Here is a 56,229-nt window from a genome sequence, read left to right as displayed (position 1 = left end):
GTGCCGGAACAGTATTGAACTCGTCTGTCAGTTGCGGGTGCGTGTGCGCATCCGCTTCTCGAATCCTCTCAGAAGGATCGACAGTCCAATCGTCAGAACGAGATAGACATAAGCAACGATCGAGTAGGTCTCGAAAAAGCGGAAAGATCCCGAGGCATAGACCTTGCCCATCTGGGTGATGTCTGCGACGCCGAGCACCGAGACAAGGGACGAGTCCTTCACCATCGCGACGAAATCGTTCGAAAGCGGTGGGAAGATCACGCGGATCGCCTGCGGGAAGACCACTAGGCGGAAGCGCTGGCTCCGACTGAGGCCCAGCGCTTTGGCTGCCTCGATCTGCCCCTTGTCGATCGACTGGATTCCAGCCCGGAAGATTTCCGCAATGAAGGCGGAATAGCCGATCGTCAGTGCGATTACGGCGCGCCACATCAGCGATACGTCGCGCACGACCATGGGGTCGGTCAGGCCGGCGGAAATGAGCGGGGTCGTCAATAGGTTGTAGAGCGCCACGAAGGCAGGCGCGCCGACGAAGGCGATGTAAAACAATAGAACCAGGATCGGGATGCCGCGGACCACTTCCACGTAGAAGCGGGCGATCTGGCGCAGGACCACGCTGTCGGACATGCCAAGAAGTGCAATCAGGAGACCCAGCGCCGTCGCAAGGGCAAAGCCAACCAGCGTGACAAAGATTGTGACCCAAAGACCCTTGGCTACGGTGTTGAACACCTGGGCATAAAGATCGCTGAAAAAAATGACGGCGGCGAGGGATATCGCCAGAATCAGGAAGGTGACCAGCCACCAAGGCCGGTCGCCCTTCTCATTCCCCTGGGGAAGGGTCTGGAATGCCATCAGTCACCCGCCTTCAGGTCGCAGGGACGGATCTGGCTCATTCACCCATCTTGTAATCGAGGAACCACTTCTTGTTGAGCGCGTCGAGCGTGCCGTCGGCCTTCATGGCCGCGATCGCGGCATTGACGGGTTCCACGAGGTCGGAGCCCTTCGGGAAGATGAAGCCGAAGTCTTCCGAGCCGAGTGGCCCGCCGATGAGCTTCAGGCCGCCCTCCGAGGCGTCGACATAGCCCTTGCCGGCAGTGCCGTCCGTCAGAACGACATCGACGTCACCGGTCTTGAGCGCTTGCACCGTGGCGCCGAAGGTTTCGAACAGCTTGATACGCGTGTTCTGCTCATTGCCGTCGAGGATCTCGTAGACGGCGGTATAAAACGGCGTCGTGCCCGGCTGCGCGCCGACGAGGCCGTCCTCGAATTCTGCGAAGCTCTTGCCGTCGGTGAAACGGCTCTCGTCACCGCGCACGAGCATGAACTGCTCCGAGCGCATGTAGGGATCGGAGAAGTCGACCTTTTCCTTGCGGTCTTCCTTGATGGTGATCCCGGTCATGCCGATCTGGTACTGGTCGTCCGAAACGGCCTGGATCATCGCGTCCCAGGACGTGTTCTGGTATTCGACCTTGAAGTTCAGCCGCTTGGCGATCTCGTTCATCGCGTCATATTCCCAGCCGATCTGCTGGCCCGATTTTGGATCAACGAACTGCAGCGGCGGGTAGGCGTTTTCGGTCACGATCACGACGGCCTTGCCGCCGAGGTCTGGCAGGTCGTTGGCGTGAGCGGCCAGTGGCAGCAGGGCAAGAGCGGACAGACCGGCAAGGACAGCGCGGCGGAATAGCATGGAAATCTCCCGAATTGTGGCAGCGCAGACTGTCACATCTTGTTCCGTGCTGGCAAGGACCACCGACCCCGCAGCAAGGCCCATCTGCGCATTTCCGTTTCAAAGGAGGCTGGCCAGGCGATGGCTTTTTTCTCGGGCTCCGGCTGCAAAAGGACTTCTATCCGGTGATTCCGCAATAATGGCCACTCAGTCACGGCGTCAACGAAAGAGCCGCATCCAGGGTCGGACGCGGCTCCCGCAGATCAGCTTGCTGTTGTGTTACACGTGAATCAGAACGTGGCTGTCTTCGGATCCGGACCGATGCGGGCGCCTGCATTATCCAGACCGTTGAGCTTTTCCAGATCTTCCGCGGAGAGCTTGAAATCGAAGACCTTGAAGTTTTCGACTATGCGCGCCGGCGTGACCGACTTCGGGATGACCACCAGGCCGTTGTCGATATGCCAGCGGATGATCACTTGAGCCGGCGTCCGACCGAGCTTGCTCGCGATTTCAGCGATCAACGGATGGCCGAGCAGCTTGCCCTGACCGAGTGGGCTCCACGACTGCGTCGCGATCTTGTGCTTTTCGTGAAAGGCCCGCGTTTCGCGCTGCTGAAAGTCCGGGTGCAGTTCGATCTGATTGATGACCGGGACGACGCCCGTCTCGGCGACGATCTTTTCGATATGCTCGGGGTAGAAATTCGACACGCCGATCGACTTCGCACGCCCTTCTTCCTTCAGCTTCACGAAGGCTTTCCAGGTGTCGACGAAGAGCCCGCGATGCGCCGACGGCCAGTGAATGAGGTAGAGATCAACATAGTCGGTCCCCAGGCGCTTCAGGCTCGCATCGAAGGCCCGCAGGGTCTGGTCGTAGCCCTGTTCGGTATTCCAGAGCTTGGTCGTCAAGAAAATATCCGAGCGCGCCAGGCTGGACTGGCGAATGCCCTCGCCGACGCCTTCCTCGTTATCGTAGACGGCAGCCGTATCGACATGGCGGTAACCGGCGTCCAGGGCGGCCTTCACGGCCGGGGCCGCCTCGTCATTAGGGGTCTGCCAAACGCCGAGACCCACCTGGGGAATACGAGCGCCGTCGTTCAAGGCAATATGGGTTTGGTCTGTCATTGTCGAACTCTCCGAATCGGGAAGGCGGGGCGCTTGGCGCGAAATCGATGGTGGCGACGAGGGAGCGCAGGACGCGCTGGTCGCATTTCCATATCTAGGCGTGCTCGCGCTCGATGAAAGAGGCGGCCTTTCCAAAATCCCTGAAGGCTTCATCAGAGAACCTGAAGCACCGTCTTGGGGCTCAGAAGGGGCAGCAGCCGGCGCATGTCGCGGGGGCTGATCGCTACGCAGCCTTCCGTCGGTGTGTAGCCCGGCCTTGCTATGTGGAAGAAGATTGCGGAGCCACATTTCCGCTTCCGGCTGCGCAGGTTCCAATCAAGAACGATGCAAATGTCGTAGAGTTCATCTTCGCGTTGGAGCTTTTCATGGCTCGGATGGAAAGGGGATCGGACGGGGCGGTTGTAATTCGGGTCGTTGACGTCATCGCACCAGAGCATGTTGGGCTGCGATATGCGCATGGGTAGCGAGGTGGCTGTCCATGGGCCGCGGTCACCCCGTCGATAGGCGAAGAGCAGCGGCATGGTGGCGATCGGTGTCGCGCCATCGCCTTCCCGTTTCCGGCTGGTGCGTCCACTGCGACCCAAGGCGGCGGGAATCGCCAGGTGTCCGGCCTGCAGAATCGCCTTTCTCTGGTCCCGCGGGGCGGGCCGAACGACCAGACGGCTGATCGTCCTTCCAATCTTGATCGGCGCTTTCGGCCTCTTGGTCACGACTTTTTGCCTTGTTCGTGAATATTGTTGTATTCTTGGCCCTTAAAGAGCTGCGAGTTAGGCTTACATGCGGTGACGGGGGCCAGCAAGGTCCTCGCCAATTGACCATTCTGGAAGGATGACGGATGACGACGCGGACCATTCTGCTGGTGGATGATGACGATGATCTGAGGCAGATCCTGGTCGAGCAGCTCTCGCTCTATGAGGAGTTTTCGATCCTTCAGGAAAGCAATGCCACCCGCGCAATGCAGACCGCGAAGTCGGCGCAGGTCGACCTGATGATCATGGATGTCGGCCTTCCCGACATGGACGGTCGTGAGGCGGTCAAGCTCCTGCGCAAGGGTGGGTTCAAATCCCCGGTCATCATGCTGACCGGGCATGACACAGATTCCGATACCATTCTCGGGCTCGAAGCCGGTGCGAACGACTATGTGACGAAGCCGTTCCGCTTCGCAGTCCTGCTTGCCCGTATCCGTGCGCAATTGCGCCAGTTCGAGCAGAGCGAAGATGCCACATTCGGCGTCGGTCCTTATCTGTTCAAGCCGAGCCAGAAACTGCTGACCACCGAGGACGGCAAGAAGATCCGGCTCACAGAAAAGGAATCGGCGATCATCCGCTATCTCTACCGTGCCGGGCAGAAGGTCGTGACGCGCGATGTCCTCCTGGAAGAGGTGTGGGGTTACAATTCCGGTGTCACCACGCATACGCTTGAGACGCATGTCTATCGTCTGCGCCAGAAGATCGAACGCGATCCGTCCAACGCGGAAATCCTGGTGACGGAAAACGGCGGCTACAAGATCGTCCCCTGACGGTCCACGCCCTGCACACGATATCGGGGATGAGGATGGCCAGCGGGTCGTCACTCTCCCCGTTTTGCGTTATGCATCTCAGCCTGTGGGCATCATGACCAGCCCATGCGCAGCAAGGGAAACACGCAATGGCACTCAGCGACGATATCGAGCTCCTGGCCGCCCTGCCGTTGTTTTCAGGCCTCGACAATGATCAGCTCAGGCTTATTGCATTTGGTGCGGAGCATCGGCAGGTTGCCGCCGGACAGGCGCTCTTCCGCGAGAAGGCGCCGGCGGAATGCGCCTATGTCGTCGCCCGGGGCGATATCGAGCTCTATGTGATCGGGCGAGATGGGAAGCCGCATCTGGAGACGCGCGTCGGGCCTGGCGTTATGCTGTCGGAACTCGCGCTCGTCACAATGGTGGAGCGAAAATACACGGCCGTCGCAGCGGCAGACGTCGACGTCATTCGCATCACCCGCGCCCTGTTCCACCGCTTGCTGGAGGAATATCCGCAAATGGCGCGTCAGGTCGAAAGTCGCATCAAGCAATCCCTGGCAGCCCTCATCGAAGGCTCGGAAGCGCTCGCTCCGCGATTCAGTTAGACAGTATAGTGTCTATAGCAGGCTATGGTGCTTTGAAGCGTGCTGTTACAGGCACATGATCGGACGGCTGGGTCCAGCCTCTCGCTTCCTTCAGGACGGCGACGCTTTCCAGAAGCGGCGCAAGATCTGCCGAGGACCAGATGTGATCAAGGCGCCGCCCCCGGTCGGCTGCCGCCCAGTCCTTCGCGCGGTAACTCCACCAAGTGTAAAGTTTTTCCGTATCCGGCACATGTTGACGCATCAGGTCGACCCATTTGCCCTGCCGCATGACTTCCAGCAAACCGTCGGTTTCAACCGGCGTATGGCTGATGATCTTGAGCATCTGCTTGTGTGACCAGACGTCATGCTCGAGCGGGGCAATGTTGAGGTCGCCAACGAGTATCGAGCCCGTATTCGGTTCCGCCTCCGCCGAAAGCGCCTTCATTTCCTCGACGAAATCGAGCTTGTGTCCAAACTTCGGATTCACGTCGCGGTTTGGCTCGTCGCCGCCGGCGGGGACGTAGAAATTGTGCAGGCGAATGCGCCGTCCGGCCCATTCAAAGATCGCCGAAATGTGGCGGCTGTCGCCGACGCCGCAATAGTCCTGGCGATGGTCTTCCGTCAAAGGCAGCTTCGAGCAGATCGCCACACCGTGGTAGCCCTTCTGGCCGTGGATGACGATGTTGGAATAGCCGAGTTCCGCGATTTCGGCAGCTGGAAACTGTTCATTCTGACACTTGATTTCCTGCAGGCACAGGATGTCCGGGTTTTCCCGCCTGAGAAAGTCCTCGACGATCGGCAGGCGCAGACGCACCGAATTGATATTCCAAGTGGTAACCGAGAGTGTCATTTCGCCAGCCTTCCGAATTCTCCCGCGTGTTTAGGGGATTCCGACGCGGATGAACAGAAAAAGGCGGCTGCACCGTTCCGGTCAGCCGCCTTTCTCCACAATTGGAACGGTTTTTCTTTAGCCGCCGCGCTTCTGGCCGTGCACTTCGGCGTAGGGGATCTCGAAGACGCTCGGATCGAATTGAACTCCGTTCTGGACATTGAAGATCATCACCGAGGTGTCCTTCTTCTGGACGTCTGTGATTGTCCACTGGCGTAGTTCGAAGCTCTTCGGGTCGAACATCAGGGTGATGGTCGAGTCACCGAAGATGGTCCGGTCACCGAGCACGATCGTCGTCAGGTCGGCCTCCTGTCTAACATCGCGGACCATCTGGTTGCTGAGGTCGATGCGTTCGGACAGCAGCAGGCTCAACGGCGTCTTGTTCAGCGGATAGAGATCCCAGGTCTTCAGCTTGGTATTGCCGATGACCACGTTCTTGCCGTCCGAGATCACGCGCATCGGAGACGGCTGCTCGTAGTTGAAGCGCAGCTTGCCGGGACGCTGAATGAAGAACTTGCCGCCGGTCTGTTCGCCGCGCGGACCGAACTGGACGAATTCGCCCATCATGGTCCTCACGCTGGAGAAGTGGTCGGCAATCTGTTGGGCTGGACCGGTGGCCGCGAAGCTCGGAAAGGGCATGGCCGCGCAAGCCATTATAGCCGCGGTCCCAAGGACGAACTGGCGACGGCTGGCCATCACCGGCATCCGGACATCGCGTTCGGTTTTGTCAATCATGCGGTACTCCTTCATATGCTCACGGTCTCGCCGAAAAAGGCGGCGGCTTCATGGCCATGCATGCCAGTGCTGCTGCGGCAACTCGTCCCGCGGCCCTGTTGTTCCATGACGGAACCGGTATGGCCGCTCACTCCTCTGTCGGTACCAGGATTTCACGTTTTCCGGCGTGGTTTGCAGGGCCGATGATGCCCTCCTTCTCCATGCGCTCGATCAGCGAGGCAGCACGGTTATAGCCGATGCCAAGGCGTCGCTGGACATAAGAGGTCGATGCCTTGCCGTCCCGCAGCACGATGGAAACGGCTTGGTCATAAGGATCATCGGATTCGCCCAGATTGCCCGTGCCAACCGGCCCGCCGCCGTCCTCCCCGTCTTCATCGTCATCGACGGTGATCGCTTCCAGATACTGCGGTGATCCTTGCGTCTTCAGATAGGCGACGATCTCCTCGACCTCGTGGTCGGAGACGAAGGGACCATGGACACGCTGGATGCGTCCACCGCCGGCCATATAGAGCATGTCACCCATGCCGAGCAGCTGTTCCGCGCCCTGTTCGCCGAGAATCGTGCGGCTGTCGATCTTCGAGGTAACCTGGAAGGAAATGCGGGTCGGGAAGTTCGCCTTGATCGTGCCTGTGATGACGTCGACCGAGGGACGCTGCGTTGCCATGATGACATGGATGCCTGCCGCACGCGCCATCTGGGCAAGCCGTTGCACCGCGCCTTCGATATCCTTGCCGGCGACCATCATCAGGTCGGCCATCTCGTCGATGATCACGACGATGTAGGGCAGGGGCTGCAGGTCGAATTCTTCCGTCTCGTAGATCGCCTCGCCGGTCTGGCGGTCGAATCCCGTCTGAACGGTGCGGGTGAGCACCTCGCCCTTTTCGAGCGCCTGTGCGACGCGCGCGTTGAAGCCGTCGATGTTGCGGACACCGATCTTCGACATCTTCTTGTAGCGCTCTTCCATCTCGCGGACGGTCCACTTGAGCGCCACCACGGCTTTCTTCGGATCGGTCACGACCGGAGAAAGCAGATGCGGGATGCCGTCATAGACGGAGAGTTCGAGCATTTTCGGATCGATCATGATCAGGCGGCACTGCTCCGGTGTCATCTTGTAGAGCAGCGACAGGATCATGGTGTTGATCGCAACTGACTTACCCGAGCCGGTGGTACCCGCGACGAGCAGATGCGGCATCTTTGCGAGGTCGGCTACCACCGGCTCGCCGCCGATGGTCTTGCCGAGTGCCATGGCGAGTTTTGCCTTGTTGCCGTCGAAATCGCGCGAGGCGATGAGTTCGCGGAGATAGACTGTCTCGCGGGTCTGGTTCGGAAGTTCGATACCAATCGCGTTTCGGCCGGGCACGACAGCGACGCGCGCTGCAATCGCACTCATTGAGCGGGCAATGTCATCTGCAAGGCCGATGACACGGGAGGACTTGATGCCCGGCGCCGGCTCCAATTCGTAGAGTGTCACGACGGGACCCGGGCGGACATGGATAATCTCGCCCTTCACGCCGAAGTCGTCGAGAACGCCTTCGAGCAAGCGGGCATTGTGTTCGAGCGCCTCCGCGGAGAGCGTGGCGTCACGTGCGACAGCGCGCGGCTCGGCCAGAAGATGGACCGAGGGCAGCTGGAAGCCTTCCGGGCGCAGCAGCGATCCTTGAGCATCGCGATCGACACGGGCTCCAGGCTTTGGGCGCGCAGCCGCAGCGACAACACGTGGCGACCCGCCTATTGCGCGTGTCGGCGTCGAGCGCATGCCGTCGTCCGGCAGAATCCCGGCCGGACGTGGGATTTCGTCCAGATCGAAATCGTCATCCTCGTCGTCGAAGCCCGCGGCGGACATCGGTGGGGGTGAGACGATGGATCGGCCCGGCGAGCGAATGCTTGCTCCGTCCAGGGATGGTTCGACGCGAGCATTGAGCGGCGGCGCCTTTGCCCGGACGGGCTCGTTCAGCGTGCCGAATTCGTCATCGTTGAAATCATAAGGCTGTTCGAAATCGCGGTCGCGACGTTCGCTCGACTTCAGTCCGAACAGCCGGCGGATACGGGCACGTGTCGTGTACCAGTTGTGAGCGACTGCCCCCATCATCAAGGCGATCGGGCCTTCTCTTTCGTCGTCCTCTTCGTCTTCGTCTAAAGGAGGCGTTTTTGGCTTGATGCGCGCGATCGGGGCGACGGGCTCTTCGTCGTTGAGATTTTCCGCGGGCTTGCCGATGGCGCCGGCTGCAAACAGCATGAGCCATGTTGCCGGCACTGCGAGAATGGTGCCGAGTACCATGGCGAATGTCGACGTCGGATAAGCCCCGATGAACAAAGCGGGGAATCGCAGGATGAGGTCGCCGAAGACGCCGCCGGTGCCGCTGGGAAGGGGCCAGGTGGAGGGTGGCGGAAAGCAGCCGACTGCGGCTGCCGCAACCAGCGCGCCGGCGACCCAAGCGCCGAGGCGCGCGGGAATGCGGCTCAACCGGCGTCCGCCAATCAGCGCGAAGGACCATGCGAGGACCGGAAGCAGGGCAAGCAGGCTGCCCAGACCGAAGAACTGCATCATCAGGTCGGCAAAGACCGCACCTGGCAGACCAAGGATGTTCGTCGGCGGATTGTCCGTCGCATAGGAGAGGCTGGGGTCCGACACGTTCCAGGTGGCCAATGCCGCGACGGCGAGGATCAGCAACAGAAAGACTGCGAAGCCGCTCAGGGCGAAAAACTGTCGGAACAGGAACGCTGACAACGCGGAGCGGGTGGAGTGCTCCGGAAGTGCTGCGGAATGGCCTCTGCTCATGAAATATCTGTCCGTCCTGTTGCGCTGATGCTTTCGGACTCCCGGGTGCAGACCGGGATCGCCACTCGGCACCCTACAGGATGGAGGGTTAATGGTGCATTAACCATGCAGTGGGCAATGCTGCCCACGGATCCGACAAAAAACGCCCGGGCGATGAGACCCGGGCGCTGCCGCATTTGGATGTGAAAGACCCTATGGATCTCAGCTGTGGTAGGCTGCTTCGCCGTGCGAAGCGAGGTCGAGACCTTCGCGTTCGGCTTCGACCGTGACGCGCAGGCCAACCACCATGTCGACGATCTTGTAGAGGATGAAGGAGCCGATACCGCACCACAGGAGGGTGACGACGACGGCGTAGATCTGGGTCATGACCTGGCCACCCATGGTCACACCTTCAGCATAGCCGATGCCGCCGAGCGAGGCGGAGGCGAAGACGCCGGTGGCGATGGCGCCGAAGAGGCCACCGATGCCGTGAACGCCGAAGACGTCGGCGGTGTCGTCATAGCCGAACTTGTTCTTCACGACTGCGACGAAGAAGTAGCAGAGCGGCGATACCATGAGACCCATGACGATGGCACCCATCGGACCGGCGATGCCGGCAGCCGGGGTGATCGCCACGAGGCCGGAGATCATGCCAGATGCCGCGCCGAGCATGGAAGCCTTGCCGCGGGTGAAGGTTTCAACCAGGCACCAGGAGACGACGGCTGCTGCGGTGGCGATGAAGGTGTTCACGGTTGCGAGCATCGCACCGCCCGAGGCTTCCAGGTTGGAGCCGGCGTTGAAGCCGAACCAGCCGACCCAGAGCATGGCTGCACCGACCAGGGTGAGGGTCATGGAGTGCGGAGCCATCATGTCCTTGCCGTAGCCAGTGCGCTTGCCGAGCATGATTGCGCCGATCAGGCCAGCGACGCCGGCATTGATGTGCACGACCGTACCACCGGCGAAGTCGAGTGCGCCCCAGCCGAAGATCAGGCCGTTGGCATCCCAGACCATGTGGGCGATCGGGAAGTAGACGAAGGTGACCCAGAGCAGGCAGAAGAGAACCGATGCGGAGAACTTGATGCGTTCTGCAAAGGCGCCAACGATGAGCGCCGGGGTAATGGCGGCAAACGTCATCTGGAACATGATGAAGATGTATTCCGGAATGACGGCGTCAGAGAAAGTCGCCGCGGTGCTGTCCGGCGTGACGCCGGAGAGAAACAGCTTCGCAAAGCCGCCGAAGTAAGCGCTTTCCGAGCCGCCAAAGGCGAAGGAATAGCCGTAAATGACCCAGGCGAGCATGATGGTCGAGCCGATGACCGTGCACTGCATGAGAACGGAGAGCATGTTCTTGGCGCGAACGAGGCCGCCATAGAACAGGGCGAGGCCCGGGATGAGCATGAACAGCACGAGGATCGTGCAGAGGAACATGAAGGCGGTATCGCCCTTGTCCGGAACCGGTGCGGCGGCAACTGCTTCCGCGGCGGCCGGCGCGGCTTCCTGTGCGTAGGCGACAACCGGCGCCAGCAGGGCTGCCGACGCGGCGCCAAGGCGCACGAGATTGGAATTCAACTTGGCAAATGACATCAGTAACAACTCCCCTAACAGCCGTTCTTACAGAGCTTCGGTATTGGTTTCGCCAGTGCGGATGCGCACGGCCTGATCGATCGCGTAGACAAAGATCTTGCCATCGCCGATCTGGCCGGTCTTGGCAGCGGAAGCGATCGCTTCGACGGCCTTATCGGCAAGTTCGGACGAGACGGCGATCTCGATCTTCAGTTTCGGCAGAAAGCTGACGGCGTATTCGGTGCCGCGATAGATTTCAGTGTGCCCCTTCTGGCGACCATAGCCCTTGACCTCGGTCACGGTCAGTCCCTGGATCCCCACAGCCGTCAAGGCCTCGCGTACCTCGTCCAGCTTGAACGGCTTGATGATAGCCATCACAATCTTCATCTGGTTTCCCATCCTTTGCTTGTCCTCGGCTCGGAGCCGACTCTCCTTGCCGCCGGCAAGAACTATTCGCGCAGCGACTGACGAGTGACATTCAAAAGGCGTGCCAGATTCAAAATTCTCTATAAGTTATTGAAATGTAAAGGCTCTGAGAAGCAAAGCTAATAAACGGGCAAATGAATGCGCAATGTGCGCATAAAAAATATGCAGAAAAGAAAAAATGATACTTCTTTAGTCATTTGCCCGTTTGCGGATCAGGCCCTCCTGGGCCACCGAGGCAACCAGCCTGCCGTCCCGGGTGAATATGCTGCCACGGGTCATGCCACGTGCTCCGGCGGCGCTCGGGCTGTCCTGCGTATAGAGCAGCCAGTCGTCCAGCAGGCAGGGCCGGTGAAACCACATGGCATGGTCGAGGCTCGCCACCTGCAGTTCTGGATCGAAGATCGAGGTGCCGTGCGCATAAAGCGAGGTATCGAGCAGGGTCATGTCTGAGAGATAGGCGAGAATCGCTGCCTGATAATGCCGGTCATCCGGCACCAGTCCCGAAGCGCGCACCCAGATATGGGCTTCGGGCTCCAGCTTCTCCCGTGACAGATAATGCGTCAGGGATGTCGGACGGATCTCAATTGGGCGCTCGCGGCCCCAATACTTCTTCACCGTGTCGGGCGCCTTGGCGAGGAAGGCGGCGCGGAATTCTGCTTCACCCATCAGCGTTTCAGGCCCGGGGACATCAGGGATCGCCACCTGATGGTCGAAGCCTGGCTCTTCCACCTGGAAGGACGCGGACATGGAGAAGATCGCCTTTCCGTGCTGGATCGCGACCACGCGGCGGGTGGTGAAGGACGAACCGTCCCGGATGCGCTCGACCTGGTAGACGATCGGAATCGACGGATCGCCGGGGCGCATGAAATAGGCATGGAGGGAATGGACGATGCGGTCCGGATCGACGCAGCGTTGCGCGGCCATCAGCGCCTGAGCGATGACAAGGCCGCCGAAGACCCGTTGCCAGCCGTTTTGAGGGCTGCTGCCGCGAAACAGGTTTTCCTCCAGCTTTTCCAGATCGAGACGCTCGATCAGGTCCTGCATGGGTCTGGTCTGGCCTGATGGCTGCGACATAATGCATTGCTCCGCTTGTAGGCACCCGTTCAAGGCTGATCTATATAGGTGTCATCAGGTCTACAAGAACAAAGGAATTCGCCATGCTGGATGTACTCGTCGTCGGCGGTGGCTATGTCGGTCTCTCCGCAGCCGTTGCGATCAAGCAGGCCGCGCCGCACCTCGCGATCGAAGTCGTGGAGGCTGCACCCGAGGAGGTCTGGAAGAAGGATCTGCGGGCGTCTGCCATCATCGCTGCCGCCACCAAGATGCTGGATGTTTTCGGCCTCTGGGACCGGATCGAGCCGGACGCACAGCCGATCAACCGGATGATCGTCACGGATTCCAAGACGTCCGATCCAGTTCGTCCCGTATTCCTGACCTTCGATGGTGCCATCGAGGATGGTCGCCCCTTCGCGCACATGATCCCGAATGTCAGCATGGTTGCGGCTTTGAGGGACGCCTGCACTGAGCGCGGAATCACCATCCGCCACGGGCTGCGCGCCACCGGTTTCCGCGACACGGGGCCGAGCGCCGAACTGACCCTTTCCGACGGCAGCGTCATTTCATCGCGGCTCGTCGTTGCCTGTGACGGCGTGCGCTCCAAGCTGCGCGATCTCGCCGGCATCAAGACAGTGACATGGCAATATGGCCAGTCCGGCATCGTCACCACCGTTGAACATGAGCGTTCGCATGAAGGCGTTGCCGAGGAGCACTTCCTGCCGGCCGGTCCGTTTGCCATCTTGCCGCTCAAGGGAAAACGGTCTTCGCTGGTCTGGACCGAACGCACCGAGGATGCAGACAGGCTCGTTGCTTCCGACGACCTCGTCTTCGAAGCAGAGCTCGAACGGCGCTTCGGGCACAAGTTGGGGACCATTCGGGCGACCCCGGATCGCCGTGCATTTCCGCTCGGCCTGACGCTTGCCCGTGCGTTCATCGCGCCCAGGTTGGCGCTCGCAGGTGATGCCGCCCATGGCATCCATCCGATTTCGGGCCAGGGGCTCAATCTCGGTTTCAAGGATGTTGCAGCACTCGCCGAAACGGTCGTGGAGGCAGACCGGCTGGGGCTAGATATCGGTTCAGTGAATGTGCTCGAGCGCTATCAGATCTGGCGCCGGTTCGACACGTTCCGCATGGGGGTTACGACAGACGTGCTCAATCGCCTGTTCTCCAACGACATGACGCCGATCCGGGTCATGCGTGACTTCGGGCTGGGCGTGGTCGATCGCATTCCGGGGTTGAAGAGCTATTTCATCCGCGAAGCGGCAGGGACGTCCGGTCGAGATCGGCCACGCCTGCTGGGCGGGCAGAGCATCTGAGCAACTTGTCTTGATTTGAATGAGATCGTTTGCCGGCCCGTTTCAGGTCGGCATTTCGAGCTTCCGTGCTTCCGACACCAGCATGATCGGGATCCCGTCGCGGATCGGATAAGCCAGTCTCGCTTTTTCCGAGACAAGCTCGTTCTTGTCGCGATCCCATTTGAGGGTGCCCTGCGTCAGCGGGCACACCAGAAGTTCGAGCATCTTGGGGTCGACGAGGCTGGTCGGATTGTCGGCCATTCGCTCACTGCAACATGGTGTCGACATCGCCGAATGTTCGGGCGAGCACGATTTCGGTGATGGCGATCAGGGTTTCAGCACGGGTCTTGAGATCCGGTGCTTCCAGCAGCGCCTGCTTCTCTGGTGGCCCGAAGGGAGACATCATCGAGAGCGAATTCACCAAGGTCAGGTTCGAGGCGCGCTCGACGCTCTCCCAATCCGCTTCCAGCTTGTTGGCTTCTAGATAGGCCTTGAAGGCGGCCAGCAGTCCGGCGCGATCCACATGCGCCTCGTCGTCGGCTGTTGTGAGGTCGGCGACGAAGGGTGCGATGTGGAAGCTGCGGAAAGGTTTGCTGGTCGTCACTTCATCCATCAGCCGGAAACGGCAGACGCCGGCGAGCGAGATGATGTAACGGCCGTCGCCAGTCTCGGTGAATGAGGTGATGCGTCCCAGGCAACCGACGGGCGCAAGCTGTGGGCGTTCTGGCAGGATGTTGGCGTGCACTTCCGACATGGCAGGCTGGATCATTCCGATCAGGCGGTTGCCGGCCATGGCCGCATCGAACATCGCCAGATAGCGCGGCTCGAAGATGTTGAGGGGAAGTTGTCCGCCGGGCAGCAACAGCACGCCGGAGATTGGAAAGACCGGGACCGTCTCGGGGAGGTCCTCGGCTGTCAGATATCGGGCATTTCCCACTTGCATCGAAGCACATCCTGTCCGGAAGATCCGGTGTTCATTCCTGCTTCTATCTGGGTCGCGCCGGCCAAAACTCAAGGCCGGTGGCGGCTCACGAAAAAAGGATCGACGAGAGCTTGCGACGCGCCATAACGGTTGCCGGCTCCTTCGGACCCCAGACTTCGAAGAACTGCAGCAGCTGCTTGCGTGCGCCATCGTCATCGAAGGTTCGATCACGCTTCATGATCAGAAGCAGATGCTCGGCCGCTTCTTCGCGACGTCCTTCGACATTGCGGATCTTGGCCAGCTTCATGCGCGCCTCGTGATCGTCGGGATTGAGCGACAGCGTGTGCTCAAGTGCCACAGGGTCGCCCAGCTTGCGCGCTTCGTCGATCTGGTCGAGCCGCTTGAGAAGTGCCTGCACCTCTGGCGCCTTGGCCAGCTCCTCAGGCAGTTGGGTCAGCAGTTCGCGTGCCCGCTCATGCTGGTTGGCCCCGATCATGCAGTCTGCGAGACCGGCGATGGCCTGTGTGTTGTCCGGGTCCGCCTGCAGGATGGCTGCGAAAAGCTGGGCCGCGCCATCAATGTCACCAGTCGCCAGCAGGCCGGTGGCTTCTTCCAGGACAGCTGCGATCTCTGCCGCCTGATCGGCACCAGCGGGGCCTGCCACCTTGTCGATGAAGGCCTTGACCTGGCTCTCCGGCAACGCGCCCATGAAACCGTCAGCCGGTCGTCCGTCGATGAAGGCAACCACGGCCGGGATCGACTGGATGCCGAGTTGGCCGGCGACCGACGGATGGTCGTCAATGTTCATCTTGACCAGCTTCACGCGCCCGCCAGCTTCGGTGACCGCTTTTTCGATGATCGGTGTCAGCTGCTTGCACGGACCGCACCAGGGGGCCCAGAAATCGACCAGAACCGGCTGATTGCGCGATTCGTCCATGACGTCGCGGGCGAAATTCGCTGTCGTCGTGTCCTTGATCAGGTCTGCTGCGGGTGCGGAACCTTCGGGAGCGCCATTGAACTGGGCCTTGGCTGTCATGGTCTGATTGCCATAGCCGCCGTAAGGGTTGCCGTATTCGCTCATCGTGCATCTCCCGCCTGTTTCGCGACCTCAAGGTGGCCGCCGTCATTGCCGTTAAGATCGTATGTCAGGCCGTGACTTTCAAGACAAGCGGCGTGTGACCGGTCGCTTCCATGAAGCGGACCAGATCGTCGCGGCCAATCGAGGTCGTAGCGTCGTTGGAGAGCGGGTGGCAGTTGATGACCTCGTGCTCCATCAGGTCCTTGTCGAGCACGAAGGTGACGTTCTTGCCCGTATCGTTGATCGCGCCGAAGGCGGTCACCGCCCCGGGCACCACGCCGAGATACTCCATCAGCTTTTCCGGCTTGCCGAAGGAGACCTTGCTCGCCGCACCGATGATTGTGTGCACGGTCTTCAGGTCGACGGAGGCGTTTTCCTCGACAGTCAGGAGAAAGAATTGATCCTTCTTATCCTTGATGAAGAGGTTCTTCGTGTGACCGCCGGGGATTTCATCACGCAGCGAGACCGATTCCGCCACGGTGAAGACGGGCGGATGGGACTTCGTCTTGTGCGCTATTCCCAACTCATCCAGGAAGCGGAAGAGATCGTCTGGCGTTTTCGGCGTCATCATGGGGCCTCGCATCGATTTGTCCGGTGATCGGATGGCTCATGTATCTGGATTTCTTTTGAGCCATAGGCCCATGACCGACATCCTGCAATCTTTCCTGTGGCCAAAAACCCCGCAAAAGCTGTGCTTTCTCAGTCTCTTGCTGTGTGATCGATTTTTTTTCGCACCGATCCGTCATTTCCCTGTTGCATTTAAAAATCGGTTGGGCCATATAGCGCCCGTCGCCGCAAGACGGACGGCCCACGATCCAGACACTACCCCAGGATCGAGGTTATGAGCGGGTGTAGCTCAGGGGTAGAGCACAACCTTGCCAAGGTTGGGGTCGAGCGTTCGAATCGCTTCACCCGCTCCATTTTCTCCTCCTAGAATGGTAACTTTGTCACGATCCAAGCCAATGCGGCCTGATCGTTTCCAGTATACGACCGACTGCAGGACATCCTGCAGTCGACAGCTTTTCTGAAATCATGCCCTCGAAAACACGTAGTCCGTTTCCTGGCGCAGCACTTCGCCGGGCCGCAGGACCGCGTTCGGGAAGTTCGGGTGATTGATCGCATCCGGCCAGACCTGTGTTTCCATGCAGAAACCGGCAAAGGCGCCATAGCGGCGGCCTTCGAGGCCGGGAACGGCGGGTGCCACCTTGCCGCCGGCGTAGAACTGCACGCCCGGCTCCGTTGTCAGGATCTCCATTGTGAGCCCCGAGTTGACACTGCGCGCCAGCGTAACACTGCGCTTGGCCACACGGGTGCTGGAAAAGCAGAAGTTATGGTCGTAGCCGAGTTGCTCCCCATCCACGGCCAGTCGGATCGGTCGCATCTCGCGGAAGTCGAAGGCCGTGTTCTCGACGGGGCGGATCTCGCCGGTCGGGATCAGTCGGTCGTCGACGGGGGTATAGTGATCAGCCGCGATCATCAGGTCATGACCGAGAATGTCGGGACGGCCATCGAGATTGAAATAGGCGTGGTGGCAGACATTGGCGATCGTCGGCTTGTCCGTGACCGTTTCATAGAGGGCAGAGAAAGCACCGCCGGCCTTCAGCGCGAAGGTGGCGCGGGTGCGCGTCGTGCCCGGATAGCCGGCTCGGCCTTCCGGATCCGCGATCTCCATCACGACGAAATCCGCACCGTGATCCAGGATCGTCCAGTTCTGGCGCCCCATGCCGTCTGAGCCGCCATGCAGATGGCTGACGCCTTTTTCGTTGAGCTCCAGCTGGTAGGCGGTGCCATCCAGCGTGAAGCGGCCATCGCCTATCCGGTTGGCACAGCGACCGGGCGTCGCGCCGAAATAGGGCGAATGATCGAGATAACTGGCGAGATCCTCGAAGCCGAGTACCAGCGGTGCGTCGTGGCCTTCCAGACGCAGATCCTGCAACACAGCGCCAAAGGTCAAGATCGAGGCGGTGAGGCCGCCTCCCTTCAGGACAACCTTTTCGACTGCTTCTCCCGTTGGCATCACGCCAAACACCGTTTTCGTCATTGCGTCGTTTCCTCGCCTCTTATCATTGTCGTCTTATGTCTTCTGATCACCGCGCCAGTTCGCGGGCGGCGGCTTCCAGGCCACCGAGCGTCAGCGGATGCATTCGGTTGCCTATCAGGTTTCGAATCAGGCCGACCGACATCGTATAGTCCCAGCGTGTCTCCGGCAGGGGATTGATCCACAGATGCCGCCGGAAGTGGTCTGTGAGCCGCGTCAGCCAGGCCGCACCGCTTTCGGTGTTCCAGTGCTCGACCGAACCGCCTGGATGCGTGATCTCGTAGGGGCTCATCGCGGCATCGCCGACGAAGATCAGGCGGTAGTCCGCGCCGAATGTCCTGATGACGTCTTCAGTCGGCATGGTATCGGCATGACGCCGTTGATTGTCCTTCCAGACTCGCTCGTAGGGGCAATTGTGGAAGTAGAAGTATTCCATGTGCCGGAATTCGGAGCGCGCCGCCGAGAACAGCTCCTCGACCGCGCGAACGTGATCGTCCATCGAGCCGCCGATGTCGAAGAACATCAAGAGCTTCACGGCATTGCGACGCTCAGGCTGGGTTTTCACGTCGAGATAGCCATGTTCCGCCGTCGACCGTATCGTGCCGGAGAGATCGAGCTCTTCCGTGGCGCCTTCGCGCACGAAGCGGCGTAGCCTGCGTAGGGCCACCTTGATGTTGCGGGTGCCGAGTTCGACGCGATCGTCGAGATTGCGGAATTCTCGCTGGTCCCAGACCTTCACCGCTTTCCGGTGTCGGCTTTCGTCCTGGCCTATGCGCACGCCCTCGGGATTGTAGCCATAGGCGCCGAAGGGCGAGGTGCCGGCCGTGCCGATCCACTTGTTGCCGCCCTGGTGGCGCTCCTTCTGCTCGGCGAGGCGCTCTTTGAGCGTTTCCATCAGTTTGTCGAAACCGCCGAGCGCTTCTATCAGCGCCTTGTCTTCATCCGAGAGATGCTTTTCCGCGAGCTTGCGCAGCCAGTCATCGGGAATGGCACGCGCATCGACGCCGTCTGCCGCGCCTTCGCTCAGGATGCCGCCGAAGGTCTCCGAAAAGACTCGGTCGAAGCGGTCTATGAAGCGCTCGTCCTTCACGAGCGTGGTACGGGCTAGATAGTAGAAGCCCTCCGGATCGAAGTCGACTAACCCCGCCTGCAGGCCTTCCAGCAGCGCGAGATATTCCCGCAGTGTCACGGGAACCTTCTCTTCTTTCAGGCGCAGGAAAAACGGCAGGAACATCGAACAGGATAGGCTCGGTTTATCGGCGGCCGCATCCTGTCACAGAGCGGAGAGGCTGTCCCGACAAAAACGGCCTCGATGAAGCAGGCTTTAGCGCGTCACGCCGTTGCCGATTTCATTCAGGTCGTAGGGCGTCATCTGGTAAATCTCGTTGATCCAATTGCCGAACAGGAGATGCGCGTGACCGCGCCAGCGGTTGAGCGGGGCGAGCGTATCGTCGTTGTGCGGGAAGTAGTTGTGCGGCAGCTTGATTGGGATGCCGGCCGATTTGTCGCGGAAATACTCGTCGCCCAGCGAGGTCGAATCATATTCGACGTGATTGAACATAAAGAGGCGCTTCGCGCGCTTCTCCTGCACCAGGCACACGCCCATCTCGTCGGATTCCAGCAAGATCTCGAGCTCCGGCACCTTCTCGATGTCTTGGCGACGAACCTCCGTCCAGCGCGAGACGGGCACCTGGAAATCATCCGAAAAGCCATTGAGATAGACGGAGGACGGCGCAAGGTTGCGGTGGCGATAAACGCCAAACGCCTTTTCCTTCAGCGGATGCTTCGGCACCTTGTGGAAGTGATAGATCGCAGCCATGCCGCCCCAGCAGACATTCATGGTCGAATGCACATTGGTCTCGGTCCAATCGAGGATCTGCTCGAGTTCCGGCCAATAGGTGACCTCCTCGAAGGGTAGGGTCTCGATCGGGGCGCCCGTGATGATGAAGCCGTCAAACTTGCGGTGCTTCACCTCGTCCCAGGTCTGGTAGAAGGAGAGGAGGTGCTCTTCCGGCGTGTTCTTGGCCTTGTGGCCACCGACGCGGACCAGCGTCAGTTCGACCTGGAGTGGCGAAGCGCCGATCAGGCGCGCGAACTGGACCTCGGTTTTGATCTTGTTCGGCATGAGGTTGAGCAGGCCGATCTGCAGCGGGCGAATGTCCTGGCGGATAGCCATGGTTTCGGTCATCACCCGGACGCCCTCGTGCACGAGGGTTTCAAAGGCGGGCAGCGTATCGGGGATCCTGATCGGCATATTACTCTCGACTTTCCTTGTCACGACGGTTCGAGACCGCGGAAACAAAAATACCGGCGGCTTGGATATCGCCACCGGTCCTCGGAAAGTCTTCGAACTCGCCTCGGCCCTTTAGCGACTTATTTTACGTGGCTGCAAGCCGGCCGGCCAAATCACCACGGAACAAGCGCCTTTTACGCCTGTCGGAGACGCGAATCAATGGGGAAGGCGATGGATGCTTTGGCCCCTCATCCGCTCTCTGCGCCTGTCGAAGGCCGAGACGTTTTCCCCCGTTCGTAGTTGGCATGGCTTGTGACTGGATCCTCGGGTCAAGCCCGAGGATGACGGAGTGTGAGGGGAGCGAATAGTATCCTCCTCTTCAGTCTCCATCGCACAACGTCTGAGGAGAATACCTTGATCCACCCCAGAAGGTCGTCATCCCCGCCCATTTCCACGCCCTTACCCTAGTCCCCGTCCCGCCCTCGGATACACCTGACGATGCGATGTCAGGCGAGGCGGGGCCGGCGCCGGAGGTGAGCACTGTCGCAGGTGTGAGTTCCCGGCCCGCTGCAACGGTCTCCCTCCGGACGAGGGGCTGGTACGAAGGTGAAGGGGACGGATGCCCTCTTCACCGGATACCCTGATCGGAAGGACGTGCCTCAGAGGCACACAGACAAGGCGCCCACGCCGTCGCAAACATACCAGGCGGTGGGGCGAAACAAACGGCGGGGATGCGGGCTAAGTCGCAAATGACCAAAGCCTCATCCCCCGGGCGAGGGTCCCGGTCGGATTGGTGCACCATCCGGCGGGAACCTCCCGGGCCACCGGCCAGGCTGAAGCGCCATCTCGTATGACGCTGTAGCCGGACCCGCGCCCGGTCATTCTTTGGGACGAAGGTCCCGAAGACCGTCGCCGCCTTGCCAGAGAGACGCATGCAGCGGGAATAAACGCCGAACGGGGCGCCGGAAGGAGCCACATAAAACTACTTAGACAGGTTGCTTCTGGCGCCTCGTCCGAGACAAGTTTCAACCCCTCCGGAGGGAGTGATCCCGACCGGTGGCGAAGCTTGGGTTTTTTGACAGTTTGTATTGACCTCACCGCTCTATGGGAGCGTGAGGCGGAGGCGGGGTCGATCTCCCCCCTTGCGGGGGAGAAAGCGAAATCGAGGAATTGGCCCGATCAGGGCCAAACCTCCGATTTCGCAAGAGGGGGGCTCGGTGATCTGGGTACCCACGGAACGATGCCCCTCTCTTGGAAAATCTGAAGTTTAGGCGGCTTGCGCTCGCCTAAGCCTTCGATTTTCCGTTCTCCCCCGCGAGGGGGGAGAAATGCTACTGCTCGCCGAGCTTCATCGACGGATCATATTCCTTGCCATGCACGGTCTTCACCACGGCCTGGCCGCAATACAGCTTGTTCTCGGCAGCATTGAAGGTGTGGCTCGGCGATCCGTGCAGCTCCCAGCCCTTGTTCAGGGCGTCGGTGACGCGGTGGCAGAAGCTGGAATCGTCCGGGCCGGTGAGGAAACGATAGACTTTCATGGATGCTTGTCCTTTCTGGCGGTGATCAGGGCGACCTTGGCGAGAAGGCGTGCGGCCTCCTCGGCGTGCAGCCGCTCGATCATGCGCCCATCGATGTTGATGACGTTGAGGCCCGCATGGGCCGGGTCGGCGAAGGCATCGGCCACGAGGCGGGCCTCTGCGATTGCGGCCTCGGATGGGCCGAAATGGAGATTGGCGGGCTCGATCTGGGCCGGATGGATCAGCATTTTTCCGTCAAAGCCCATGGCGCGTCCCTGGGCGCATTCGGCCGAGAGGGCTTCTAGGTCGCGGAAATCGTTTGAAACACTGTCGATGACGTCGAGCCCGTAGGCACGTGCGGCAAGCAGGACCTGCATCAGATATGGCACCAGATAGGTCCGTCCCGGCGCGGCCGGAATGCCGGTCGCCTTGCGCAGATCGTTCAGTCCGACGACGAAAGCATCGAGCCGGCTGTCGCTCGTCCGGCCGGACGAGGCGATCGCCGCTGCGTTGAGGATGCCGCGCGGGGTTTCGATCATCGCCCAGATCCTGAGACCTTCCGCCGCAGCGTGCTCGCCGAGGCTATCCGCCACGTCCTGGACCGTCACTGGCTCCTCGACTTTGGGGAGAAGCACGGCGTCGGGTGATGCTGCAAGAACGAGGTTCATGTCCTCGCGGAAGTGCGGTGTCTCCGTTGCGTTGATGCGGATGATGCATTCGCGATGCCTGAGATCGGAATTTCTCAAGAATTCCAGCAGCTTGTATCGCGCGTCCGCCTTCCGATCTTCGGCTACCGAGTCCTCCAGGTCGAAGATCACGGCGTCGCAATCGAGGCCCGTCACTTTTTGCAGTGCCCGTTCGTTGATCGCCGGCACCGTGAGGACGGAACGACGGAGTCGAGAGGGATGGTGAAAGCGGAAGGATAATGCCTCTGAAGTCATGGCCGAGTTCTGGCAAGCTTTGGCCGACCACGCAAGATGACAATTGGGTGAAAGCCCCTTGCAATGCTGCAGAATAAGGACCACCTTGGCTGTCGAGAAAGGACACGATCATGCAGAACATCCGCTCCGCCGCCTATGCCATTGCCGGCCTCGCTTTTGTCGGCCTCGCCGCCGCTTTCGCGGTTTCGCTGACACTTGTCATTGGAGCCCTCCTGACAGTGACGCTCGGCGCCCGCATGCTGATGGGCAAGACGAAGCGCGCTCCGGTCTATGCCAAAGCGAAGCGTCGTGCCGACATGCGCGTCTGGGATGACGGCAAGGGCAAGATCATCGATCTCTGATCGAGCAAGGCTCCGATCTGTCACTCATCCGGCTCCGGGTGAGTTCCTTTTGCGTGCAGCGCAAATCCTGCGACCTTGCATCTGCCCTTTGCAAGAATCTCCTTCAATTTCTCATGGTTTTGCTCTATGGCCGGGACACCAACCCGCATTAGCCAGATCGAAGGCAGACTGATGGACAAGTTCGTAAAGCTCACCGGTGTCGCGGCACCGCTTCCGGTCGTCAATGTCGACACGGACATGATCATCCCGAAGGACTACCTGAAGACCATCAAGCGCACCGGTCTCGGCACCGGCCTCTTTGCCGAGGCCCGCTACAAGGAGGACGGCTCGGAGAACCCGGATTTCGTCCTGAACAAGCCGGCCTACCGCAATGCGCAGATCCTCGTTGCCGGAGATAACTTCGGTTGCGGTTCCTCGCGCGAACATGCTCCGTGGGCGCTGCTCGATTTCGGCATCCGCTGCGTGATCTCCACGTCCTTCGCCGACATTTTCTACAACAACTGTTTCAAGAACGGCATCCTGCCGATCGTGGTCAGCCCGGAAAATCTGGACAAGCTGATGGATGACGCCAGCCGCGGTTCTAACGCCGTGCTTACCGTCGACCTAGAAGCTCTGGAAATCACCGGTCCTGATGGTGGAAAGATCTCCTTCGAGATCGACGCCTTCAAGCGTCACTGCCTGCTCAACGGCCTGGACGATATCGGCCTGACGCTCGAAAAGGCATCTGATATCGCGGCCTTCGAACAGTCCAACGCTATCCAGCGCCCCTGGGCCTGAGACACGCGTCGGCAATGATTTAATGAAGCCGGGTGAGAGCCCGGCTTTTTCTTTGGCCTCATAGAAAGCGCGTTCGCCATGTTTCGAGGGCGGCGAGCGACACGCCGATCCCCCCGCAGACCTCTATGAGTGGTGCCTTGAAACGCGACAGCAGGTCGGCATGCACGTCGGCAACAGCAAGAGCCGCGCCGCAAGCCGGCTCGACCAGGATCCGCTGCGCATCAGCGAATTTCAGGCAGGCAGCGACTGCCTGTGCGTCGGTCACCGTGACGCTTTCGATCGGGTGCGTATCTAGCAAATCGAAGACATGTTGGGCGACCTGACGCGCGCCGAGCGAATTGGCAATCGAGGTGATCGCGGGCAGGGTTACCCGCTCCTTCGCTGCGACCGCAGCATTGAGTGAGGCCGCACCTTCAGTTTCGACGGCGATAACGGGGATCTCGCGCAGGCCGTTGCGGCGCAGGCCTTCCACGATACCGGCCAGCAGCCCGCCACCGCCAACGCTGGTAATGACGCAGTCGAATTCGGCACCTGATTTCACCACCTCATCGACCAAGGTGGCATGACCCTCCCAGAGCAGCGGATGATCATAGGGATGCACATAGGCTGCCTTGCGTTCGGCGGCGAGTGAAACTGCGTGAGCATTCGCTTCATCGAAAACCGAGCCATGGACCAGCACGTTGGCGCCAGTCGCCGCGATGCGGGCGCGGACCTCCGAAGATGTCGTTTCGGGCACGACGATGGTCACCGGGACCCGGAGTGCATGGCCCGCCACCGCGGCAGCGATCCCTGCATTGCCGCCGGAGGCGCAGAAGATTTCCTTCGCGCCCTTGGCGACTTCATGCTGGCAGAGAAGGCCAACGCCGCGGAGTTTGAAGCTTCCGGAGGGCTGTAACGCATCGAGTTTCAGCCAAAGGGGAAGGCCGCTGGCGCTATAGTCGGCGGCAGTTCTGAGCAGGGGAGTTTCGATATGGAGCGGAGACAGCGGCATGGAAACGGATCCGATTGGCAGAAGCGCTTCTTTTGGACCCGCGGCCGACCTGCGGTCAACGGTGAAATCCGGGCCTTGGTAGAGCTCGGACCGTACCGTTTCCGGCCTATCTCGCTTGAAAAGGCCCTGCCCCACGCGTAAGAAGCCGCGACTTCTTTTTTGAGTGGAGGGTTTCCATGACGGCTCGCAATCTTCTCCTGTTGCCCGGTGATGGCATCGGCCCCGAGGCCATGGCCGAAGTCCGCAAGATCATCGCCTATATGAACGAGGCGCATGGCGCCGGCTTCGTTACGGACGAAGGTCTTGTCGGTGGTTCCGCCTACGACGCGCATGGCGCGGCGATTTCGGAAGAAGACATGGCGAAGGCCCTGGCCGCGGACGCCGTGCTCTTCGGTGCTGTCGGTGGTCCGAAGTGGGATGACGTGCCCTACGACGTGCGCCCGGAAGCCGGTCTTCTGCGCCTGCGGAAGGATCTCGAACTGTTCGCCAACCTTCGCCCGGCAATCTGCTATCCGGCGCTCGCCAATGCTTCCTCGTTGAAGCCCGAACTGGTCGAGGGTCTTGATATCCTCATCGTCCGCGAGCTGACCGGCGGCGTCTACTTCGGTGAGCCGAAGACCATCACCGATCTCGGCAATGGGCAGAAGCGGGCTATCGATACGCAGGTCTACGACACCTATGAGATCGAACGTATCTCGGCCGTTGCCTTCGAGCTGGCCCGCACCCGCGGCAATCGCGTCTGCTCGATGGAAAAGCGTAACGTCATGAAGTCCGGCGTCCTGTGGAACCAGGTTGTGACGGCGACGCACAAGGACAAGTTCTCCGATGTGAAGCTCGACCACATGCTGGCCGATGCCGGTGGCATGCAGCTCGTGCGCGCGCCGAAGCAGTTCGACGTCATCGTGACAGACAATCTCTTCGGTGACATGCTCTCCGACGTCGCGGCCATGCTCACCGGTTCGCTCGGCATGCTGCCGTCCGCCTCGCTGGGTGCACCGGATGGCAAGACCGGCAAGCGCAAGGCGCTCTACGAGCCGGTGCATGGTTCGGCCCCTGACATCGCCGGTACGGGTGTTGCCAACCCGATCGCCATGATCGCCTCCTTTGCCATGTGCCTGCGGTATTCCTTCAATATGGTGACCGAGGCCGATCGCCTGGAAAAGGCGATCGCCAATGTCCTCGACAAGGGTATCCGCACCGGCGACATCATGGCCGAAGGTTGCCGCCAAGTCGGCACAGTGGAAATGGGCGATGCCATCCTCGCCGAATTCAAGGCTCTCTCGGCCTGAGAATACGCCTCTTGCTTGACTTCAACGGCGCGGTTTGACCCGCGCCGTTTTGCGTTTCCAGGCACTCCACATGCTTGTTATTCCGCTCAATCTCTCACTTCCACGTGATCATCCCTTGCCGACAGATGGTCGCACCCGCTGCGGCTAATCCGATGCCGCACCGGGCGCGTAGTAGAGGTCAGATAAGCAGATGAGAGCGACGCAACCACCACCGCGCCTGGCATTCTGTTGGAACCTGTCCGACGCTCAGCCGTTCAGGAGACAATGCCGGCAAGAAGGCCTGCGAGAGGCCTGCGGTCGAAGAGACCATGGAGATGTCCGATGAAAGCCACATCCGCTGACAGACACATCATCAAGTATGCCATGTCGCAGCCCTACCTGGAGCGTGAGGAAGAACTCGACCTTGCGATCCGTTGGAAGGAGCATGACGATCAGGGCGCACGCAATCGCATCGCCCAGGCACATATGCGTCTCGTGATCGCCATGGCGTCCAAGTTCCGCGGGTTCGGTCTACCGCTCAACGACCTGATCCAGGAAGGCTACATCGGCCTTCTGGAAGCCGCGGCTCGTTTCGATCCCGGTCGCGAAGTGCGATTCTCGACCTATGCCGGCTGGTGGATTCGCGCGTCCATGCAGGACTACATTCTCCGCAACTGGTCCATCGTCCGCGGAGGCACGAGTTCCAGCCAGAAGGCGTTGTTCTTCAACCTCCGGCGCCTGCGGGCCAAGCTCGCCCAAGGGGATAATCGTCTTTCCGACCAGGCCATCCATCAGGAGATCGCCTCTGCTCTCGGCGTCAGCCTGTCTGATGTCCAGTCCATGGATGCGCGCCTCTCCGGCAATGACGCCTCGCTGCAGACCCCCGTCGCTGGACGGAATGGTGAGGGCACCGAGCAGTTGGAGATGCTGGAAAGCAAGGAAGCGCTCCCCGATGAGCAAGTGACGTCGATCATCGATGGTGAACGCTGGCATGGATGGCTGCGGGACGCTATGGACCGCCTCAACGAGCGAGAGAGCCGGATCATCAAGGCTCGCCGTCTGACGGAGGACGGCGCGACGCTCGAACAACTCGGCGCAGAGCTTGGGATATCCAAGGAGCGTGTACGCCAGATCGAGACCCGGGCTTTGGAAAAGCTCAAATCGGCCCTGTCCGACCGAGCACCGGCTGCTGCGCGGTATGAGATGGCTTACTGATTGGACATTCAAAAACAAAAATAAAGCCGGCATCTGCGCCGGCTTTTTTGTTGTCGGAAGGTCGGCATTTCATTCCGAAATGATCTTCACCCGCGTGCCGGGCCTGACACTCGAGGTTGGACCCAGTGCATTGATCATGCGGAAGAGCTCTAGCTTGCGGTCGGTGCCCATCATCCGGGCAGACAAGGTGCCGATATTGTCGTTGGCGCCGACCGTCACCACACGGACGCGCAGCGGCTTCAGCGAAGCCGCCTCCTGGGGCGTGATGCGCCGGAAGGAGGCGCGCAGCTGGGCAGCCGTCGTTTCCAGCGCTGGACTACCCTTCGGCACTGCGGTCAGGAAGCGGAAGATCTGCGGACCGATGCGGATGACGGTAATGTCGAAGTCCCAGCGATCTGCAGACGCTCGTGCGGTCGCGGCTTCCAGCCCGTTGACGGTGATCGTCCGGATCGTGTCCGGCAGCAGACCGGTGACCCAGCCGCTCGAGATGTAGTTCGGTAGGCTGATCTTCTGATTATCCGCCACGCCGTCGAACCGGATCGCGACATCGCCTGGACCTGTGGCAAGGACGGCTTCGACCTTGTTGTCGATCTGGAAACCGACGGGCACATCGAAACGGATGCCGAGCTGGCCGTGAAGGAAGGTCTGGCCACGGACGAAACCTTCCTGCGGGCTATCGCCGTAGAGAAGGCCGTCGATACCATTCAGATAATACTCGCGACCCGTCTCGCCATGGGTGCCTTCGGGTCCAAAGGCGCGGGCATGACGCTTGGCGAGCTCGACGCGCTGCGGCGCGTTCGGATGGCTCGACAGGAAGTCCAGGCTCTGGTCCGCATCCGGATCGACCGAGGTGAACTGGCTGTAGCGCGCCATGGAGTCGAGGAAGCGGGCGGCGGCATAGGGATCATAGCCGGCCTCGCCAAGCGTGCGAACGCCGATGACGTCTGCCTGCAGCTCCTGCTGACGCGAGAAGGCCGCCAGACGTAATTTGCCGCGCGCCAACGCCTGCTTGCCGGCGAGATCACTGGAGAGAACCTCCGCCACGACACGACTTGCGATCACTTCCGCCTCTTCGCGGCGCTGACGTTCGATGCCGTGATTGGCGGTCACATGCGCCATTTCGTGGCTGAGTACGGCTGCGACTTCCGATGCGTCATTGGCAAGCGCCAGCAGGCCGCGCGTGACATAGAGATAGCCACCCGGCAGTGCGAAGGCGTTGATGGCGGGCGAGTTGAGAATGGTGATTCGGTAGGACTGGTTCGGGTTTTCCGAGACGGCTGTCAGGGCACCCGCGATGCGCGCGACGAGGCGCTCGGTCTTGGCATCGGAATATTCCCCGCCATAGGAAGCCACGATGCGCGGATGTTCACGTGCACCCATCTGAGCGCGCGGATCACCTTTCTGGACCTCGTCGACGATCTGCGGATTGCTGGACGGCGCGACAGATGGCTCATAGGCCTGCTCGAACAGAGACTGGCAGGAAGAGAGAGCCAGGCCCACAGAAACGAGCACGGCTACGCTCGACGCGAGCCTGAATGGCCGTCGCCGCCGATCCGCTTCGGCAGCCATTGCGCTGTTCCGGCTCAAAAACTGCATCCTGCCCCTTCACCCTGACCCCGGACGATCGCCGATTTGGCCGACCGCCGGGTGCAGCATCAATTACCCTCTGCCGACATCGTTTCGTATCGATCCGGCAGTCCTTCACATAGTGCGAAAACACCGCATGCTCCAGAAGATAGTCATGCCGGAGGAAATGACCAATGGTCTTGCCGAAGGAACAACTATTCCCGACGCGCATGGCAGGCGCGGGCGACCAAATTAAGGCGATTGGCGCGCAAAGGGGGGCTCACCGAGGAAGTTCTGCACGGCGGCGAGGTCATGCCTCTCGAAGAAGGCGGCCTTATCGGTAATTACGAGCACATGCCCGTCGTCGATGAAAACGACGTCGTCTGCCAGCCGTTCGACATCGCGCGGATCGTGGGTGACGAGGAGAATCGTGGCGCTGGTCTCGGTATGGAGGTCCACGAGCAGGTCGACCATCGCTGTGCGTAAGCCCGGATCGAGCGCTGCAAATGGCTCATCGAGCAGCATGACGGGGCGGTGGCGGACCAAAGCGCGGGCAAAGGCTACCCGTTGCCTTTCGCCGCCAGAGAGCGAGCCCGGCAGGCGACGCTCATAGCCTGCAAGACCGACGCGCTCCAAAGCATCGGAGATCGCCTTGCGATCGGCCGGGGTGAGGCGCATCGCGGGATGGATGCCGAGTCCGATGTTTGTGAAAAGATCGAGATGGGAAAATAGGTTGTTGTCCTGGAAGACCAGAGAAACAGGGCGCTCTGCCGGCGCCAGATCTGTCACGTCGCGACCGGCGATCTCGATCCGCCCACTATCCGGCCGTTCGAAGCCCGAGACGAGGTTGAGCAGTGTCGACTTGCCGGAGCCCGAGGGGCCGACGACGGCTGTGATCCGTCCGCGCTCGAAGCCGCAGTCGAAATGGAAGGAGCGGTTCCCCAGCGTCAGGTGGACGTCGTCGAGGCGGATGCTGGTCGAAGCTTCATCGCGCATCGGGTCTCTCCCGGCGGTTGTTCGTGGTTTCACGTGTTCCCGGCGCTCCAATCAGCGCCAGCACCAGGCAAATTACCCCAAGAATAAGGGCAAGCCCATCGGCATCGGTGCTGCGATAGCTGCCCATCCGGGCATAGATAAGGGCGGGCAGGGTCGAGATATTCTCGGAGCCGAAGAGCGCGACTGCCCCGAGGTCACCGAGCGAGAGTGCCATGGCGAAGGCCAGCGCCGTCAGCAATGGTCGCTTCAGGACGGGCCAATCGACGCGGCGCAGGCGCTGGGCGACCGAGAGACCCAGGCTTTCGGCAAGCCTGCCGGTACGCGCCCGGTGCTCGCGAAAAGCGGGTTCCAGCACACGCACGGCAAAAGGCAGTGCCATGAGCGCATTGATACCTGTGACGACGAAGGGCGCGAAGCTCGCGATCTCTCCCCGTGGTCTCAAAGCCAGGAACCAGCCGGTGGCGAGAACGCTGGTGGGAACAAGCAGTACCAGCGAGGATATGGAGGCGAGCGCGAGCGAAAAGACGCGGTTTCCGGTGTTTTGCGCGCGGGTCGTGGCGATCTCGGCACGCGCGGCGATCACGCCGTAAGCGAGCAGTGTGGCGATCAGCCCAGCGGCGAGAGCCACGCCCAGACTGGTCAAAGCGGCCTGTTGAAAGGCGGCCTGGGAGACAAGTCTGGCGAGATCCGCCTGGAGGCCGGAGACAACCACTTGGCCGAGCGGCAGAATGAGGAAGAGAGCGGCAAGCAGCAGGAGCAGTCCGTCAGCGAGGCGGACCAGCGGACGTCGTCCGTCGAAGCGCGGGAAGCGTCGACCGCTGGTCAAGCCGGTGTCTGACGCTGCGGGCAGGAGACTCAGGCCGGCGAGAATCATGCCCGTCACGGTGATCTGCAGGAGCGCCAGCGAGACGGCGCGCTCTGGATTGAAGTCGAAACGCAGCGCCTGATAGATAGCGACCTCGATCGTGGTCGCGGCGGGGCCGCCGCCAAAGATCAGCACGAGGGTGAAGCTTGTCACACACAACATAAAGACCAGGCCCGCTGCCCCGGGGATCACACGGGCGAGGACCGGCCACTCGATGAAGCGGAAGGTGGAAAGCGGCGAGAAGCCGAGGCTTGCCGACATGCGCCAGTATTCCGCCGGCACCCGCTCGAGAGCGGACAGCATCAACCGGGTGGCTAGCGGCAGGTTGAAGAAGACATGGGCGATCAGAATCCCCGTCAGCCCGTAAATCGATATGGGTTGGGCGAGCCCGAGCTCGGTCAGGACATCGTTGACGATGCCGCTGCGGCCGAAGATGCCGATGAGGCCGAGCGCGCCGATCAGGACCGGCAGACCCATCGGCACGGCCATCAGGCGGATCAGCCAGATTCGACCCGGAAAATCCGGCTGGCGCGCGAGTGCACTGGCAACAGCCAAGGCAAGCCCCACGGAGAGAATCGTGGAAAGGAAGGCCTGCCAGAGCGTAAATGACAGAACCGAACGGACGACGGGATCAGCAAAGGCGGAGAGCAGGCCGCCCGACAGTCGCCCCGCGAGCAGGGCTGCAAGCGCGACGCCGACGAAGCCCGCGACCACCAGCAGAACGACAAGGCCACCCGCGAGCGCGGGCAGCCTCTGTCGTCGTGACTGATGTAGCGGGCGGATCATACGATACTACTTCAGCGTCATGGCCTTGAGCCATTCGTCGATCCAGGCCTGCCTGTTGGCGGCGACTTCCGTCGGTGTCATCAGGAATGTCGACTTAGGCTGGACCAGCTTGCCGAATGCGTCTGGCAGAGGCTCTGACGTCGCCGCGACCGGCATCATCCAGTTGTTGGTCGGGATGGTATCCTGGAAGCCGGGCTCAAGCATGAAGGCGAGGAACTGGCGGGCCAGTTCCTTTTCCGGCGCATTTTTCAGAAGGCCGGCGACCTCGATCTGAATGTAATGGCCCTCGGAGAATTCCGCCGCCTGGTAACGGTCAGTTTCTTCGGCGACCATGTGATAGGCCGGCGAAGTGGTGTAGGAGAGCACCATCGGCGCCTCGCCCTTGGTGAAAAGGCCGTAGGCTTCCGACCAGCCCGGCGTCACTGTCAGAATACGGTCCTTGAGCTTGGCCCAGGCTTCCGGCGACTCATCGCCATAGACCGATTTCACCCAGAGCAGCAGGCCGAGACCCGGCGTCGAGGTGCGTGGATCCTGGATGACGATCTTCTGGGACGGGTCGCCCTCGACCAGGTCCTTCAGGCTCGTCGGCGGGGTCTTGATCGTCTCGGTGTCATAGATCACGGCGAAATGGCCGTAGTCATAGGGCAGGAAGACATCGTCGCTGAATCCGCCGGGTAGTTTCACGGCGGATGCATCGACGCCGTTTGCTTCAAACAGGCCGGTCTGCTTGGCTTCCTCAACGAGATTGGTATCGAGCCCGAGCACGACGTCTGCCTTGGATGTCTCGCCTTCCAGCTTGAGACGCGTCAGCAGCGCCACGCCATCGGCAACGCCGACGAATTCGACGGTGCAGGCGCAGGCCTTCTCGAATGCTTCCTTCACCTTGGGGCCCGGGCCCCATTCGGAAACGAAGCTTTCATAGGTGTAGACGGTGAGTGTCTTGTCGGCAGCGGCTGCCGGCATGGCGAGCCCGGTGGACAGAATGGCTGCGGCAAAGCCGGAGCGCAGAAATACGGATAGACATGACGGCATGACGCCCTCCTCCAAAAAACAATTGATATCGGGATAGGGCGCTTTGCGATCGACGCGTCTAATCCCTCCGCCGGTGTTAACCGGATCAGGTTCCGCGGGTTGGCGTGACGCCTCTCAGCATTCCGGTCACGAAAACCGGAAGGCACCCCGTTAGAGCAACCTTGAGATAGCGCGCCGTGCTTTGGAGTGCAAGATGGGGGACAGTTGACCGCATCGGCACACGCGCAAGGGAGTTTGGAAGGTGCCTATGCTAAACGGTCTGTGAGAAGAGGTCTCACCGGGAGCAAACGGATGCACGCCCCTCAAAGGGCCAGGGTAGAGACATGATGTTTATAGCGTCGTTTTTGATCTCTATAGCCCTCTATCTTTTGATAGATGCCAGATACGGTCTACGGAATACCAAGACAAACCGGTGGAATATGCCGAGTGACAAGAACAAGGTCGGCTATATTTGGCTTGCGCTATTGCTCGGATGTTGGTTCGGGTTTTTGTGGCTGCAGATTGGTTTGGCCTGAAGGCGGTGTGCTTGAGATCAGCCTTACCCCTCCAACTCCTCGCGCAGCATTTCGAGTTCCAGCCATTCCTCTTCCATGCGCGTGATGTCGGCGCGCAGCTTTTCCAGTTCGGCAGCAAGCTTGTTGAAGGTTTGGGGATCCTTGGTGAAGAGGTTTGGATCAGCCATCTTGGCTTCGCGGGCGGCGATCTCCTTCTCGGATTTCTCCATCTCCTTCGGCAGGTTTTCGAGTGCGAATTTCTGCTTGAAGGAGAGCTTGCCCTTGCTGTTTGCGCTGCCGGCCGGCTTGCCGCCGGTGGCCTCCAGAACCTTCACCTTCTCGGCCTTTTCCGCCCGCTTGCGCTCGTCCTCGACACCCTTGCGCTGGGCGAGCATGTCGGAATAGCCGCCGGCATATTCGATCCAACGGCCATCGGGCGCGTCAGGATTGGCAGGTGCGATGGTCGAGGTGACCGTGCGGTCGAGGAAGTCACGGTCATGGCTGACGAGGATGACCGTGCCGGTATAGCCGGCGACGATTTCCTGCAGCAGGTCGAGCGTCTCGATGTCGAGATCGTTGGTCGGTTCGTCGAGAATGAGCAGGTTCGAGGGCTTGGCCATGATGCGCGCCAGCATCAGACGTGCGCGTTCGCCGCCCGAAAGGTTGCGGATCGGTGTGCGGGCCTGTTCCGGCTGGAAGAGAAAGTCCTTCATGTAGCCGGTGACATGCTTCTGCTCGCCATTGACCAGGAGGTTGTCGCCACGGCCGTCGGTGAGGTAGTGGGCGAGAGTGTCGTCCGGATTCAGATCCTCGCGCTTCTGGTCGAGAACGGCGATCTCGAGATTGGTGCCGAGCTTCACGACGCCCTCGTCCGGTGCCAGCTGGCCTGTCAACATCTTGAGCAGCGTCGTCTTGCCGGCGCCGTTCGGACCGATCAGACCGATGCAGTCGCCGCGATGCACGCGGATCGAGAATGGCGCAATGATGGTGCGGTCGCCATAGGTCTTGGCGATCTTGTCGGCCTCGATGACGAGCTTGCCGCTTTCCTTGCCCTCTGTGGCAGAGGCCTGGATCGTGCCCTGCGGTCCCTTGTGGCCGCGGTAATTGGCCCGCAGTGACTGGAGGTTGCCGAGGCGGCGCATGTTGCGCTTGCGGCGCGCCGTCACGCCATAGCGCAGCCAGTGTTCCTCACGCTCGATCTGGCGACCGAGCTTGTGCTGCTCGATCTCTTCCTCTTCGAGAACCTGGTCGCGCCATTCCTCGAAATGGGCAAAGCCCCTGTTGAGCCGACGTGAGAGGCCGCGATCGAGCCAGACTGTGGCAGTCGAGATCTTTTCGAGGAACCGTCGGTCGTGGGAGATGAGGACAAGCGCGCTGCGGCTCTTCGACAGCTCACCTTCCAGCCATTCGATCGTCGGGAGATCGAGATGGTTGGTCGGCTCGTCCAGCATCATGATGTCAGGCTCTGGAGCCAGCACGCGGGCGAGGGCCGCGCGACGAGCCTCTCCGCCGGAGAGCTGTTTTGGATCTTCCTGGCCGGTGAGGCCGAGATGTTCGAGCAGATAGGTGACGCGGTAGGGATCGTCGCCTGGCCCCAGACCTGCTTCGGCATAGGCCTGAACGGTGGAATAGCCTTGGAAATCCGGCGCCTGCTCCAGATAGCGGATCGTCGAAGACGGATGGCGGAAAACCTCGCCGGACTGGGCTTCGACAAGTCCGGCTGCGATCTTCATCAGGGTCGATTTGCCCGAGCCGTTGCGGCCGACCAGACAGATGCGGTCACCCGGTTCGACCTGCAGGTCGGCGCCGGCGAGCAGCGGCGTGCCACCGAAAGAAAGCTGGATGTCATCGAGTTTCAGAATGGGAGGCGCCAAGGTTTCAGGCTCCGGAAAAATCGTAAGGGCGAGCGAGCAGCATGGCCCGGCCACGGGAAAGCGAGACCGAGATTGGCCCCTCGGCGAGGTTGGATATCGTGTGCGACGAGCCGAAGCGCAACCGGAAATCCTCAAGTGGATAGCGCGCGTTGCGGATCGTCAGGCCTTCAAGCGTGGTGAAGCCAAGCACGGAAAACAGCGCGCCCTTGGGCAGTTCGAGCGCAAGCTCGCTCTGTTCGACAAAGGGATAGGCTTCTTCCTCGCCGGAGGTCAGGACGACCTCGTAACCGTCTTCGACCAAGCCCAGCGCGTTCAGATAGTGCTGCAGCGCATGGTCGGATCGCTCGCCGCCGAGAGCGCCGGCGAAGATCAGCCGGGTGGCGCCGCGTGCGATTGCTTCGGCAACCGCGATCTCCCCGTCGGTGACGGCCTTGGCGGCCGGGTAGGTTCGTCGCTCGACATTTGGAAAGCGCGCGATCAGGGCGGCATCGCTGCTGTCGAAATCGCCGACCCAGAGCTCGGGTGTGACGCCGATATCCACCGCATGGCGCATGCCGCTGTCAGCCGCGATTACGCGGCTTCCTTCGGTCAGCGCGCGCAGACGATCAGTGACGGTCAGGCTGCCGCCGAGCAGAAGGGTGAAAGAGGTCGAAGTCATGGGCCAGCCCATAGCGCATCTTCGCCCAAAAGGGAAAGGTCAATGCGGAGGGTAAGGCACCTGCACCGGAGGGAAAAAGTCGCCCGGACAGACCTCTGCGAGGGGTCCGGGCCTTGCTTTCTCAGCGCTTCTTGGGGGAAGCCGCCTCGGCATTCTTGATCTGGGTCGTGAAGGTGGAAACCGGGGCTGCGGACGGCTTGGCCTTGTCCTGCTTCGGCTTTCTTACTTCGCGGTTCGAACGCTGTTGGCCTTTAGCCATGATGTGCTTTCCTTTTTCGGGGTGTTTGCAGGAGCCGGTGCCCGCGCAGATGTCTTGCTGCGGCTGGGATCAATGTCGGTTTCGGCGATGCAACGGTCGAAGCTCTCGCTTTCGAAGCGAACCCGGTACTGGCGGCTTCCGCCGGTCTCGGGGAGCGTTGCCAGCACCTTGCAGGCGCCATTGCTGCGGGCGAGGCGAACGGGGCCATCTTTCAGCGTCACTGTGTCGCCGATGGAATAGAGATGTCTGGACATGGGGATCTCCTGCAGCTGGGAGGCTGCGGTCGGGACAGACACCCTGTGACCTGCGGATCGGACGATCAGTCCTGCCGGTCTATGGGAGCCTGCCGTTATACGGGGCCTGGCTGCCGGACCAGCTGGTCCGGACGGCGAAAATTGGGTCGAGGAGAAGGTCGGTGATGTCCGGCGCCCGAAATTCCGTCCTTGCGGATGGGGCACTTGCAGACGGACACGCATCAGCGTTCATGGAATGCAGCCTGTCAGATTGCCGGGAAAATACAAGCTTTTTCTGGTAAGCGGGCGAAAGACATGCCTGCGCTTGCACCCGGTCACATGCGTCACTAGGTTGCGGCCGAGGATGAACGAGGCTCAGACGCGATGCAGTTTCAGGGGACCGCAGACTACGTTGCCGACAAGGATCTGATGGTTGCGGTGAATGCCGCGATCCGGTTGGAGCGGCCCTTGCTGGTCAAGGGTGAGCCGGGCACCGGCAAGACCGAGCTTGCCCGTCAGGTTGCGGCTGCACTCGGCCTCGATATGCTGGAATGGAACGTCAAGTCGACGACAAAGGCGCAGCAGGGCCTCTATGAATATGATGCGGTCTCGCGCCTGCGCGACAGCCAGCTCGGCGATGCTCGCGTCAACGACGTTGGTAACTACATCCGCAAAGGCAAGCTCTGGCAGGCTTTTGTCGCCCAGCAGAAATGCGTGCTGCTGATCGACGAGATCGACAAGGCCGACATCGAGTTTCCCAACGACCTCCTCCAGGAACTCGACCGGATGGAGTTTCATGTCTACGAGACTGGAGAGACGGTGTCGGCCCGTGTCAGGCCGATCGTCATCATCACGTCGAACAACGAGAAGGAACTGCCGGACGCCTTCCTGCGCCGCTGTTTCTTTCATTACATTCGATTCCCAGACGCCGAGACTTTGGAACGGATCATCGAGGTCCATTATCCCGGGATCAAGAAGACATTGCTCCGCAACGCACTCACCCAGTTTTACGAAATTCGCGAAACGCCCGGCCTGAAAAAGAAGCCATCGACTTCAGAGGCGCTGGACTGGATCCGTCTTCTGGTCGCCGAGGACGTCGATCCGGCGGACCTGCGCGGCGAGGCGAGGAATGCGCTGCCGGTGCTACATGGTGCGCTCCTGAAGAACGAGCAGGACGTGCATCTTTTCGAGCGGCTTGCGTTCCTGGCGCGGCGGGAGCGTTGATCCTCGCTGTCAATTCTCGAGGGTCGGTCGGGCCTGAAACCCGCTAGCCTGAAACGAAAAAAGCCCCGCGTACGGGGCTTTCGTCATGGGCAGGTAGCTGACTATTCGGCCGAGTCGGCCGAATCCGCGTTCAGCTGGCCGTATTTCTCTTCGCCGATCTTGGAGAGAAGCTCGAGCTGTGTCTCCAGGAAATCGATATGGCCTTCTTCGTCGATGAGGAGCTGTTCGAAGACCTTCATCGAGACGTAGTCGCCTGCCTGGTAACAGATGTCGCGCGAGGCCTTGTAGGAGGTCCGGGCATCATATTCACCGGCGAGGTCGGCTTCCAGCACTTCCTTGACGTTCTGGCCGATGCGGAGGGGTGCGACCTGCTGGAGGTTCGGGTGGCCTTCCAGGAAGATGATCCGGTCGATGATCTTGTCGGCGTGCTGCATCTCCTCGATCGATTCGGCGCGCTCCTTCTTGGCAAGCTTGGTGTAGCCCCAGTCGTTGAGGAGGCGGTAGTGCAGCCAGTACTGGTTGACCGCACCGAGCTCGAGAAACAGAGCCTCGTTGAGCCGTTCGATGACCTTCGGATCACCCTTCATGATATACATCCCTTATGTAAATTCGGACGCTACAACTCTAGCGCCCCTGCTCACGTGTGTCGAGTTCTTTTAGAAAGATTCTAATTTTGAGATCGGGAAATGCGGCTGCCCCCGACATTGATTCAGGCGAGCTGAGGCCGCTGACAGGTTATGGTTCGTGGCTTCGCGTGAAAAAGGGCAGGTCTGCCCTGCCCCTATACGATGAGATCTTGAGGATTTATCCTGCCCGACGGGCGGCTGCCATGGCTTGGCGCCGCTCGGCCAATGCGGCCTTCTGCTCTTCGTGAAACTGCTTCAGCCGTTCCATGAAGTTGACGACCTTGGTTTCTTCAGTCTTGCGGGCGGCGTGATATTCCGCGGTCGTGCGAATGATGAGATCGACGACATTCGGGAAGCATCCACAGCAACGGCCGCGCTTGCCCATGGCATGGTAAACCTTGCCGGGCACGATCAACTGCCAACAGTCCTCATCGAGCATCTCGGTGATGACGGCCTGTATGTCCTTGTCGGTGATGTAATTGCAGCTGCAGACCAGCATGGTCGGGTCACTCGTCAAACATGACACTTACTCTCTCCTTTCTCTTGAACCATATGAGCTTTGTCAAGAAGATTCGCAGACACGCGGTTGGCAGAGCCGCCGGGACCCACAGGGTGGGTTTCAGTGGAAGTTGCGGCCTTTGGGCATCAGCTCCGCCATGGCGCTACGTCGGGGATGGCGGGGCGGCGGCGCGGCGGTGGGCAGCGCGGGCGGTGGCTTGATCGGCATGGTGCGTGCCTGCTTCTCGTGTTTGGCCTGACGGGCGTCGACCCCCGGCCGACGGACCTCGTCGGCATGCGCAAGCGTATTGAAGGTCTTGAGGTCTTCGAGCAACAGGCCGAGACGGGCACTGGCATCGACGAGATGGTCGGCGACGACGTGGATGACCCCATGCGCCTTCTGCAGTCGGCCGCGCAGGGCAACCAGCCTCGCCCCCATCACCACCGGCCGGTAACGCTCGAAGGTTTTTGGCCAGACGATGGCGTTCGTCGTGCCTGTTTCGTCCTCCAGCGTCATAAAGATCACACCCTTGGCCGATCCGGGGCGCTGGCGCACCAGCACAAGGCCGGCGATTTCCACCTTCGCACCATGAGACAGGTTTTCGAGGTCGGCCGCCGATTTGAGGCCGGCTCGATGCATGGCTTCGCGCAGGAAGGACAAGGGATGCGCCTTGAGCGAAAAGGACAGCGTGCGATAATCGCTGAGCACTTCTTCGCCCGGCAGCATGCGGGGCAGTGCGACCTCCGCCTCCTGCTGCATATCCTGGCCCGCAAGCGCGAGGAAAAGCGGCAGGACTTCGACGGCTGCTCCCGCATCGAGCGCCTGGGCGGCCCAGAGGGCATCGCGACGGTTGAGGCCGAGAGACGAAAAACAGTCGGCATCGGCGAGTTTCTCGATTGCCGCGCGTGGCAGGCGCGTGCGCAGCCAGAGATCTCGAACGGAATCATAACCCGCACCGCGCCTCTCGACGAGGATCGCCATCTCGCTTTCGGAGATACCCTTGATCTGGCGAAAACCGAGACGTACGGCGTGGCGGCTCCGGATAACGTCGGTCATGGAGCGGTGGCGAGACGCAATTCGGGCTGGATCGAAGGCCGATTGCCCTTGTTCATCTCCTTCCAGCGTACAATCCCAGACGGAATGATTGACGTCTACGGGCCTTATTTCGACACCGTGTTCGCGGGCATCGCGCACCAGTTGGCCCGGCGCATAGAAACCCATCGGCTGGGAATTGAGGATCGCGGCGCAGAAGATGTCTGGGTAGAAGGCCTTGAACCAGCAGGAGACGTAGACGAGCAGGGCGAAGGAGGCGGCGTGGCTTTCCGGAAAGCCATATTCGCCGAAACCCTCGATCTGGCTGAAACAGCGGGCGGCGAACTCCGGATCGTAATTGCGCTCCACCATGCCCTCGATCATGCGCTTCTGAAAGCTGGAGACCTGGCCCGTGCGGCGGAAGGTGGCCATGGCGCGGCGCAGCTTGTCGGCTTCGGCGGGTGTGAAGCCGGCTGCGGTGATGGCGATCTGCATGGCCTGTTCCTGGAAGAGGGGTACGCCCAGCGTGCGCTCCAGCACGGTGCGGAGTTCGGGGCTGGGATAATCAATCGGCCGGCCAGCGCGTTCATCCTCGCGTCGCTTGAGATAGGGGTGGACCATGTTGCCCTGAATCGGGCCGGGGCGGACGATAGCGACCTCGATGACGAGATCGTAGAATTTTCGGGGCTTCAGCCTCGGCAGCATGCTCATCTGGGCACGGCTTTCGATCTGGAAGACGCCGAGCGTGTCGGCACGGCAGATCATGTCATAGACTTCGTCGCGTTGGTCCTCGTTCACCGAGGCAAGGGTCTCGTGGCGATCATAATGGCTGGAAAGCAGCTTGAAGGCCTTGGCCAAGCAGGTGAGCATGCCGAGCGCCAGCACGTCGATCTTGAGGATCTTCAGCGTATCGAGATCGTCCTTGTCCCATTCGACCATGTAGCGACCGTCTGCCGTGTTCATGATCGGAACCACCTCGTCCAAGCGGTCCCGGGTGATGACGAAGCCGCCGACATGCTGGGAGAGATGTCGGGGGAAATTCTGCAGGGCCTGGGCATAGGCGAGGACGTGCCGGGTGGTCGGATCCTTGAGGTCGAGCCCGGCCGCCTTAGCCTGCTCCTCGGTGAAGTCGCTGGTCCACCAGCCCCAGATCGAGCCGGCCAGCGCCGACTGCACATCATCCGACATACCGAAGGCCTTGGCGACCTCGCGGCCGGCCGAGCGGGCGCGGTAGCTGATGACGGCGGCGGTCAGCGCCGCATGCTCACGGCCATAGGTCTCATAGATGAACCGGATCACCTCCTCGCGCTTTTCATGCTCGAAATCGACATCGATATCGGGCGGCTCGTCGCGTTCGGTGGACAGAAAACGATCGAAGAGCAGGGTCGTCTTCTGCGGATCGACCTCGGTGATGCCGAGGCAGAAACAGACGGCGGAATTGGCAGCGGAACCGCGGCCTTGGCAAAGGATGCCCACCTTTCGCGCATGACAGACGATCCGGTAAACCGTGAGAAAATACGGCTCGTATCGTTTCTCGGCAATCAGCTTCAGTTCATAGTCGAGAAGGCCGAGGACCTTCCGGGGGATTTCGTCCGGATAACGTTTTCGTGCGCCTTCATAGGTCAGCCGGCGCAAGGCCAGGGCCGGGGATTCGCCATCGAAGATTTCCTCGGGATACTGGTGGGACAATTCATCCAGAGAGAATTGAAGCCGGCTAAAGAAGCGGATGTTGTTGTCGAGCGTTTCCGGCCAGGCGCGCAGCAGGCGGGCCATTTCGGTCGGGCTCTTCAGGTGTCGCTCGGCATGGGCATGCAGGCGCAGGCCGGCTTCGGCGATCGTCACATGCTCTTTGATCGCAACGACAACGTCGGCCACGGGTTTGCGCTCCGGAGCATGATAAAGGACATCATTCGTCGCGATCAGCGGCAGATCGAGCCTTCTCGCCATCCCGTCGAGTTCGCCGAAGGTCTTCTGGTCGAGGCCGTCATAACGCGGAACGAGCGCGAGGTAGAGCCGATCCCCAAGCCGGTGGCGAATATGCGCGAGGCGGGTTTCGAACCTTTCGACATCGGCAGTTCCGGGCAGTGAGGGAGACATGGCAACGAACAGCAGATGCTCCGACCAGTCGAAGAGATCCTTCTCCCAAAGCGTGCAGATACCCTTCTTCGACCGCAGGTTGCCCTCGCTCAGCATGCGACAGAGATTGCCCCATCCCTTGCGGTTCATCGGATAGGCGAGAAGCTCCGGCGTTTCGTCGTCAAAGACGAGACGGGCACCGGGGCGGAATTCGAGACCGTTCAGCTTGGCCGAGGCATGTAGGCGCACGACGCCGGCAACCGTGTTTCGATCGGCAAGGCCTAGACCCGAGAGACCGAGCAACAGGGCTCGCTCCACCAGTTCCTCGGCATGGGAGGCGCCGTCCAGAAAGGAGAAATTGCTGCGCAGTCCGATTTCGTAAAAGGGTCCCGCGGTCATGGTGCGCGCCTCACGCAAAGAAACCCTGGAGGAACCAGGTCGGTGTCACGGTCCGCCGTTCATAGAGGCCTTGGCGGTACAGCCAGAAGCGTTGGCCGTCGGTGTCCTCGATGCGGAAATAATCCCGTGGCGGGGCATCCTCGCCGTCGACCCACCATTCCGGTGCGAGGCGTTCCGGCCCCTCCGCCCGCAGGATGCGCCGCTGCACGCGGCGCCAGCGAAAGCTTGCCGGCGGGCCGTCCGGAACGGCAGACATGACCTCGACTTCTTCCGGCCGATCGAGCAGGCGCAAGGGCCGCAGGCCGCGTACCGGTCTCGCGACCACGTCTGTCCGCGCGGCCGGACGGTCGAGCGCCTTCAGCGCGTCGGTGGCCGGTGCATGCATCGTCGCTCTCTCCGGCCAATGGCTGGCAAGCGGCACGGGCAGGCGGAGCGCACGTTCGCCCAGACGAGCCGAAATCTGGTCGAGGAACCGCGTGAGGTCTTCACGATTGTCTTCCTCGCCGACAAGTTCGGGTTGGCGGGCATCGTAAGTCTCGCTCAGGAGGACATTGAGACGGACGAGTTCGAAGCCGAAACCGGCGTCCAGATCGTCGTGCAGGACGGAGAGACGCTCCTCGAAGAGAGCCCTGATACGTGCAGTGTCACGCAAGGGGGCCGAGGCGCCGACCTCGATGCGGAAGACCCGGCCATCGACCCGGAAGACGAGAAGCTCGAACAGTCGGCCTCCTTCGCCACGGGCTTCGAGCGAGGTTTTCAGGCCTCCAGCGAGACGACCGGCGAGATCGAGTACCTGATCCTCTGTCATGATCGGTTCTGCGAGCCTTCGTTCGGCCGACAGCAGCGGCAGATGGCGTCGGGGGGAAATCGGCTCGCCCTCGCGGCCGAGCGCCTGGTCGAGACGCAGCATGGGGGCTTGCCCGAAACGGCGGGTGATCGGCGGTCGTGGAGCCGCGAGAAGCTCGCTCACCGTCTTCAGGCCGACACGGGCGAGATCCATCACTGTCTGTGGTTCGAGCCGCAGAGCAGCAACCGGCAGGGGAGCGAGCGCTGCCGTAGCCTCGGAGGCTGCAATACATCTTGGTCCGCCAAAGCGGCTGCAGGCGCGGGCCAGGCCCGGTGTCGGGCCGACAGCGATGTGGACGGCAAAGCCGAAGGCGGTCAGGCGCCGGTCGACGTCCTCTACCAGCCTGTCTTCGCCACCGAAAAGATGCGCGCAGCCGGTGATATCCAGCATCAGGCCGTCATCGCCGTCCAGTGCCACCAGCGGTGTGTAACGATCACACCAGTCGGCGACAGCGTCGAGCAGCGCGCGGTCGGCGGCGGGATCCGCCTCGATCACGTCCAGGCTCGCACAGATGGCACGGGCTTCCGCCAGTCCCTGCCCGACCCGGAGGCCAAAAGTCTCGGCTGTCTCATCCAGTGCCGTGATACGCATGGCGTTGGCGACCCGGCCGGCACAGGCCAGCGGCGGATATTCAGGATGCACGGTCGAGCCGGGGGGTAAACGCCAGGACAGACCCCAGCGACGTCTGGCGATGCGGTCGGTCGGAAGCCGTGGGAAGAAGAGCGACAGAATGCGGCGATCCGAGGCCGGGTGATTGGAAATGCTCAAAGAGGCGAAGGCGGCGGTCATCGGAATTCCACTCCAGAATGAGTTCGGGTGAGCCCGGGATGCGGGATTTCTCAAGTGTGATTCGAAAGACGGGGGACCCGATGCTGCCGCCCAGCAGGGACCCGTCGGCGAGATGGCGCGCCGCCGCCGGCGCGGGTTCGACAGACAGGCGAAGAAGGGCGCTGGAAGCCTCTTCCTCGCCCGCCTGGCGGAGGATCAGCAGCTTGCCACCGGTAGCGCGGGCTTTCAGGCTCAGGCGCCGGCTCTCGGTGAGGCCGAATTTCTTAGGATTGCCGTGCACTTCAAGAAGCACGGTGGAAAAGGCGCGCGAGGTGAGGGCTGCCTCTGTGAGCCATAACGCATCCTCAAGGCGGCGCGGGAGGGCATGGACCAGTCCGGCAGTCGACAGGCCGAAGTCGAGGAGGCCGGGTGCATAGGCAAGGCCGGCCTCGCGCACGACATGGGGGTCGGCGACGAAAAGCAGGCGCTGTCTTGCCTTCCCGTTCTTTTCCGCAGCCATGAGGGCGAAGGCCAGTCCGAGGCCGGTCACAGAGCCTGCCTGTTGTAACCGCAGACCTCTGAGTTCGACCAGTGTTCCCCGAGCAAGGACCTCACCTATCATGCCATCGAAGAGACCCTGTCTCTCCAGCCTCTCCTCTGGCGTCGCTTGCCCTGTTTCCGGGCACAGGCCAGCCGCTAGGCGCGCGGCATGGTCCGGCTTTCCCTCGATCCGGGCAATCGCCTCTCGCAAGGCACAAAGCGTCTCGCGCGCCTGAGGGCTCTCGCCCATGACGATCTCTCCTGATAAATTGTTCTCTATTTGTTCCTATGGATTCCAGAGCTTCATTCAAGAGTCAACCGGATTCGATTGAGAATTTATTCCTCTGTTGAATTCACTCTCGAAATGGTGTTGCAAACATCCTATATCTCGGGGCAGTAAGGAGTATTCATGGCCCGCATAGACCAGAGCGAGGATTGGCGCGAACGGCACGCCCCGACGATCAGCACATTCGAGTCGCTGGCGATCGAGGCCTATGGCCACCTGCCGCAAGAATTCCGCGACCTGAGCAAGGATCTCATTATCGAGATCTCTGATTTTCCCACGGATGAAGTGTTCGAAGACATGGCGCTCGAAACGCCTTTCGATCTTCTGGGCCTTTTCGAGGGCCAGGGTCTGTCAGAGCGGTTCTCCATGGAAACCGGCATGGTGCCGAACCGGATCACCCTCTATCGGCGTCCCATTATCGACTACTGGGCCGAGAACGAAGAGACGCTGGGCGACATCATCACTCACGTGCTGATCCACGAAATCGGCCATCATTTCGGCCTGTCCGACGACGACATGGAGCGAATCGAGGAAAGTGCCGAAGAGGCCGCATCCGCGGAGCGGTAAAATCTCCCTATGGTTGGGCGCATGCGTTCTTAGTTCATGCTGCCCAGCTCCCTCTCCAAAAACCTTTCATACCAGAGCAAATCTATTTCAGATTCTCTGCCCGAAACGGGCCCGATAAGCTGCCGGGCTGGTAGCGAGGCGGGCGCGAAAATGGTGACGCAACGTCGCCGGCGTGCCGAAGCCCGAGGCGAGCGCGATGTCGTCGAGCGACAGTTTACCATGCCGTTCCAACAGGTCGCAGGCATGACGTAGCCTTCGGGCGAGCAGAAATTCGCCAGGGCTCGTGCCGGTCAGTTGGCGGAACCGGCGCTGGAAGGTCCGTGTGCTCATGCCCGCGCGTGCGGCCATCTCGGCAATTGTCACCTCATGTTGCAGATTGGCGTCGATCCACTCGACCAAGGGACCAAGCCGTTGTCCCTCGCGCTCCTGCGGTACGGGTCTGACGATAAACTGAGCCTGGCCGCCCTCCCGATGGGGTGGCACGACGAGGCGCCGGGCGACGCTGTTGGCAGCCTCTGCGCCGAAATCGCGGCGCACGACATGCAGGCAGAGATCGATGCCGGCCGCACTTCCGGCGGCGGTCAGGATCTCACCTTCATCGACATAGAGTACATCGGGATCAAGACAGATCCTCGGGTGGCGAACGGCGATCGCATCGGCATACCGCCAATGTGTCGTGGCACGGCGACCATCGAGCAGGCCCGTGGCCGCGAGTACCGCGACGCCGGAGCAGAGCGACATCAGCCGGGCGCCTCTGCCGTGCGCGGTGCGCAAGGCCTGAAGCAGCTTGTTCGGGACAGGCTCGTCGATCCCGCGCCAGCCGGGTACCACGATCAGATCCGCTTCTTCCAGGAGCGCCAGCCCCCCGGTCGCCGTCACGGTGAGGCCGCCGGCCGCGCGTAGAAGACCGGGCTCGACGGCGGCCGTGGCGTGGCGATACCAGCCTTCTCCCATTTCGGGCCGGGCGAGGCCGAAGACTTCCACGGCAACGCCGAATTCGAAGGTGCAGAGGCCGTCATAGGCCAGCGTGACGACGCGCGGGCCGGTGAGCGGCGAGGCGGCGAAAGGTGCTGATTGCAGCGGTTCGTCCGTTCGCGGCACGCTGCTCGAGACTTCTGTCTCGGATTGATCCGCGTCCCCGAGATGAAACTGCGTCATTGGCGTGATCTTTACGCATGTTGTCATTCATGCCAGTTTCGTCGAAGTCTGCAAAAAGGCAAGGTCCGGTCATCGCTTGAATGAAAGGAGCCAGTCATGTCGAGCCTCGTGAGTGAAATCCCCGCCGCCGACCCTGCCCTCGTGGGCGCGCACTATGCGGCAAGGCTTTCTTTCGAAACGGATTGCTGGGATGTGCATGAGGTGATGAGCGGGGGCGAACCGGACTTCGTGCTGCTCGACGTGCGGGGGCCAAAGCTTTTTGAAAAGGCACATGTGCCTGGTGCGATCAATCTACCGCATGGCAAGATGACCGAGCGGAAGATGGCGGAATGGTCCGCGGATACGCTCTTCGTCGTCTATTGCGCCGGACCGCATTGCAACGGCACCGATCGGGCGGCGCTTAGGCTTTCGAGGCTGGGGCGCAGAGTGAAGGTCATGATCGGTGGCATGACCGGTTGGGCCGACGAAGGCTTCGAGGTCGCTACGGGACCTTAGCCGGACGGCCGGTTCCACTGACCATCTGCTGTCGATTAAAGCTTGAAGGCTACCTCGACGTTCTGTCGATCCTGAGCGATGATCTTGCACAAGGTCTCGAAGTTTTCTCCCTTGATCGCCAGGGTGAATTCTGGTGGCAGGCCAACGGAATTGGAGACTGATAAACCGGCACTGTCGACACCAAGGGACTTGATGGTGCAGTCCATCGTCGAGCGACGTTCATTGAACAGGATGGATCCGGCCTTCAGCACCCGCCGGCGGGTGCCCACCGTATGATTGGCCGGCATCGAACTCCAGGCGACACAGCGGTTCCGACCCGAATGCTTGGCGTGATACATAGCGGCATCGGCCTGAGCCAGAAGCGTCTCGATGTCCTTGCTGACGATCGAAAGCGTGGATATGCCGAAACTCGCTGTCACGTTCAACGCGCCGTAGCTCCCAATAATCGACTGGGAGCAAATCGCCATGCGCAATTTCTCGGCTACGGCGATCGCCCTTTCGCGGTCGGCATGGGGCAGGAGGATAGAAAACTCTTCGCCGCCAAGGCGACCGAACAAGTCTCCAGCCCGGAGGCTCGCCTTGCAGACAGAGGCCACGGCTTTCAAGGCGTCGTCGCCTGCCGCGTGGCCATGCGTATCATTCACGTTCTTGAAATGGTCGATATCCAGCACGATGCAGGACAAATCATGCTGGTGGCGCAGCGCGAGCGAGATGAATTGATCGGCCTCCTGCTTGAAGGCGCGCCGGGTCAGCGCTTCGGTCAGGCTGTCCGTCGCTGCCGACTGCAGCAGTTCGATCCGGTCCATGGCGGCCCCCGCCAATTCCTGCAGGATTGCGAGATCCCTCGCTGAAAACGATTTCGGGTGCCGGTCGATCGCACAGACCGTGCCGAGGATATGCCCGTCTCGTGTCTTCAGCGGGACGCCGGCATAAAAACGGATATGGGAATCGCCTGTGACGGAAGGATGTTGCATGAAGCGTGGGTCCCGTGTCGTGTCCTGCACGACCATGGCTTCCTCTTCATCGACGACATATCGGCAGAAGCTGTCTTGCCGCGGAACTTCGTCGGCAGACAGGCCGTCACAGGCTTTGTACCACTGACGATGAGAATCGACCAGCGAGACGAGGCCGATCTCGACCGTGAAGAACAGCTTTATCAGGCGTACGATGCGGTCGAAGCCGTCGTCTCTCGGCGTATCGAGAAAGTCCAACTGTTCGAGTGCTTCCAGCCTCTCGAACTCGCGTTTCCTTTTGTCCTCGGACGATCTTCCGAATGCCTTCGTTGCCACCACTGCATATCCTTCACCGGCAGGTCGTGGCGAAATGCTTTCACACAATCATGAACAAATTGAAGCCGCAGAACACGGTAACAAGCCGTCATCCCGCCAGGTGAGCAAACTCGGCGACGACCTCTTCGTAGACGCGGCGCTTGAAGGGAACGATCAGGCCGGGCAGGTCCTGCATCGGCTTCCAGTCCCATTCGTCAAACTCCGCCTCATGCCCTCCGGGTGGCGGGTTGATGGCGATCTCGCCCTCGTCGCCTTCGAAGCGGAAGGCGAACCAGCGCTGGGTCTGGCCGCGGAATTTGCCTTTCAGGCCGACGCCGATCAGTTCTGAAGGCAGGTCGTAATTGATCCAGCGGCTCGCCTCGGCCAGAAGCGAAACGGTCTTCATGCCGGTTTCCTCGTAGAGTTCTCGCATTGCGGCGGGCAGCGGATCTTCGCCGGGATCGATGCCGCCCTGCGGCATCTGCCAGAGCTGCGGAGAGCCATCATATTCGGAGTTGCCTTGCGGAATGCGCCGACCGGACCAGACCAGACCCTCCCGGTTAAGCACCATGATCCCCACACAGGGGCGATAGGGCAGATCCTCGGCCTTCACCGTGGGCTTGGTCGATAAGAATTCTGTCATGGTGTCCTCAGGGCCTGTTTTTGTTTGCCAGCGCAGAGACGCCGACGAATTCGATGCCGCGGGCGACCGCCTCGTTGCGCCACTCGGCCACGGCTGCAATTGTTTCGTCGAAGGCGGCCCCGACGCCGATCGCCTGGCCGTTGCGGCGTGCGATGCGTTCCAGCTCATCGAGCTTGGCGAGGATCGCCTGGCGATCGACCTGGGCGTCGATCATGACGTCCGCATAGGCATGTGGGATACCGATTGCCTTGGCGAAATCACCGGAAAGCGAACGAGCGGTGGAGCCGTCGTCGAGAAACATCAGGCCGCGATTGCCGATGTCGCGCATGACGGGATCCATCGCCTTGTCGTCGGCCAGAAAGCGGGCGCCCATGTAGTTCATGATGCCGGTATAATTGGTGATCTGCGCCATCGCCTGGTGAAGATTGGCGAGATTGCTGGCCGTCGCCTTTTCGGCGAGAAGGGTGCCGCGCCCCGGATCCATTGCGGGATAGTCGAAAGGTTCCATGGGCACCTGCAGGACGATCTCGTGTCCCTTGCTGCGGGCCTCCTGCATCCAGCGCTGCAGACTGTTGCCGGTCGCGGCAAAGGCGAGCGTGATGTCCTCTGGCAGCTCGCGAACAGCCTTCTGGCTGCCGGTCTGGCTCAGACCAATCCCGCCGATGACGATAGCAATGCGGGTTCCGCGCGCGCCCGACCACGGGCGGGCATAGAAATCGACAGGGCGCAGACCAGAGGCAGAAACGGCAGGTAGCCCACCGGCATCCGTCATTTCGATCAGGTCCTCGTTGGGCCGGCCGGCCAGACGCGGGTCCTGAGTGGGGCTGGAGCCGATGACGACCGGGCCCTGACGGGCATTGGGGCTGAAAGTGGTGACGACATTGCCATCGGCGGTCGTGGTGCGACGGATGACGGCGCCGTCGTTCGGGCCGCTTGTCGCGATGCCGGCCGGACCATCCGTCGGATCGCGGGCAGCTTCGGCTTCGGCGACTTCACTTGTTTGCGGTGGCGCCGGGGTCAGGCCGATCGGCGGCTCGGTGCGGAGTGCAACAGGCGAAAAAGCGGTCCAGGCAGACAGGCCGGACAGGGCGAGAACGGCAAACACGGACGACACGGTAGACAGGCGAAGGCGCGCCTTGCCTCGGCTCTTGCCCTTTCGCTCCTGACCGAGCGGTGCATGCAGGTCCATGCGAAACTTCCAGTGATGCCGGCGGTCCAGATACGAAGAGGCCGCCCGCGCATCATGGATAAGCGGGCGGCCGTCTCAAGTCCTTACTGAAGCGCGGCTTTCTGAGGATCGGCCGGGAAGGCCGGATCGTTCTTCACGCCGCGCAGCAGATCGAGCGCGTAGTTGAGCTGGACGTCGTCCTTGGCTTCCGGCGGGACGTAGGCAACGGAGCCGGAGCCTTCCTCGCCTTCGTCCTGACCCTTGATGTGGCCCGGTAGCGAGGATTCGCCTTCCGTGCGAACCTTGCCCTGAAGCTCTTCCGGAAGCGGCTGATCCACCTTGATATCAGGCTCGATGCCGGTGCCCTGGATCGACTTGCCCGACGGCGTGTAGTAGAGCGCCGTGGTCAGGCGCAGCGCACCCTTTTCGCCCATCGGAATGATCGTCTGAACCGATCCCTTGCCGAAGGAGCGGGTGCCGAGCACCGTTGCACGCTTCAGGTCCTGCAGGGCGCCGGCAACGATTTCCGAAGCCGAGGCAGAGCCGCCGTTGACGAGCACGATGACAGGCTTGCCGTCGGTCAAGTCACCGGCGGTTGCGTTGAACCGGCGGGTGTCCTGCGGATCACGCGAGCGGGTCGAAACCACTTCGCCACGATCCAGGAAGGCATCCGATACGTAGATCGCCTGATCGAGAAGGCCGCCGGGATTGAGGCGCAGGTCCAGGACATAGCCCTTCAACTTGTCGCCCGGCAATTCCGTCTTGATCTTCTCGATTGCGGCTTCCAGATCGTCATAGGTCTTCTCGGTGAAGGAGATGACGCGGAGATAACCGACGTCGCCCTCGACGCGAGACTTGACGGCGCGGATCGCGATGATTTCGCGCGTGACGCTGAGCTCGATCGGCTTGTCGGCGCCTTCGCGCAGGATGGTCAGCTTGATCGGCGTATTGACCGCGCCGCGCATTTTCTCGACGGCTTCCTCGAGCTTGAGGCCGCGAACGGATTCACCGTTGATCTCCGAGATGAAGTCGCCGGCGAGGATGCCGGCCTTGGCGCCGGGGGTGTCGTCGATCGGCGTGATGACCTTGACGAGTTCCTCTTCCATGGTGACTTCGATGCCGATGCCGCCGAACTCACCGCGCGTCTGGGTCTGCATGTCCGCCGCATCCTTGGCGTTCATGTAGACGGAGTGCGGGTCGAGCGAGGTCAGCATGCCGTTGATGGCGCTTTCGACCAGCTTGTTCTCGTCCGGCGGGGTGACGTATTGCGCACGAATGCGCTCGAAGACGTCTCCGAAGATCGAGAGTTCCCTATAGGTGGAGTTGCCAGCAGCCTGGGCCGGAACACCTGCGGAATAAATGACGCTCATCGCGGTTGCGCCCATCAGTGCGCCGACGAGGAGAAGAGAGACCCTACGTATCATTCTGTGCCTTTCCAGAATCGCCTCCGACCCACCAGGGACGGGAATCAACCGGTTTACCGTCTTTCCGAAGTTCAATGTAAAGAGTTGGTCGATCGGTTTCCAGCGCCAAAGCGGCTGAGCTCGCCACTCTTTTCTCACCCATGGTCGCCAGAGGCTCCCCGGAGAGCACAAACTTGCCTTGACTGGTGCTGATCCGGTCCATTCCGGACAGTACCATGTGAAAGCCGTCGCCCGTATTCAGAATAATCATCTGGCCGTAGCTTCGGAAATTTCCAGCAAACACTACCCATGCATCCGCCGGTGCGGTCACGAGCGCGCCGGGCTGTGAGGCAATGACGATGCCCTGAGCCTGGTGCCCTGTCCCGTCCGGGTCACCGAACTGACGCAGGGTCTCGCCGGCAGCCGGCAATTCCAGTTTCTGCTTCAGATCGTTGAAAGGATATGCTGGCGCAATGCGGTTTTTATCGGGCAGTCCAGACTGGGCGAGCTCCAGGGCACGGGCCCTCTGCTCATCGCTCATTTGATTGCGTTTAACCTCTTCAGCCCGTGCCAGTTCGGCGGCCTGGCGGACAGAGGTGATCTCGTTTTCGAGCGAGCGGATCAGTGCCTCCATCGTCGTGGCGCGCTCTGCAAGTGCCTCTGCTTGCTTGCGTTCCGCCTGCAGCTGTAGCGAATTCGTCCGAGCGATACGTTCGTTCTCAGCGACCAGAAGATCCATTCGTCGCTCTTCTTCCTGGCGGCTGGCGATGGCGACCACAAGGCCGTCCATCTCCTTCTTGCCGGCGTCTCGAAGCGCGATCAACTCTTCGAGATCGGCGGCCAGCTTGTCGGTTTCATGCCTGATGCCGGGCACGACCGCGCCGAGCAGGATTGCGGTGCGGACCGATCCAAGCGCATCCTCGGGGCTGACGAGGAGCGCCGGTGGGGGATTGCGCCCCATGCGCTGGAGGGCCGCCAGCACCTCGGCGAGCATCGACCGACGTTCGCGGAAGGAGGCGCGGATCTGATCTTCGCGCAGGCCAATATCGGCCAGCCGCTTTTCACCTTCGCTGATCTGTTTCTCGATGTCTTTGCGGCGCTTGGCAGACTCGATCAGGGCCGTCTTCAGGCTTTCCGAGGTCTTTTCGAGCTCATCGATGCTCTTCTCGAGTTCGGTCGCCTTGCCCTCGGACAGTTTCATGCTGGCGGCGATATCCTGCAGTTCTGAGCTCACCTGATCGCGTTTGGCACGCAGTTCCAGGGCGGGATCTGCAACTTCCTGAGAGACGATGCGATCGCCTGTCGCCGTAGAGACTGTTGGCAGTGCTCCGGTCGTCTCCCCCTGTCCGGAAGGCTGGGCCGCTGCCGCCGACGGGGGGGCACCCTGTTGTGCCAGTGTCGAACAAGGTGCGGTGAAAGCCAGAACACCGGCCATGACGCCGACCACAACGAAGCCAGCCCGTCTTCGGCGGGCTTTCATGACGCGGGCGGTTTCGGCTGCGGCGATGGGCAAGGGGTTCATCCGGTTCGGCGGGAAAATACGCTGATTTGCGGTCAAGGCAAAGCATTGCCTCGCAGATCCGCCCCATGGGTTCAAACGCGGTGATAAGGGTGGCCGGTCAGGATGGTCACGGCGCGATAAAGCTGCTCGGCGATCAGGATACGGACCAGCTGATGTGGCCAGGTGAGTTTGCCGAGATTGAGGACGAGGCGGGCGCGATCGCGCAGCTCCGGATCGATGCCGTCGGCGCCTCCAATGACGAAGGCCATGTCGCGCTGGCCGTTGTCGGCAGCGTCACCGACGAATTTCGCAAACTCGGCGCTGTCGAAGGCCTTGCCGCGCTCGTCGAGGACTACGATGAGCGCGCCGTCGGGGATCTGGCGGGAAAGCTCTTGGGCTTCCTCGCGCTTTCTCGTGTCGGCATTGCCGGCGCGGCTTTCATTCAGCTCCACGGAGCGTGTGAATTCGAGGCCGCATTGCGGTCCGGCCTTGGCGAAGCGGTCCAGATAGCGGGACGCGAGTTCCTTCTCTGGTCCGGCTTTCAGCCGGCCAACGGCATAGATGCCAATTTTCATGCGGGCAGTCCCAGTTTCAGGTCACAAAACCATCTCTATCGGCAGGAAGTGTCCCGCCGTGTCAATCCGGCTTCGGGACCGTCCGACGGACGGCCGGCCGTTTTCAGTGCAGGCGATCCTCGATGTCCGGAGTGGCCCACATCCTTTCCAGGTTGTAGACCTCGCGGATTTCGGGACGGAACACATGCACGATGATGTCTCCCGTGTCGATCAAGACCCAATCGCCGTTTTCCAGGCCTTCGACGCGGGCGGAGCCCATGCCTTCGTCCTTCAAGTCGGAAATGAGGTGTTCGCTGATCGCCGAGACATGACGGTTCGAGCGTCCGGATACGACCACCATGTAGTCGCCCAGCGCCGATTTTCCGGCAATGTCGATGGAGACGATGTCTTCTGCTTTCGAGTCCTCGAGGCTTGCGAGGACCAGCTCAAGCGCACGGGCTGCAGCATCGGCGCCACGTTCCATGCTCTTCGGGATTACGCGGGAAGCGCGTCCCTTGGTGTGTACTGTTGTCAGAGTTCGTCCTTTCCTTGGCAAAACAGAACAGCACGTCTGCGATTCTCATAACTCGGATCGCAGCTAAAAGGTGGCATCGATCCACGAATCTTTCAAGACACGGTTGTCGCGGCTCACTCAAACTGTTCGCGATCAGGATTTGTTCGCCGCAGCCCGGAGTGCAGACGAGCTCAGCGTCGATCTCGGCCCGTGGATGAAGGTCCAGGCCGGCGCCCGCTTCTGCCAGAGCACACCGGCGTCGTCCTCGTCGATCCGCGCGAAATCGAAGGTGCGCGCCATCTTCGACGAGAGATAGGCGAGCGTCGAGCCGGGGCGGTCGATGACGGCGATCGGGAAGGTGGTCGCGATCTTCTGCCAGCGTTGCCAGCGATGGAATCCGGCGAGGTTGTCTGCACCCATGATCCAGATGAAGTGCACATGCGGATTGCGGGACCGAATGAATTCCAGCGTTCGGGCCGTATAGCTCGTGCCCAGCGTCTTCTCGAATGCTGTCACCTTGATCCGTGGATCTCCAGCCAGCGCTTCGCAGGCGGCGAGGCGTTCGGCAAGCGGTGCCAGTTCCTTCTGGTTCTTCAGCGGGTTGCCGGGTGTCACCAGCCACCACAGCTGGTCGAGGCCGAGGCGCCGCAGGGCGATCTCGGCCACAAGCAGGTGTCCCGGATGCGGCGGGTTGAAGGAACCGCCGAAGAGACCGACCACCATGCCACGTTCGACATGCGGCATCACAGTATGGCGATGGGCGAGTGCCGCTTCCACCACCTCAGGGACGGACCTGGCCGTTGCCGCGGACGCGATATTTGAAGGAGGTCAGCTGTTCGACGCCGACGGGCCCGCGGGCATGCATTTTGCCGGTGGCGATGCCGATCTCGGCGCCCATGCCGAACTCGCCACCATCGGCAAACTGGGTCGAGGCATTGTGCAGCAGGATGGCCGAATCGATCTCATTGAAAAAGCGCTCGACCACTGCAGGGTTTTCGGCAATCACCGCTTCCGTGTGGTTCGACGAATAGCGGGCTATGTGATCAATGGCGCCACCGATGCCGTCAACCACAGCAACGGAAATGATCGCGTCGAGATATTCGGTGCGCCAATCCTCTTCTGTCGCGGGCTTCAGACCCGGAATGATGCGCAGCACGGTGGCCGAGGCGCGGACTTCACAGCCGGCTTCCGTCAGCGCTTCGATCAGCGGCTGCAGATGCGTGGCGATTGCAGCGCTGTCGACGAGCAGTGTTTCTGCCGAGCCGCAAATGCCGGTGCGACGCATCTTGGCGTTGACGACGATCTTCCTCGCCATGTCGAGATCGGCGGAGCCGTCGATATAGACGTGGCATAGGCCTTCGAGATGGGCGAAGACGGGTACACGGGCTTCCTGCTGGACGCGCGCAACGAGGCTCTTGCCGCCGCGCGGGACTATCACGTCGATCGATCCTTCGAGACCGGAGAGTAGCGCACCGACGGCTGCGCGATCGGTGGTGGGCACGAGCTGGATCGCATCCGCAGGAAGGTCGGCGGAGACCAAGCCCTTGACCAGGCAGGCATGGATGGCGCGCGACGAATGCGCCGAATCCGAGCCGCCGCGTAGGATTACGGCGTTGCCGGCCTTGAGGCACAGCGCGCCGGCATCGGCCGTCACGTTCGGCCGGCTTTCATAGATGACACCGATGACGCCGAGCGGCGTGCGGACGCGCTCGATATGCAGGCCGTTGGGGCGATCCCACTCGGTGATGATAGTGCCGACGGGATCCGGCAGTTCGGCGATCTCGCGCATCGACTGGGCGATGGCTGCAACGCGGTCGGAATTAAGCGTCAGGCGATCGACGAACGACGCGGCGAGGCCAGCCTCTGCGGCATTCTTCAGGTCGAGCGCATTCGCCGCGAGGATATCTGCTTCGGCTGCGATGAGGGCGTCGGCCATCGCCAACAGTGCCTTGTTCTTGGCTTCGGGCGAGGCGACTGCGAGTGGTCGCGCCGCAGCGCGGGCGCGGCGTCCAATGCCGAGCATCAGGCCTTCGACGGAATTCTGGTTCGACACGGTCTCAAGCATGGGCTGCATCCTTTCGGTCAGCGGCTGCGGCATCCCGCTGTCCGAGTTCGGTCATCACGAGGTCGTCTCGGTGGATCATGGCGGCGCGGCCGGCATAACCGAGTATCTGCTCGATTTCGTTGGATTTGCGACCACAAATTCGCCGGGCTTCTTCGGCGTCATAGCCAGCGAGGCCGCGGGCAATCTCGCGTCCCTCGGTCGTGACGATGGAGACGGTATCGCCGCGATGAAAGGCACCGGAAACCGAGCGGACACCTGCCGGCAACAGGCTCTTGCCGGAGCGGAGCGCACCCTCGGCCCCGTTGTCGACCTGCAAGGTGCCTGCAGGCTGCAGCTGGCCGGCGATCCAAGTCTTGCGTGCCGTGACGGGAGACTTGGATGCCGCGAACCAGGAATGTCTTGCGCCGTTCTCGATGGCCGAGAGCGGGTTCATGGTTTTGCCCGAGGCGATGATCATGGCACAGCCGGCGCTGGTTGCGATCTTGCCCGCGTCGATCTTGGTGCGCATGCCACCCCGCGAGAGCTCGGAGGCGGCACCCCCGGCCATGGCTTCGATTGCTGGCGTGATTTCCTCGATCGTTTCGAGGAATAGGGCGCTGGGATCGAGATGCGGCGGGGCGGTATAGAGACCGTCTATGTCCGACAGCAGGACGAGCAGGTCGGCACCTGCCATGGTGGCGACGCGTGCGGCAAGCCGGTCGTTGTCGCCGTAGCGGATTTCCGTGGTCGCGACCGTGTCGTTCTCGTTGATGATCGGCACAGCGCCGATCTTGAGCAGCTGGTTCAGCGTCGCACGGGCGTTCAGATAGCGTCGGCGCTCTTCGGTGTCGCCCAGCGTCAGCAGGACCTGGCCGGCGACGATCTGGTGGCGCGAGAGGCTCTCCGACCAATGCCGGGCAAGCGCGATCTGGCCGACGGCCGCAC

The 56,229-nt window shown here is 61.3% G+C and carries 55 protein-coding genes, 1 tRNA gene and 2 riboswitches (2 of these 58 only partly in view); of the genes, 12 read left to right on the top strand and 44 right to left on the bottom strand.

What is annotated here, in order from left to right:
• On the top strand, positions 1–18 hold the 3' end of the coding sequence (gene ppk2 / locus E9677_RS20620) for a polyphosphate kinase 2 (protein WP_136559929.1). 876 nt of this gene lie to the left of the window's left edge; 18 of the gene's 894 nt are visible here — the last part of the coding sequence; its start codon lies off the left edge, out of view; its stop codon occupies positions 16–18.
• A gap of 9 nt (positions 19–27) precedes the next feature.
• Here ppk2 and E9677_RS20615 read toward each other — a convergent pair whose 3' ends face one another.
• From E9677_RS20615 to E9677_RS20600, 4 genes are all read right to left on the bottom strand, one after another.
• Positions 28–849 (bottom strand): amino acid ABC transporter permease, encoded by an 822-nt coding sequence (locus E9677_RS20615; RefSeq protein ID WP_136559928.1) that lies wholly within the window; start codon positions 847–849, stop codon positions 28–30.
• A gap of 37 nt (positions 850–886) precedes the next feature.
• Positions 887–1,684: a transporter substrate-binding domain-containing protein gene (locus tag E9677_RS20610; protein WP_136559927.1), complete on the bottom strand. Its 798-nt coding sequence runs from the start codon at positions 1,682–1,684 to the stop codon at positions 887–889.
• Between the two features lie 269 nt (positions 1,685–1,953).
• Complete coding sequence (locus E9677_RS20605) at positions 1,954–2,784, bottom strand: aldo/keto reductase (protein ID WP_136559926.1); 831 nt, start codon at positions 2,782–2,784, stop codon at positions 1,954–1,956.
• Between the two features lie 152 nt (positions 2,785–2,936).
• Positions 2,937–3,494, bottom strand: a complete 558-nt coding sequence (locus tag E9677_RS20600) for a L,D-transpeptidase family protein (protein WP_205910178.1) — start codon at positions 3,492–3,494, stop codon at positions 2,937–2,939.
• 125 nt (positions 3,495–3,619) lie between these two features.
• Between E9677_RS20600 and E9677_RS20595 the strand changes: the two genes are divergently transcribed.
• The gene (locus E9677_RS20595) at positions 3,620–4,303 is read left to right on the top strand and encodes a response regulator transcription factor (protein ID WP_136559925.1); all 684 of its coding nucleotides are present in this window, start codon (positions 3,620–3,622) and stop codon (positions 4,301–4,303) included.
• Positions 4,304–4,431: 128 nt separating this feature from the next.
• Positions 4,432–4,887 carry a cyclic nucleotide-binding domain-containing protein gene (locus E9677_RS20590; protein ID WP_136559924.1) on the top strand — a complete coding sequence of 152 codons (456 nt, stop codon included), beginning with the start codon at positions 4,432–4,434 and terminating at the stop codon, positions 4,885–4,887.
• A 22-nt stretch (positions 4,888–4,909) separates the two neighbouring features.
• On the opposite strand, the gene E9677_RS20585 is transcribed toward E9677_RS20590, so the two are convergent.
• From E9677_RS20585 to tesB, 6 genes are all read right to left on the bottom strand, one after another.
• Positions 4,910–5,716, bottom strand: a complete 807-nt coding sequence (locus tag E9677_RS20585) for an exodeoxyribonuclease III (protein ID WP_136559923.1) — start codon at positions 5,714–5,716, stop codon at positions 4,910–4,912.
• A gap of 117 nt (positions 5,717–5,833) precedes the next feature.
• Positions 5,834–6,505 (bottom strand): outer membrane lipoprotein carrier protein LolA, encoded by a 672-nt coding sequence (locus E9677_RS20580; RefSeq protein ID WP_136559922.1) that lies wholly within the window; start codon positions 6,503–6,505, stop codon positions 5,834–5,836.
• A gap of 112 nt (positions 6,506–6,617) precedes the next feature.
• The gene (locus tag E9677_RS20575; RefSeq protein ID WP_136559921.1) at positions 6,618–9,269 is read right to left on the bottom strand and encodes an FtsK/SpoIIIE family DNA translocase; all 2,652 of its coding nucleotides are present in this window, start codon (positions 9,267–9,269) and stop codon (positions 6,618–6,620) included.
• A 201-nt stretch (positions 9,270–9,470) separates the two neighbouring features.
• Entirely contained in the window at positions 9,471–10,832 is a 1,362-nt protein-coding gene (locus E9677_RS20570) for an ammonium transporter (protein ID WP_136559920.1), read from the bottom strand.
• A 27-nt stretch (positions 10,833–10,859) separates the two neighbouring features.
• Positions 10,860–11,210 (bottom strand): P-II family nitrogen regulator, encoded by a 351-nt coding sequence (locus E9677_RS20565; protein ID WP_076396987.1) that lies wholly within the window; start codon positions 11,208–11,210, stop codon positions 10,860–10,862.
• Between the two features lie 216 nt (positions 11,211–11,426).
• Positions 11,427–12,311, bottom strand: coding sequence for an acyl-CoA thioesterase II (gene tesB / locus E9677_RS20560; RefSeq protein WP_136559919.1), 885 nt, complete (start codon positions 12,309–12,311; stop codon positions 11,427–11,429).
• 53 nt (positions 12,312–12,364) lie between these two features.
• Between tesB and E9677_RS20555 the strand changes: the two genes are divergently transcribed.
• The gene (locus tag E9677_RS20555; RefSeq protein WP_268960319.1) at positions 12,365–13,609 is read left to right on the top strand and encodes a ubiquinone biosynthesis hydroxylase; all 1,245 of its coding nucleotides are present in this window, start codon (positions 12,365–12,367) and stop codon (positions 13,607–13,609) included.
• 42 nt (positions 13,610–13,651) lie between these two features.
• On the opposite strand, the gene E9677_RS20550 is transcribed toward E9677_RS20555, so the two are convergent.
• The 4 genes from E9677_RS20550 to E9677_RS20535 all read right to left on the bottom strand — a co-directional run bounded on the left by E9677_RS20550 (position 13,652) and on the right by E9677_RS20535 (position 16,159).
• A complete protein-coding gene (locus E9677_RS20550; RefSeq protein ID WP_136559917.1) occupies positions 13,652–13,849 on the bottom strand; it encodes a Trm112 family protein in 198 nt (65 codons plus the stop codon).
• A 4-nt stretch (positions 13,850–13,853) separates the two neighbouring features.
• Positions 13,854–14,531 carry an LON peptidase substrate-binding domain-containing protein gene (locus E9677_RS20545; protein ID WP_136559916.1) on the bottom strand — a complete coding sequence of 226 codons (678 nt, stop codon included), beginning with the start codon at positions 14,529–14,531 and terminating at the stop codon, positions 13,854–13,856.
• 85 nt (positions 14,532–14,616) lie between these two features.
• Positions 14,617–15,591 carry a thioredoxin gene (gene trxA / locus E9677_RS20540; protein ID WP_136559915.1) on the bottom strand — a complete coding sequence of 325 codons (975 nt, stop codon included), beginning with the start codon at positions 15,589–15,591 and terminating at the stop codon, positions 14,617–14,619.
• A gap of 64 nt (positions 15,592–15,655) precedes the next feature.
• Positions 15,656–16,159, bottom strand: a complete 504-nt coding sequence (locus tag E9677_RS20535; RefSeq protein ID WP_408014755.1) for a prolyl-tRNA synthetase associated domain-containing protein — start codon at positions 16,157–16,159, stop codon at positions 15,656–15,658.
• A gap of 274 nt (positions 16,160–16,433) precedes the next feature.
• On the opposite strand from E9677_RS20535, the gene E9677_RS20530 reads away from it, so the two are divergent.
• A tRNA-Gly gene (locus E9677_RS20530) sits at positions 16,434–16,508 on the top strand.
• A gap of 110 nt (positions 16,509–16,618) precedes the next feature.
• Here E9677_RS20530 and E9677_RS20525 read toward each other — a convergent pair.
• The 5 genes from E9677_RS20525 to E9677_RS20505 all read right to left on the bottom strand — a co-directional run bounded on the left by E9677_RS20525 (position 16,619) and on the right by E9677_RS20505 (position 22,317).
• On the bottom strand, positions 16,619–17,629 hold the full coding sequence (locus E9677_RS20525; protein ID WP_136559914.1) for an aldose epimerase family protein: 1,011 nt from the start codon (positions 17,627–17,629) through the stop codon (positions 16,619–16,621).
• Positions 17,630–17,675: 46 nt separating this feature from the next.
• Positions 17,676–18,860 carry a vWA domain-containing protein gene (locus tag E9677_RS20520; protein ID WP_136559913.1) on the bottom strand — a complete coding sequence of 395 codons (1,185 nt, stop codon included), beginning with the start codon at positions 18,858–18,860 and terminating at the stop codon, positions 17,676–17,678.
• A 90-nt stretch (positions 18,861–18,950) separates the two neighbouring features.
• Positions 18,951–19,880, bottom strand: coding sequence for a homoserine O-acetyltransferase MetA (gene metA, locus E9677_RS20515; RefSeq protein WP_136559912.1), 930 nt, complete (start codon positions 19,878–19,880; stop codon positions 18,951–18,953).
• Positions 19,881–19,971: 91 nt separating this feature from the next.
• Positions 19,972–20,049, bottom strand: a riboswitch (SAM riboswitch).
• Between the two features lie 1,141 nt (positions 20,050–21,190).
• Entirely contained in the window at positions 21,191–21,397 is a 207-nt protein-coding gene (locus E9677_RS20510; RefSeq protein ID WP_069042784.1) for a DUF1737 domain-containing protein, read from the bottom strand.
• Positions 21,394–22,317: an HpcH/HpaI aldolase/citrate lyase family protein gene (locus tag E9677_RS20505; protein ID WP_136559911.1), complete on the bottom strand. Its 924-nt coding sequence runs from the start codon at positions 22,315–22,317 to the stop codon at positions 21,394–21,396. Before E9677_RS20505 ends, E9677_RS20510 begins: the two co-directional genes overlap by 4 nt.
• Before the next feature lie 110 nt (positions 22,318–22,427).
• On the opposite strand from E9677_RS20505, the gene E9677_RS20500 reads away from it, so the two are divergent.
• Both E9677_RS20500 and leuD read left to right on the top strand, forming a co-directional pair.
• Positions 22,428–22,658, top strand: a complete 231-nt coding sequence (locus tag E9677_RS20500) for a hypothetical protein (protein ID WP_136559910.1) — start codon at positions 22,428–22,430, stop codon at positions 22,656–22,658.
• A 171-nt stretch (positions 22,659–22,829) separates the two neighbouring features.
• Positions 22,830–23,435: a 3-isopropylmalate dehydratase small subunit gene (gene leuD / locus E9677_RS20495; RefSeq protein ID WP_136559909.1), complete on the top strand. Its 606-nt coding sequence runs from the start codon at positions 22,830–22,832 to the stop codon at positions 23,433–23,435.
• A gap of 58 nt (positions 23,436–23,493) precedes the next feature.
• Here the strand turns inward: leuD and E9677_RS20490 are convergent, their stop codons facing one another.
• On the bottom strand, positions 23,494–24,426 hold the full coding sequence (locus tag E9677_RS20490; protein WP_136559908.1) for a pyridoxal-phosphate dependent enzyme: 933 nt from the start codon (positions 24,424–24,426) through the stop codon (positions 23,494–23,496).
• A gap of 176 nt (positions 24,427–24,602) precedes the next feature.
• On the opposite strand from E9677_RS20490, the gene leuB reads away from it, so the two are divergent.
• Both leuB and E9677_RS20480 read left to right on the top strand, forming a co-directional pair.
• A complete protein-coding gene (gene leuB / locus E9677_RS20485; protein WP_136559907.1) occupies positions 24,603–25,715 on the top strand; it encodes a 3-isopropylmalate dehydrogenase in 1,113 nt (370 codons plus the stop codon).
• Positions 25,716–26,036: 321 nt separating this feature from the next.
• Positions 26,037–26,909 (top strand): RNA polymerase factor sigma-32, encoded by an 873-nt coding sequence (locus tag E9677_RS20480; RefSeq protein ID WP_136559906.1) that lies wholly within the window; start codon positions 26,037–26,039, stop codon positions 26,907–26,909.
• Positions 26,910–26,978: 69 nt separating this feature from the next.
• Here the strand turns inward: E9677_RS20480 and E9677_RS20475 are convergent, their stop codons facing one another.
• From E9677_RS20475 to E9677_RS20445, 8 genes are all read right to left on the bottom strand, one after another.
• The gene (locus E9677_RS20475) at positions 26,979–28,478 is read right to left on the bottom strand and encodes a M48 family metalloprotease (protein ID WP_235883047.1); all 1,500 of its coding nucleotides are present in this window, start codon (positions 28,476–28,478) and stop codon (positions 26,979–26,981) included.
• A 249-nt stretch (positions 28,479–28,727) separates the two neighbouring features.
• Complete coding sequence (locus tag E9677_RS20470; RefSeq protein ID WP_136559904.1) at positions 28,728–29,471, bottom strand: thiamine ABC transporter ATP-binding protein; 744 nt, start codon at positions 29,469–29,471, stop codon at positions 28,728–28,730.
• Positions 29,461–31,122 carry a thiamine/thiamine pyrophosphate ABC transporter permease gene (gene thiP / locus E9677_RS20465; protein WP_136559903.1) on the bottom strand — a complete coding sequence of 554 codons (1,662 nt, stop codon included), beginning with the start codon at positions 31,120–31,122 and terminating at the stop codon, positions 29,461–29,463. Before thiP ends, E9677_RS20470 begins: the two co-directional genes overlap by 11 nt.
• A gap of 6 nt (positions 31,123–31,128) precedes the next feature.
• Positions 31,129–32,154: a thiamine ABC transporter substrate binding subunit gene (thiB, locus tag E9677_RS20460; protein WP_136559902.1), complete on the bottom strand. Its 1,026-nt coding sequence runs from the start codon at positions 32,152–32,154 to the stop codon at positions 31,129–31,131.
• A 45-nt stretch (positions 32,155–32,199) separates the two neighbouring features.
• Positions 32,200–32,314, bottom strand: a riboswitch (TPP riboswitch).
• Positions 32,315–32,692: 378 nt separating this feature from the next.
• On the bottom strand, positions 32,693–34,522 hold the full coding sequence (locus tag E9677_RS20455; RefSeq protein ID WP_136559901.1) for an ABC-F family ATP-binding cassette domain-containing protein: 1,830 nt from the start codon (positions 34,520–34,522) through the stop codon (positions 32,693–32,695).
• A gap of 4 nt (positions 34,523–34,526) precedes the next feature.
• The gene (locus tag E9677_RS20450; RefSeq protein WP_136559900.1) at positions 34,527–35,180 is read right to left on the bottom strand and encodes a thiamine diphosphokinase; all 654 of its coding nucleotides are present in this window, start codon (positions 35,178–35,180) and stop codon (positions 34,527–34,529) included.
• Between the two features lie 121 nt (positions 35,181–35,301).
• Complete coding sequence (locus E9677_RS25305; protein ID WP_168801285.1) at positions 35,302–35,439, bottom strand: hypothetical protein; 138 nt, start codon at positions 35,437–35,439, stop codon at positions 35,302–35,304.
• Positions 35,403–35,693 carry a cold-shock protein gene (locus tag E9677_RS20445; RefSeq protein ID WP_112239686.1) on the bottom strand — a complete coding sequence of 97 codons (291 nt, stop codon included), beginning with the start codon at positions 35,691–35,693 and terminating at the stop codon, positions 35,403–35,405. The genes E9677_RS25305 and E9677_RS20445 overlap by 37 nt, the downstream gene beginning before the upstream one ends.
• Before the next feature lie 363 nt (positions 35,694–36,056).
• Here E9677_RS20445 and E9677_RS20440 point away from each other — a divergent pair, with 363 nt between their 5' ends.
• Complete coding sequence (locus E9677_RS20440; protein ID WP_136559899.1) at positions 36,057–36,896, top strand: AAA family ATPase; 840 nt, start codon at positions 36,057–36,059, stop codon at positions 36,894–36,896.
• Between the two features lie 101 nt (positions 36,897–36,997).
• Here the strand turns inward: E9677_RS20440 and bfr are convergent, their stop codons facing one another.
• The 5 genes from bfr to E9677_RS25650 all read right to left on the bottom strand — a co-directional run bounded on the left by bfr (position 36,998) and on the right by E9677_RS25650 (position 43,933).
• Positions 36,998–37,483, bottom strand: coding sequence for a bacterioferritin (gene bfr / locus E9677_RS20435; RefSeq protein ID WP_136559898.1), 486 nt, complete (start codon positions 37,481–37,483; stop codon positions 36,998–37,000).
• A 217-nt stretch (positions 37,484–37,700) separates the two neighbouring features.
• Complete coding sequence (locus E9677_RS20430; protein WP_136560051.1) at positions 37,701–38,021, bottom strand: (2Fe-2S)-binding protein; 321 nt, start codon at positions 38,019–38,021, stop codon at positions 37,701–37,703.
• Positions 38,022–38,141: 120 nt separating this feature from the next.
• Positions 38,142–41,528 carry an error-prone DNA polymerase gene (locus tag E9677_RS20425; protein ID WP_136559897.1) on the bottom strand — a complete coding sequence of 1,129 codons (3,387 nt, stop codon included), beginning with the start codon at positions 41,526–41,528 and terminating at the stop codon, positions 38,142–38,144.
• Positions 41,529–41,538: 10 nt separating this feature from the next.
• A complete protein-coding gene (locus tag E9677_RS20420; RefSeq protein ID WP_235883056.1) occupies positions 41,539–42,966 on the bottom strand; it encodes a Y-family DNA polymerase in 1,428 nt (475 codons plus the stop codon).
• Positions 42,967–43,006: 40 nt separating this feature from the next.
• Entirely contained in the window at positions 43,007–43,933 is a 927-nt protein-coding gene (locus E9677_RS25650) for an ImuA family protein (RefSeq protein ID WP_235883046.1), read from the bottom strand.
• A 159-nt stretch (positions 43,934–44,092) separates the two neighbouring features.
• Between E9677_RS25650 and E9677_RS20415 the strand changes: the two genes are divergently transcribed.
• Complete coding sequence (locus E9677_RS20415) at positions 44,093–44,536, top strand: metallopeptidase family protein (RefSeq protein ID WP_136559895.1); 444 nt, start codon at positions 44,093–44,095, stop codon at positions 44,534–44,536.
• An 87-nt stretch (positions 44,537–44,623) separates the two neighbouring features.
• On the opposite strand, the gene ftrA is transcribed toward E9677_RS20415, so the two are convergent.
• Positions 44,624–45,694 carry a transcriptional regulator FtrA gene (gene ftrA, locus E9677_RS20410; protein ID WP_136559894.1) on the bottom strand — a complete coding sequence of 357 codons (1,071 nt, stop codon included), beginning with the start codon at positions 45,692–45,694 and terminating at the stop codon, positions 44,624–44,626.
• 96 nt (positions 45,695–45,790) lie between these two features.
• Between ftrA and E9677_RS20405 the strand changes: the two genes are divergently transcribed.
• On the top strand, positions 45,791–46,189 hold the full coding sequence (locus E9677_RS20405; RefSeq protein ID WP_136559893.1) for a rhodanese-like domain-containing protein: 399 nt from the start codon (positions 45,791–45,793) through the stop codon (positions 46,187–46,189).
• Between the two features lie 35 nt (positions 46,190–46,224).
• On the opposite strand, the gene E9677_RS20400 is transcribed toward E9677_RS20405, so the two are convergent.
• The 10 genes from E9677_RS20400 to proB all read right to left on the bottom strand — a co-directional run.
• Positions 46,225–47,481 carry a sensor domain-containing diguanylate cyclase gene (locus tag E9677_RS20400; RefSeq protein WP_136559892.1) on the bottom strand — a complete coding sequence of 419 codons (1,257 nt, stop codon included), beginning with the start codon at positions 47,479–47,481 and terminating at the stop codon, positions 46,225–46,227.
• Between the two features lie 85 nt (positions 47,482–47,566).
• Positions 47,567–48,100 carry an RNA pyrophosphohydrolase gene (locus tag E9677_RS20395; protein WP_136559891.1) on the bottom strand — a complete coding sequence of 178 codons (534 nt, stop codon included), beginning with the start codon at positions 48,098–48,100 and terminating at the stop codon, positions 47,567–47,569.
• Between the two features lie 7 nt (positions 48,101–48,107).
• Entirely contained in the window at positions 48,108–49,289 is a 1,182-nt protein-coding gene (locus E9677_RS20390) for a divergent polysaccharide deacetylase family protein (protein ID WP_136559890.1), read from the bottom strand.
• Positions 49,290–49,372: 83 nt separating this feature from the next.
• A complete protein-coding gene (locus E9677_RS20385) occupies positions 49,373–50,692 on the bottom strand; it encodes a S41 family peptidase (RefSeq protein ID WP_136559889.1) in 1,320 nt (439 codons plus the stop codon).
• Entirely contained in the window at positions 50,682–52,151 is a 1,470-nt protein-coding gene (locus tag E9677_RS20380) for a murein hydrolase activator EnvC family protein (protein ID WP_408014762.1), read from the bottom strand. Before E9677_RS20380 ends, E9677_RS20385 begins: the two co-directional genes overlap by 11 nt.
• Positions 52,152–52,264: 113 nt before the next feature.
• Complete coding sequence (rlmH, locus tag E9677_RS20375; RefSeq protein WP_136559888.1) at positions 52,265–52,747, bottom strand: 23S rRNA (pseudouridine(1915)-N(3))-methyltransferase RlmH; 483 nt, start codon at positions 52,745–52,747, stop codon at positions 52,265–52,267.
• Positions 52,748–52,850: 103 nt separating this feature from the next.
• The gene (rsfS, locus tag E9677_RS20370; RefSeq protein ID WP_235883045.1) at positions 52,851–53,210 is read right to left on the bottom strand and encodes a ribosome silencing factor; all 360 of its coding nucleotides are present in this window, start codon (positions 53,208–53,210) and stop codon (positions 52,851–52,853) included.
• A gap of 183 nt (positions 53,211–53,393) precedes the next feature.
• Entirely contained in the window at positions 53,394–53,984 is a 591-nt protein-coding gene (locus tag E9677_RS20365; RefSeq protein WP_136560049.1) for a nicotinate-nucleotide adenylyltransferase, read from the bottom strand.
• Positions 53,985–54,021: 37 nt separating this feature from the next.
• Positions 54,022–55,305 (bottom strand): glutamate-5-semialdehyde dehydrogenase, encoded by a 1,284-nt coding sequence (locus E9677_RS20360; RefSeq protein ID WP_136559886.1) that lies wholly within the window; start codon positions 55,303–55,305, stop codon positions 54,022–54,024.
• Positions 55,298–56,229: the 3' portion of a glutamate 5-kinase gene (gene proB, locus E9677_RS20355; protein WP_136559885.1), read on the bottom strand. It continues 244 nt past the right edge of the window; only the last 932 of its 1,176 coding nucleotides appear in the window; its start codon lies beyond the right edge, outside the window; it ends in the stop codon at positions 55,298–55,300. The genes E9677_RS20360 and proB overlap by 8 nt, the downstream gene beginning before the upstream one ends.

The organism is Peteryoungia rhizophila (assembly GCF_004912145.1).
Lineage (GTDB): Bacteria > Pseudomonadota > Alphaproteobacteria > Rhizobiales > Rhizobiaceae > Allorhizobium > Allorhizobium rhizophilum.
The sequence above is the reverse complement of the archived record's forward strand: the minus strand, read 5'-3'. Positions and strand labels throughout refer to the sequence as shown.

Coding starts and splice junctions, on each gene's coding strand:
- E9677_RS20615 (WP_136559928.1), bottom strand. CDS start 849: ATGGCATTCCAGACCCTTCCCCAGGGGAATGAGAAGGGCGACCGGCCT.
- E9677_RS20610 (WP_136559927.1), bottom strand. CDS start 1,684: ATGCTATTCCGCCGCGCTGTCCTTGCCGGTCTGTCCGCTCTTGCCCTG.
- E9677_RS20605 (WP_136559926.1), bottom strand. CDS start 2,784: ATGACAGACCAAACCCATATTGCCTTGAACGACGGCGCTCGTATTCCC.
- E9677_RS20595 (WP_136559925.1), top strand. CDS start 3,620: ATGACGACGCGGACCATTCTGCTGGTGGATGATGACGATGATCTGAGG.
- E9677_RS20590 (WP_136559924.1), top strand. CDS start 4,432: ATGGCACTCAGCGACGATATCGAGCTCCTGGCCGCCCTGCCGTTGTTT.
- E9677_RS20585 (WP_136559923.1), bottom strand. CDS start 5,716: ATGACACTCTCGGTTACCACTTGGAATATCAATTCGGTGCGTCTGCGC.
- E9677_RS20580 (WP_136559922.1), bottom strand. CDS start 6,505: ATGAAGGAGTACCGCATGATTGACAAAACCGAACGCGATGTCCGGATG.
- E9677_RS20575 (WP_136559921.1), bottom strand. CDS start 9,269: ATGAGCAGAGGCCATTCCGCAGCACTTCCGGAGCACTCCACCCGCTCC.
- E9677_RS20570 (WP_136559920.1), bottom strand. CDS start 10,832: ATGTCATTTGCCAAGTTGAATTCCAATCTCGTGCGCCTTGGCGCCGCG.
- E9677_RS20565 (WP_076396987.1), bottom strand. CDS start 11,210: ATGGGAAACCAGATGAAGATTGTGATGGCTATCATCAAGCCGTTCAAG.
- tesB (WP_136559919.1), bottom strand. CDS start 12,311: ATGTCGCAGCCATCAGGCCAGACCAGACCCATGCAGGACCTGATCGAG.
- E9677_RS20550 (WP_136559917.1), bottom strand. CDS start 13,849: ATGGCCGACAATCCGACCAGCCTCGTCGACCCCAAGATGCTCGAACTT.
- E9677_RS20545 (WP_136559916.1), bottom strand. CDS start 14,531: ATGCAAGTGGGAAATGCCCGATATCTGACAGCCGAGGACCTCCCCGAG.
- trxA (WP_136559915.1), bottom strand. CDS start 15,591: ATGAGCGAATACGGCAACCCTTACGGCGGCTATGGCAATCAGACCATG.
- E9677_RS20535 (WP_408014755.1), bottom strand. CDS start 16,159: ATGATGACGCCGAAAACGCCAGACGATCTCTTCCGCTTCCTGGATGAG.
- E9677_RS20525 (WP_136559914.1), bottom strand. CDS start 17,629: ATGACGAAAACGGTGTTTGGCGTGATGCCAACGGGAGAAGCAGTCGAA.
- E9677_RS20520 (WP_136559913.1), bottom strand. CDS start 18,860: ATGTTCCTGCCGTTTTTCCTGCGCCTGAAAGAAGAGAAGGTTCCCGTG.
- metA (WP_136559912.1), bottom strand. CDS start 19,880: ATGCCGATCAGGATCCCCGATACGCTGCCCGCCTTTGAAACCCTCGTG.
- E9677_RS20510 (WP_069042784.1), bottom strand. CDS start 21,397: ATGAAAGTCTATCGTTTCCTCACCGGCCCGGACGATTCCAGCTTCTGC.
- E9677_RS20505 (WP_136559911.1), bottom strand. CDS start 22,317: ATGACTTCAGAGGCATTATCCTTCCGCTTTCACCATCCCTCTCGACTC.
- E9677_RS20500 (WP_136559910.1), top strand. CDS start 22,428: ATGCAGAACATCCGCTCCGCCGCCTATGCCATTGCCGGCCTCGCTTTT.
- leuD (WP_136559909.1), top strand. CDS start 22,830: ATGGACAAGTTCGTAAAGCTCACCGGTGTCGCGGCACCGCTTCCGGTC.
- E9677_RS20490 (WP_136559908.1), bottom strand. CDS start 24,426: ATGCCGCTGTCTCCGCTCCATATCGAAACTCCCCTGCTCAGAACTGCC.
- leuB (WP_136559907.1), top strand. CDS start 24,603: ATGACGGCTCGCAATCTTCTCCTGTTGCCCGGTGATGGCATCGGCCCC.
- E9677_RS20480 (WP_136559906.1), top strand. CDS start 26,037: ATGAAAGCCACATCCGCTGACAGACACATCATCAAGTATGCCATGTCG.
- E9677_RS20475 (WP_235883047.1), bottom strand. CDS start 28,478: ATGGCTGCCGAAGCGGATCGGCGGCGACGGCCATTCAGGCTCGCGTCG.
- E9677_RS20470 (WP_136559904.1), bottom strand. CDS start 29,471: ATGCGCGATGAAGCTTCGACCAGCATCCGCCTCGACGACGTCCACCTG.
- thiP (WP_136559903.1), bottom strand. CDS start 31,122: ATGATCCGCCCGCTACATCAGTCACGACGACAGAGGCTGCCCGCGCTC.
- thiB (WP_136559902.1), bottom strand. CDS start 32,154: ATGCCGTCATGTCTATCCGTATTTCTGCGCTCCGGCTTTGCCGCAGCC.
- E9677_RS20450 (WP_136559900.1), bottom strand. CDS start 35,180: ATGACTTCGACCTCTTTCACCCTTCTGCTCGGCGGCAGCCTGACCGTC.
- E9677_RS25305 (WP_168801285.1), bottom strand. CDS start 35,439: ATGGCTAAAGGCCAACAGCGTTCGAACCGCGAAGTAAGAAAGCCGAAG.
- E9677_RS20445 (WP_112239686.1), bottom strand. CDS start 35,693: ATGTCCAGACATCTCTATTCCATCGGCGACACAGTGACGCTGAAAGAT.
- E9677_RS20440 (WP_136559899.1), top strand. CDS start 36,057: ATGCAGTTTCAGGGGACCGCAGACTACGTTGCCGACAAGGATCTGATG.
- bfr (WP_136559898.1), bottom strand. CDS start 37,483: ATGAAGGGTGATCCGAAGGTCATCGAACGGCTCAACGAGGCTCTGTTT.
- E9677_RS20430 (WP_136560051.1), bottom strand. CDS start 38,021: ATGCTGGTCTGCAGCTGCAATTACATCACCGACAAGGACATACAGGCC.
- E9677_RS20425 (WP_136559897.1), bottom strand. CDS start 41,528: ATGACCGCGGGACCCTTTTACGAAATCGGACTGCGCAGCAATTTCTCC.
- E9677_RS20420 (WP_235883056.1), bottom strand. CDS start 42,966: ATGCGTATCACGGCACTGGATGAGACAGCCGAGACTTTTGGCCTCCGG.
- E9677_RS25650 (WP_235883046.1), bottom strand. CDS start 43,933: ATGGGCGAGAGCCCTCAGGCGCGCGAGACGCTTTGTGCCTTGCGAGAG.
- E9677_RS20415 (WP_136559895.1), top strand. CDS start 44,093: ATGGCCCGCATAGACCAGAGCGAGGATTGGCGCGAACGGCACGCCCCG.
- ftrA (WP_136559894.1), bottom strand. CDS start 45,694: ATGACGCAGTTTCATCTCGGGGACGCGGATCAATCCGAGACAGAAGTC.
- E9677_RS20405 (WP_136559893.1), top strand. CDS start 45,791: ATGTCGAGCCTCGTGAGTGAAATCCCCGCCGCCGACCCTGCCCTCGTG.
- E9677_RS20395 (WP_136559891.1), bottom strand. CDS start 48,100: ATGACAGAATTCTTATCGACCAAGCCCACGGTGAAGGCCGAGGATCTG.
- E9677_RS20390 (WP_136559890.1), bottom strand. CDS start 49,289: ATGGACCTGCATGCACCGCTCGGTCAGGAGCGAAAGGGCAAGAGCCGA.
- E9677_RS20385 (WP_136559889.1), bottom strand. CDS start 50,692: ATGATACGTAGGGTCTCTCTTCTCCTCGTCGGCGCACTGATGGGCGCA.
- E9677_RS20380 (WP_408014762.1), bottom strand. CDS start 52,151: ATGAAAGCCCGCCGAAGACGGGCTGGCTTCGTTGTGGTCGGCGTCATG.
- rlmH (WP_136559888.1), bottom strand. CDS start 52,747: ATGAAAATTGGCATCTATGCCGTTGGCCGGCTGAAAGCCGGACCAGAG.
- rsfS (WP_235883045.1), bottom strand. CDS start 53,210: ATGGAACGTGGCGCCGATGCTGCAGCCCGTGCGCTTGAGCTGGTCCTC.
- E9677_RS20365 (WP_136560049.1), bottom strand. CDS start 53,984: ATGCCGCATGTCGAACGTGGCATGGTGGTCGGTCTCTTCGGCGGTTCC.
- E9677_RS20360 (WP_136559886.1), bottom strand. CDS start 55,305: ATGCTTGAGACCGTGTCGAACCAGAATTCCGTCGAAGGCCTGATGCTC.